Raw genomic sequence first — 57671 nt, 5'->3', positions numbered from 1 at the left:
TGGGCCTGGACAAGCAGTACGGCGAGGGCGAGTTCACCCAGGGCTTCACCCGGCAGTCCGACGTGACCGGCATCGAGGAACTGATGTCCCGCCTGGAGCGCGACGAGTTCGACCTGGTCGCCGTCGGCAGGACGCTGCTGGCCAACCCGGACTGGGCGGCACTCGCGCTCCGCGGAGAGCTGGACCGGACCGTTCCCTACGACCCTGACGTGCTCAAGTCCCTGATCTGACACCCCCGTTAGGCGGGTGGGCCCCGGATCCCGTACGGGATCCGGGGCCCACCCGCCTCATCGTTGGCGGCTCCCTACCGCGGACCCACCTCCCGCCGGATGACGGCGTGCCAGGCGTCCGCCATCCGGCGCGCCGTCGCCGCGTCGAAGACGTGCGTGTCGTACTTGAGGAACACCTTGTACCCGTCGCCGTCGCGGTAGCACTCCGCGGACAGGGCGTACTCCCCGGCGTACGGCAGGTCGTCGAACGGGCGCAGGTCCAACTCACCCGCTGCGGCCGGCGCGTCGTCGGTGAGCAGTTCGGCGCCTTCGAAGTTCTGGAACAGGAAGTTCGTCAGGAGCAGCGGTTCCTCGTCCGCGCCCAGCTCCCGGGCGATCTCCCGCAACGGGAAGGCGCCGTGCTCAATACCGGCCACGACCCCGCGCTGCACGGACGCGAGCAGCTCGGGGAAGCCGCCGGTGGCCGCGCACCGAAGGGGAAGGCAGTTCGCGAACTGGCCGACCACGTCCCGGAACCGCTCCTCGTAACGCGCGGCCGCGGTCATGCCCAGGACCAGGTCGTCCTGTCCGGTCAGCTCGTGCAGGAACCGCACGAACGTCGCGAAGAGCACGCTGGCGACGCTGACCCGGTGCTCCCTCGCGGTGTCGGCGAGGGCGGCGGCCAGAGCCGGCGAGAGTCGGGTCCGCACCACGTCCACGCGGGGCATCCGCTTCGGGTCGTACGGACGGTCGTAGGGCAGCGCCGGCGTCGGGCGCGGGCCGGCCAACTCACGGAGCCAGTAGTCCCGGTGCCCTGCGGCCCGCGCCCCGCCGAGCAGCGCCTCCTCCCAGGTGACGAAGTCGCCGTAGGTGGCGGTGGGCGCGGAGCCTGCCTCGCCCCGGTAGGCCGCCTTGAGCGTACGGATCAGGACGGCGGTCGAGGTGCCGTCCAGCAGGATGTGGTGCGCGGTGAGCATCAGCAGCCGTCGCCGTCCGGGGAGGGAGACCAGGTGGGCCCGGACCAGCGGGCCGGTCACCAGGTCGAACGGGACGTCCACCAGGTCGCGGAGCGCGGCCAGTTGGTCCTCGCGCACGGTGGCCGCGAGGGTGATCCGGTCGAACGACGGGGTCCGGCTCGGGTCGATGTCCATGTACGGCACGCCGTCCCGCTCACCGAAGAGCGCGCTCAACACCGGATGGATCCGTGCCTGCGCGCGCACGGCCCGTTCCAGGGCCGGCTCGTCCACGTCACCGTGGAGCTCGAACAGGAGCGGAAGGTTGTAGGCCACCGACTCCGGCCAGCGCTGCTGGTCCTGGTACATGGTCAGTTGGCCGCGGGAGAGGTTCCACCGCTCGCCCGCCGGCCCCGCGAAGTGGGAGGCCAGGCCGTCGACGGAGGGGACGTCGAAGAGCAGGGTGGCCGGGACGTCCGGGCCGAAGTCCTCCCGCAGGGCGTTGGTGAGTTGGAGGACGAGGATGGAGTCCAGGCCGTAGTCGGTGAGGGGCGCCGAGGGGTCGATCCGGTCGGCGGGGATGCCCAGGACGGTGGCGGCCTTGGCGAGGAGGAGCGCGACCACGTCCGACCGTGACGACGACGCCGGGACCGCGGTGGGTTCGGTCGGCTCGACCGTCGAGCCCCCGGCGGTCGAGCGGGGCCCGGGCGTCGGGGCGGCCGCAACAGGCGCCGTGGGGGCGTGCGGCGCGGGGTCCGCGGCGGGCGCGGGCTCCGGGCGCGGCGTCGACGTCGCCGTCCGCGCCGTCCCGCCGGCCTCGCGCGGCGTGCTCTCCGATGCCGGGGTCCCGGTCCGTTGCCGGGCCACCCCGTCACTCTCCGCCGCGATGATCTGCTGCCCCAGAGGCAGCGCCTGCGGCAGCGGGAACACCACGGTGCGGAATCCTTCGCCCGTCAGCACGTCCCGCCAACTCTCCGGCGAGAGCGCGGGGGAGCCCGGAATGCGCAGCGACCGGTCGTCGAACAGCCACCAGCCTTCGAGCAGCCCGAACGTCACGTGGCTGAACAGGTCGAACGCCGACAGCTCGTTCAGCAGCAGCCACCCGCCGGACCGCAGGGCGGCCTTGGCGTTGCGCAGGGTGGTGCGGGTGTCCCGGGTCGCGTGCAGCACGTTGGCGGCGATCACCAGGTCGAAACTCCCCTCGGCGATGTCCTGCCCGGCCAGCGGCTGTTCGACGTCGAACCGCCGGCAGTCCAGGTACGGCGCCTGGGGCCCGTAGGCGGTGCGCGCGTGGTTGAGGAACGCCTTGGACAGGTCCGTGTAGAGGTAGGTCTCGATGCTGTCCTGGTACGGCTTGAGCGCGGCGAACATCCCGGCGCTGGTGCCGCCGGTCCCGGCACCGACCTCCAGGATCCGCAGCCGCGCACCGGGCTCCCGGCGCAACCGCTCCGCGACGACGGTGACGGCGGCCCGGGTCATGGCGCGGTTGAACACGTCGGCGACGTGGTTGTCCCGGTAGCAGCCCTCCACCAGTTCCATGGAACCGCGCGGGAAGATGACATCGGTGGGCCGGGTCCGGCCCGTGAGGATGTCCGGCAACGCGGTGAGCGTGGCGGTGGCCAACCGCAGCTCGGCCCTGCGGTCCGGGTCGGCCGACCACCGCGCGCACTGCCGGTCCCACTGCCCGAGCACGTCGTCCGCCGGCCCCGCCGTTACCCGGAGGCGCCGGGCGTGCTCCCACCAGGCGGCGTAGGACGGTCGGATCGTCGTGGGGTCGAGCGACGCCAGCTGCGCCGAGAGGACCTTGGCCAGCCACGGATCGCGCTCGGTCCGGCGCCACCGGACCACCTCGTCCATGCGCGCGTCCGGACCGTCCGGTGGGGTCAGCAACTCACCGGCGACCCGAGCCCGTTCCGGCCGGTGCACGGTGACCGCGGTGGCACGATCGAAGTTGGCCAACGTGTTGTGCTCGTTGGTCTTGACGAAGGCGAGCTGCCGCTGGTCCCCGCCGAGCAGCGCGTCCAGCGCGGCGACCCCCTCGTCCGGCTCGATCGACACCAGCCCGGCCCGGCTCATCCGGTCCCGGTAGAACGCGGACGTCACGCTCCCCAAGGTGCCCCACCAGCCCCAGTTCATGACCTTCACCGGGGTGTCCCAGTGCGCGCCGAGCGCATGCGCATAGGCGTCGCTGAAGGCGCATCCGGCCGCGTAGTTGCCCTGGCCGGCCGCTGTGGTGAAGGACTGCATCGACGACAGCAACACGGCGAAGTCCAGCCCCTCGCCGGCGAAGCCCTCGGCCATCGCGGTCGTGACGTCGACCTTGGCCCGCAGGGCCGCGCGCAGCGCTGCCTCGTCCATCCTGGCGAACGTGCTGTCCTCCAACACGAGGGCGGCCTGCACCACTCCGTGGATCTGCGGATGCTGCCGTTTGACCTCCGCGACGGCACGGCGCAGCGCCGCCGGGTCCCCGGCGTCGGCGCTGAGGTAACGCACCGTGCCGCGCCCCGTGACGGAGCGGAGCCTGTCGTCCAAGGACGCGTCGCGCGGGCTGCGACCGATCCACGTGACGTGCGCGCCGTGGCGCTGCACCACGTGCTGGGTCCATGCCCGCCCCAGGCCGCCGGCACCGCCGATCACGACGTAGACGCCGCCCTCGCGGTACACCGGTCGGGCCGGTGCCGCACACGGTGCCCAGCGCCGGGCGAGCCACTGCCCCGCACGCCGCACCCACGCGTCGTCAGGCGAGCGGGCCGGCAACGCCGTGAGGTCGGCGGGCCACTCGGGGGTATCGAGGTCGACGCGGCGCACGGTCCACTGCGGGTACTCCCGTCCCAACGACCCGAACAGGCCGTGCAATCCGGCGTGCGCCGGCTGGACGGGGTCCTGTGCGTGGGTGGCGAGCGCACGGGTGGTGACCAACGTGATCCCCAACGGCCGGGCGTCGTAGCCGGCGGCGATCAGTGCCTTGATCATCCTGAAGGCCGCGATGACGCCCTCGTCCTGGGCCGCCACGTACCCGGTGGCGTCGGTCGGGCTGAGGGAGGGCTCGGGCACGGTCCACACCAGGTGGTCGATCGGCCCGAGGTCACGGAGCGCGGCGGTCACCTCCTCGACGGTCGCCGACGGCGGCAACGGCCAGGTCCGCGCGGATTCGAGGGCGCCGGGCCGACCGACGGCCAGCACCCGGTCCGCCGGTCCCGGCACGGGCGCGTCGGACGCGGTGATCGGGTCCCACACGGGCGCGAACAGCGCCGTGGGGTCGGCCTGTTCGGCCTTCGGGGTGGTGCGACGCGCGGAGTACCCGGTCAGCCGCACGCAGACCTCGCCGTCGCCGTCGACCAGGTCGATGTCCAGCTTGCTGAGCGGTCCGGACGCGCCGCCCCGCACCACCGCCCACATCGTCGCCGGGCACGGCGCGAACAGGTCGAGCTGCTCCAGGGCGAACGGCACGGCGGTGCTTTCCAGCGCGGTGAGGTGGGCGGCGACCGACGCCTGGATCGCCGAGTCCAGCAGCGCGGGCGTCAGCACCCCCGGCTCCGCCGACTCCGGCAGCACCAGTTCGGCCAGGACGGTCCCGGCGCCGACATGTGCCCGACGGATCGCCCGCAGGGACGGGCCGTGTTCGATGCCCTTCGCCACCAGAGCCTCGCGGATCCGGTCGGCGGAGACGGTTTCCGGGCAGTCCGCGCGCAGCGCGGCGAGATCCGAGCGTGCCGGGCGCGGCGCGTCGGACGGGGCGATGCTGCCCTCACAGCAGACGGTGTCGCCGGTGGCGATCGTGAACCGTTGGCCGGCCCGGCCGGCCTCCCGCACGTCGACCCGCACCTCCACCGGATCGTCCGCGACCTCCAGCGGCCGCACCCACGTCACGTTGCGCATGCGCACCCGAGTGGCGCCCAGCGCCGCGCGGGCCAGTTCGAGATGGGCGACCGCGGGCAGGATGCTGCGGCCCTGCACCACGTGATCGCGCAACAGGCCGTCCGCGCGGGTCAGCGTCACCCGCGCGCCGCCGGACGCGGGCCAATGCCGGTCGGGGGCGAAGGGATAGGTCGGCAGCGCGATCCGCCGACCCCGGGCCGGCACCAGAGTGTCGTCGGGCCTGCGCGCCGGGAGCGTCCCGTCGAGGACCTGGAGCAGCTCCTCGCGATCACGGACCACACAGGCGAACCGGTGCGTGAACCGCGCCCTCCCGACGCTCAACGTGTACGCGAGGTCGCCGAGGTCTACGGACGGCTCGGCGCGGACGTGCGCCGCCAATCGGCGCCGCTGTTCGGCGAGTTGCTGCTCGGTCCTGGCCGACAGCGCCACCACGTGTTCCGCCTGCGGCGCCGTGGCGCGCGGCACGGCCGGGGCCTCTTCGAGCACCAGGTGCGCGTTGGTCCCGCTGGCACCGAAGGAACTCACCACACCGCACCGCGGCACATCGCTGGGGGAATCCCAGTGCTGGGTGCGGGTGTTGACGTAGAACGGACTGCCGGCGAGGCCGATCGCTTCGTTGGCGGCCTCGAAGTGCAGCGAGGCGGGGATACGCCGGTGCTTGAGCGCCAGCAACACCTTCAGCACGCCGGCGATGCCCGCCGCGAACTGGGTGTGGCCGATGTTGGTCTTCAGCGAGCCGAGCGCGCAGTACTCCGCCCTGGCGGTGCGGGCACGGAAGGCCCGGTCGAGCGCCTGGAACTCGATCGGGTCGCCGAGCTTGGTGCCGGTGCCGTGCGCCTCGACGAGCCCGATGCGCTCCACGTCGACGCCGAACCGCTCGTACACCTCGCCGAGCAGGCTCTCCTGGGACACCGAACTCGGCGCCGTGATGCCGTTGGTGGCACCGTCCTGGTTGACCCCGCTGGCCTTGATCACGCCGTGGATGTGGTCGCCGTCGGCCAGCGCGTCCGCCAGCCGCTTGAGCACGACGACTCCGACGCCCTCGCCCGGCACGAACCCGTCGGCGCGGTGGTCGAAGGTGTGGCAGCGGCCGGTCGGCGAGAGCATCCCGGCCCGGCCGGCGAGCTCGTACAGCCGCGGCGTGGACTGCAGGAACACCCCGCCCGCCAACGCCGTTGAGACCTCACCGGACCACAGGTCCTTGCAGGCCAGATCGATCGCCACGAGCGAGCTGGAGCAGGAGGTGTCGACGGCGATCGCCGGCCCCTTGAGGTCGAGGAAGTAGGAGACCCGGCTGGGGATGACCGACGTCATGTTGCCCCACAGGGTCTGCGCCGGTGCGTCCGGGGCCAGCAGGCCCTGGTAGTCGCCCGCCCACGCCCCGACGTAGACGCCACAGCGCCGCTGGCCCATCTGGCCGGCGTAGCCCGCGTCCTCCAGCGCCTTCCAGGACTCTTCGAGCAGCAGCCGCTGCTGGGGGTCCATCACCGCGGCCTCGGTGCCGGAGATGCCGAAGAACATCGCGTCGAACTCGTCGATGCGGCGGAGGAAGCCGCCCCGGAGGCAGGTGCCCACGCTGTCGAGGTCGAACCGGGTCGTCTCGGTGACCAGGTCCTCGCCGTCGACCAGGTGCGTCCACAGCGCGTCGAGCGAGTCGGCGCCCGCGAACCGGCCACTCATGCCGATCACCGCGATCGGTCCGCGCTCCCCATCCGGGGCCCGGCTCTCCCGAGGTGCCTCCCGCACGGGCGGGGGCACCGCGACCGGTGCGGCGTCCCTCGAACCCGTCACCGCCTCCGGCACGTTGCTCCCCGGCCCCGCCACCGGCTCCGGGACGACCCGCGGTGCCGGCTGCGGCCCGGGAGCGCCTTCGGTGGGCACGATGACGTCCCGGTACGCGGCGAGCAGGTGCGCGGCCAGCCGGTCAGCGGTGCTGAAGTCGAAGACCACGCTCGTCGCCAGATCCAGCGACAGCGCCTCGTTGAGCTGGTGCACCACGCGGACGGCCAGGATCGAGTCCAGCCCGTAGTCGGCGAAGGCCAGCCCACCGTCGATCTCGTCGACCTCCAGGGCCAACGCGCGGGCGATCTTCTCCCGCACCACGCCGGGCACCAGTTCCTCCAGACTCCGGTCCGCGACCACGGGTTCGGGGTCCGCCGCCACGGGCGCGGCGACCGCCGCCGTCACCGGCGCCGTCCTCGGTTGGGTCAGGTCACCGATCCAGAAGCGCTCCTTGGCGAACGGGTACGTCGGCAGCGACACCGCCCGACGCGTCGCGTGCCGGTGCAGGCGGGCCCAGTCCACCTCGGCACCGGCCACCCACAGCGCCGCGACCTTGGACAGCTTGCCGGCCGCGATCCACCGCTGCACCAGCAGCTCCTGGACCTCGCCGTCGCCGGTGAGCTCGGCGAGCAGGCCCCCCGCGGCCGCGGCGGTGCCCCGGTGTCCGCGGCCCGCCGCCAGACCGCTCCTCAGCTCCGCGGTCGAGGACACCGCCAACGCGTACCGCTCCGCCATCGCCTCCCGACCGATCTGGAGGGTGAAGGCCAGGTCGGCCAGGTCGGTGTCCGGGTTCCGGTCGAGGAACCCGGCCAACCGGTCGACGGATGCGGTGAGTTGCTCGGGAGTCCTCGCCGAGAGGACGACGACCTGGGCGGCGCTGCTCGTCGCACGGTCAGTGGGCTGCACGGGATACTCCTCGACGATCACGTGCGCGTTCGAGCCGCCGGCACCGAAGGAGGACACCGCCGCGATCCGCGGGCCGTCGGAGTGCCATGGACTCAGCTCGCGCTGGAGGTGGAACGGGGTCGACGCGAAGTCGATGTTCGGGTTGGGCTCATCGGCGTGCAGGCTCGGCACGAGCTGCCGGTGCCGGAGTTGGAGCAGGACCTTGGTCAGCCCCGCTATCCCGGCCGCGGCCTCCAGGTGGCCGATGCCCGACTTCACCGAGCCGATCGCGCAGTACTGCCGGTCCGCGGTGTCCTGCTCGAACGCCTTGGTCAGGCCCGTGATCTCGATCGGGTCGCCCAGTTCGGTGCCGGTGCCGTGCGCCTCGACGTAACCGACCTGCCGGGCGGAGACCCCGGCCCGGTCCAACGCCTGGCGGACCAGGGCCGCTTGGGCGACCGGGCTCGGCACGGTGTAACCGGTGCTGCGGCCGCCGTGGTTGACGCTGGACCCGCGGATCACCGCGAGCACCCGGTCCCCGTCCGCCTCGGCGCGCGACAGCGGCTTGAGCAGCACGCACCCGACGCCTTCACCGGGCACGAAGCCGTGGCCGCCGGCGCCGAAACTGCGGCAGCGCTCGTCGGGCGAGAGCATCCCGGAGCGACACAGCTCGACGTAGTCCAACGGGTGTGCGTAGAGGTTCACGCCGCCGGCGATCGCCACCTCGCACGCGCCGCTGTGCAGGTGCGCACACGCCTCGTGGAGGGCGGTCAGCGACGCCGAGCACATCGTGTCGAGCGTCAGGCTCGGGCCGCGCAGGTCGAGCAGGTAGGAGGCGCGGGCGCTCAGCGAGGCGAACGACAGGCCGGGCACCACGAGTTCGCCGGACGGCAGCCGACCCACGTCGTGCCGGGCGTGGCCGACCTTGGTGACGCCGGCGAACACCCCCACGCGGCGGTCGTGGCGGTCGGCGAGGCGGGCCCTGGTGTAGCCCGCGTCCTCCAGCACCTCCCAGGCGGCCTGCACGAAGAGCCGTTCCTGCGGATCCATGGCGTACGCGTCGCGGGGGGCGATACCGAAGAACCTGGGGTCGAACGCCGCGAAGTCGTCCAGGAAGCCACCCCACTTGCTGTAGCTGCGACCGGTGGCGACCGCGGTGTTGCGGTCGGGCTCGAAGAAGTCGTCCAACGGCCAGCGGTCGATCTCACGGATACCGACGCGGCCCGCCTTGAGGTTCTCCCAGAACTGTTCCGGGTCGGCGGCGCCGGGGTAGCGCCCGCTCAGCCCGATGACCGCTATCGGCTCGCCGGCGTGGGCCGCCGGCCGGTCCGCGCGGGCGGACTTCCGCTCGGTGTCGGGAGTGCGGTGCTCGGTGCGGGGCGAGGGCTGCGTGGCGCCGGCCACCGGCTCCGGGGCGGGGGCGCTCGGCACGTCGGCGGTGACGGACGGCCGCCCTCGCGCCGATTCCGCGCCGTGGCCGGCGAGTTGGTCGGCCACCGCCCGCAGCGTCGGCTGCTCGTAGAAGATCGTCGACGAGACGTGCGCAGAGGTCCGGGCCAGTGCCCGGTTGAGCTGGAGGACCATCACCGAGTCCAGGCCGAATTCAAGGAGCGGACGGTCGGGGCCCACCGCCTCCGGCGCGAGCTTGGTGACGTCGGCGAACAGGGCCAGGAGGTGGTCCAGGGTGGTCGGGTCGGTGGTGGGTTCCACGGGCACAGCGGACACCGCGGGATGCGGCACCGGCGTGCCGGTCGGCACCCGGTCGAGGTCGCCGTGATGCACCCACACCTGGTCCGAGCCCGTGCGCCAGGCATCGCACAGCGCGGTGAACCCCTCCCGCGCGGGCATCGGCACGAGCCCCCGGTCCGCCCAAAGGTAGGCGCGCGTACGGTCGTTCACCTGCATGCCGCCGTCCTCCCACAGCGGCCAGGCGAGGCAGAGCGTGCGCCCGCGGCGGCGTCCGTCCGCGACCCACGTGTTGCGCACCGCGGCGAACGTGTCGAGATAGGCGTTGGCCGTCGCGTAGTCGGACTGCCCGGGGTTCCCGGTGACCGCGGCGCCCGAGGAGTACCCGAGCACGAACTCCAGCGGACAGTGCGCGGTGGCCCGGTCGAGGTGGACCAGACCGTCCACCTTGGCCGCGAGCACCTCGTCCCACTGCTCGACGGTCTTCTCCGCGAGCGGCGCGTCCCGCACCACCCCGGCGGCGTGCACGATCCCGGTCACCTCGCCGGCCTCCGCGACCAGATGCCGCACCTCCTCCCAACGGGACACGTCCGCGCGCACGTACCGCGCCACCGCTCCGGCCCGACGCAGGTCGGTGAGCAGGCGCTCGATCCGTTCGTCGCTCGGTGACCGGCCGGCGAGCACCAGGGTCGGTCGCCGCACGTCGGCCGCGATCCGACGGGCCGTCAGGGCACCGATGCCCCCGGCACCGCCCGTGATCAGATACACCCCGCCGTCCCGCCACGGTGCCTCCGGGGCCGTGCCCTCCGGCACGGCCCGGACCCAGGTCCGCGTGTGCCGGACACCGTCGCGGTACAGCACCAGGTCATCGGTGGTGCCCGCGTTCTCCGCCACGACAGCGGCCACGTCGATGCCCTCGTCGACCGCGACACCGTCGACGGCGATGACCTGGCCGACGAGCCGTGGGTCCTCCTTGGTGACGCTCCGCAGGAGACCGGCCAGGGCGGGGGAGTCGGTCACGACCTGGACCAAAGTGGTGTCGTGCGCGACGTCAAGATCCCGGAGGACCTCCGCCACCTGCCACGACAGATCGCGGAACCGGCTCTCCGGCCGCTGCTTGGCCGTCGCCAGGACGACGGCCCCGGGCACCGCACCCTCGACCCCGCACAGGATGACGACACGCCGCTCGTACCGCGCGGTCGGGACCGCGGGCACCGGCGTCCACCGCGGCGTCAACAGGGCCGTGCCGTGCGCCTGTGCGGCGCCGCCGGCCTCCCTGCTCTCCTGCCGCGCGTTCTCCCTGCCGCTGTCGGGGAACCAGAACCGCTCGCGGGCGAAGGGATACCCGGGCAGGTGCGCGCGTCCGGGCGTCGGGCCGTCGTGCTGCGCGCGCCAGTCCACGGTGGCGCCGTCGATCCACCGCCCGATCAGCGCGCCGCCCGCACCACGGTCGCCCGTGGTGACGAACGCCCGCAGCCGGTCGATGAGTTCGGCGCGCGACGAGACGACCCAGCCGACCCGCTCGGCCAACTCCTCGCGGCCGACCTGCAGGCTCCACGCGACGGACCGGAGCGGCACCTCGTTTGCCCCCTCCAGGTAGGCCAACAGATCCCGGGCGCGAGCGGTCAACTGCCGCGCGGTGCGCGCCGACAGCGGCACCGCCACGCTCCCGCCGACTTCCCCGTGCGCCGCGCGCCGGCCGTGCTCGGTGTCCTCGCCGCCGGGCACGTACTCCTCGACGACGACATGGGCGTTGACGCCGCCGAACCCGAAGCTGCTCACCCCGGCACGCCGCGGCGACGCACCGCCGTCACGGTTGCGGGGCCGCGGCCAGGACTCGTTCTCCCGCACGATGTGGAACGGACCGCCCTCCAACTCGATGTACGGATTGACCCGCCGGACGTGCTGGGTCGCCGGCAGCACGCCGTGCCGGAGCGCGAGCAGCACCTTCAGCAGCCCCGCGATGCCCGCGGCCGACTCCAGGTGACCGATGTTGGTCTTGACCGAACCCAGCCCGCACGCACCGTCGTCGCTGCGACCCAGCCGGCGGAACGCGGTGCGCAGCGCGCGGCACTCCACCGGGTCGCCGAGGGCCGTGCCGGTGCCGTGCGTCTCGACGTAGCCGATGGTGTCCGGATCGAGGTCGCCGACCGCGGTCGTCACCAACTCGGCCTGGGCGTCGGCGTTGGGCGCGGTCAGCGAGTTCGCCCGACCGCCGTGGTTGTACGCGCTTCCCCTGAGCACGCCGAGGATCGCATCCCCGTCGCGCTCGGCGGCCGCCAACGACTTGAGCACCACCGCACCGACGCCCTCACCCCGCACATAGCCGTTCGCGTCGGCGTCGAAGGTCTTGCACCGGCCGTCCGGGCTGAGCATGCCCGCACGGTGCGCACTGACGAACGTGTCGGTGCTGAGCAGCACGTTCACCCCGCCCGCCACGGCCATGTCGCACCTGCCCGAACGGATCGCCTCCATCGCGCGGTGCACCGCCACCAGCGAGCTGGAACAGGCCGTGTCGATCGGTTCGCTCGGGCCGCGCACGTCGAGGAGGTAGGAGATGCGGTTGGCGAGGATCGAGTGCGTCGTACCTGTCGAGGTGAACGCGTCCGGTTCCGCGCCGCTGGCGGCGAGCAGCGTCGCGTAGTCGTTGCCGGTGACGCCGATGAACACACCCGTGTTGGTCGGCAGGCCGGACGGGCGGTACGCGCTGTCCTCCAGCGCCTGCCACACCGTCTCCAGAGCCAGGCGGTGCTGGGGGTCCATCAGCTCCGCCTCGCGCGGCAGGACGCGGAAGAAGGCCGCGTCGAAGGCGTCGACGTCGTCGAGGGCACCCATCCGGTGGGGGAAGTCCCGGGCCTCGATGGCCCCGCGGTCGCCCGCGTCGTACCGGTGCCAGGGGAACGCGGTGACGGAATCCTCGCCCGCCACCAGGTTCGCCCAGAACTCGTCCAGGTTGCGGGCGCCGGGGAACCGCCCCGCCGCGCCGATGACGGCGATCGGCGCGCGCGGATCGGACGCGGCCGGCACCGGCCGCGGCTGGTGCGACGCGACCCGTGCCGGGGCAGCCTCGGCACGGACCGGCCCGGGCGCGGCGGCCACGGTGACGCCGTGCTCGTCGGCGAGGTGGCGGCCGAGCCCCTCCAACGTCCGGACGTCGAAGAAGACCGCCGGGCTGACCTTGACACCGAACCGCTCGTGGATCTCCTCGGCGAGGGTCACCAGCGAGATCGAGTCGAAGCCGAACGCGTCCAGTCCGGTGTGCGGATCGAGCTCCTCCGGCTCGAACTTGAGGATGCCGGCGGCGAGGGACCGCAGTGCCTCGACCAGGGCGGACCCGGCCGGGGCGGCGGATCGCGCGCCCACCGGCCCGTCCTCGGCCGGCGCAGCGGCGGTCCGCGGCAGCGGGCGCGCGGCCGGCTCCGCACCACCGGTGCCGGATCGCACCCCGCGGAGCTCGCCGACGACCTCACCCGCCGCCCCGACCAGCACGATCCGGTCGTCCCCGAACACCAGGTGGGTGACGGGTTCCCCGGCCCGCACCCGGACCTCCGCGACATGGTTGGGTGCGACCCGCGGCCAGTCGGGATTCCCGGCGCGCTTGGCCTCCCACTGCACGCCCTGCGCGAGCGCCGCGAGCACGAACGGCTCGACGGTGATGTTCCGCCGGACGTGGTCCTGTTGGAACGCGGGCCGGCCGACGCTCAGCACCGTCCGACCGTCCGCGGCGCGGAACACGCCGTCGACCGCGCACGACGTCGGCTTGTAGTCGAGCCCGCCGGCGGCCAGTTCGGCCAGGAACTCCTCCCGTGTGCGGACCGGCCGCAACCCGGCCAGGTCGACCCGGCCGGACGGGGCCGTGCCGGCCCGGACGGTGAACTCCACGGCCGCCGACCCGTCCTCGGTCCGGACGGTGCCGTGACCGTCGGCGAACTCCGTCACGAGCCGCTCGGTCGCGGACCAGTCGAGCGGCCGCACCACGCGGAGGTCGTGGACGGACGCCTGCACGGCGAACCCGCTGACCTTGGCGGTGGCCAGGGCGAGATCCACGGCGAAGGTCGGCACCACGGCCGGGACCTTGTCCAGGCGGTAGCCGTAGTCGAGCAGGTCGGACAGGAGGACGTCCGCACCGTAGCGCAGGCCACGCACATCGGATTCGTTGCGTCCCAGGAACGGGTGCAACCGCTCCCGCAACGCCAACGGGGCCAGCACGGACGGTGCGCCGCCGGTCGACTCCACCCAGCACCGCACCTTCTCGAACGGGTACGCGGGCAGCGACACCCGGCGCGCCGTCGGCAACCGGTCCCAGTCGACGCTCTTGCCGCCGACCCAGGTCGTGGCGAGGTCGTGCACGGGCAGCTCCCGTCGGCCGCCGAGGTAGTCGTCGACGGCCGCCAGCGCGGACCGCTTGTCCGCCGCCACGAACGCCCAGCGGTGCGGCAGTTCGTTCTTGCCCACCCGCAGCGTGAACGCGATGTCGGGGAGGTCGGCCTCCCGCATCCCGGCGAGGTAGTCGCGGAAGGTGGCCAGATAACGCCCGAGCGCGGCCTCGTTCATCGCGGAGAACACGAACAGCTGCTCGCCGAACGGCTCCTGACGCGCGGGAGGTTCGGGGTATTCCTCCAGGATGATGTGCGAGTTCATCCCGCCGGCGCCGATCGAGGTGAGGCCGGCCCGCCGGGGCGGGGTCACCTGCCGGCCGTCGGCCGTGGTGACCGTCGGCTTCCATTCGGTGAGTGACTGCTGTACCCGGAACGGCGTGTCGGCGAAGTCGATGTCCGGGTTGAGCTCCGTGCTGTGCAGGGACGGGACCAGCTTGCCGTGCCGGAACTGGAGCAGCACCTTGGACAGACCGATCATGCCGGCCGCCGCGAGGAGGTGCCCCATGTTGGCCTTGACCGAGCCGAGCGCGCAGAACTGCCGGTCCGATGTGTGCTTCCGGTAGGCCGAGGTCAACGCCCGGACCTCGATCGGGTCGCCCAGGGCGGTGCCCGAGCCGTGCCCCTCGACGTAGCTGACCGTCCTCGGGTCGACCCCGGCGTCGTCGAGGGCCTTCTCGATGGCGTGCGCCTGCATCACCGGGTTCGGCACGGTGAAGCCGTTGCGGGTCCCGGCGTTGGACAGGGCGGTGCCCCGGATCACCCCGTACACGTGGTCGCCGTCGCGCTCGGCGTCGACCAACGGCTTGAGCACGACCGCGCCGACGCCCTCACCGAGGATGGTGCCGTCCACGCCGAGGCCGAAGCTGCGGATCACGTCGGAGGTGCCCGTGGTGAAGTGCTCCTGCGACGAGGTGACGAGGTTGTACGGGTGCAGCATCAGGTTGATGCCCCCGGCGACCACCATCCGGCACTCGCCGGCCCGCAGCATCTGCACGGCCTGGTGCACACACGTCGACGAGGCCGAGCACATGGTGTCCACGAAGATCGACGGCCCGGTCAGACCGTAGAAGTAGGACAGCATGTTGGGGATCGTGCCGGTGTAGCTGCCGCTCTGCGGGGCGCCGCGGGTGAGGCTGTTCTGGAAGCCGTACAGGTTGTAGTGGTTGCTCATGGTCCCCACGAGCACGCCCACGTCGCCCTGGTAGCGGCGGTGGATGGTCTCCCGCGAGTAGCCGGCGTCCTCCAGCGCCTGCACGCCGACTTGGAGGAAGAGCCGCACCTCCGGGGACATCCGTTCGGCCTCGCGTTTGGAGATGCGGAAGTAGCGTGGGTCGAACGCGTCGATGTCGCGGAGGAACGTCCCGGTCCGGATCACCGTCTTGCCCGGCACGGCCCGGTCGCCGTCGTAGACGGCCGCGTGGTCCCAGCGGTCGGCGGGGATCTCCTCGAAGGAGTGCCGGCCGTTCTCCAGCAACTCCCACAGCTCGTCCAGGGTGTCGGCGCCCGGGTAGCGCCCGGAGACGCCGACGATCGCGATGTCGTGCCGATCCTCCCGCGCCGGTTCGCGCACCACGACGACGGAATCCGACCCTTCGGACCGCGTGGTGCCGGACGCCGCCTCGCGGGGTTCGACCGGCCCGGCCTCCGCCCGACGCTCATCGCCCCGCACGGGCGGGGCCGTTGCCGGGGTGGTCGGCGAGCCGGCGCCCGGGCCCTCCGCCAGGACGGCCGCCAACTGCTCCGGCCGGGACTCCACGAAGTGCGCCGCCACGTCCGCGATGTTGAGGTACTCGAAGAAGATCGTCTTGGACAGCGTCCCGAACAGCTTCTCCAACCGCGCGGTCACCCCCAGGATGCCCAGCGAATCGATGCCGTACTCGATGAGGTTGGTGGTCGCGTCGAGGTCCTCGGGGGCGTGACGGAGGACCTCGGCGACGATCCCCGTGAGCAACTCCTCGGTCCGCTCCTGCAAGTTGCCCTCGTCGGCGCCACCCGACGGCACCGGGCGGGGCGGCGCCGGACGCGCCGCCGCGGGACGGCGTGACCCGGCGAGCGAGGGCTGTGCGCCGTAGGCGACCACGAGGTGCGCGGGAGCGTCGGTGCGCAGCGCCCCGCCGAAGGCGCGCACTCCGTCCTCGGTCGGCAGGGCCTCCCAGCCGCGCTCGCGCCGCAGCGTCTCCTGGGTGAGCTCGTCCACGGTCATGCCGCCGTCGGCCCACAGCGGCCAACTGACGGCCACGGTTCGGCCGTTGCGCTCACCCGCGTCGACCAGTGCCTGCCGGTGCTCGGCGAACGCGTCCAGGAACGCGTTGGCCGCCGCGTAGTCGGACTGCCCCGGGCTGCCGTAGACACCGGCGACCGAGGAGAACAACACGAAGAAGTCCAGGTCGAGGTGGCGGGTGGCGGCGTCGAGATGGAGCGTGCCCTGGACCTTCGGCGCCGCCACCCGACGGACGTCGGTCAGGTCCTTGCGCAGCAGGTACTGGTCGCGCAGCACCCCGGCCGCGTGCACGACGCCGTGCAGCGCGCCGTGCACCCGCAGCATCGTCTCCACCGCGCCGCGCACGGCCGGGCCATCGGTGACGTCGACCGGCAGGTAGTGCGCATCGACCCCCTCCGCGCGCAGCGACGCCACGGAGCCGTCCGCTGACCGCCCGCTGAGGACGACCGTTGCCCCCGCGCGGCTCAGGTAGCGGGCGAGGTGCCGGCCGATGCCACCCAGGCCACCGGTCACCCAATACACCCCGCCCGCCCGCACCTTCGGCTCCTGCGGGCCGGAGCCGAACGGCACCTCGACGGGCTCGCGCACCTGCCGGGTGCCGTCGGCGGTATAGCGGACGTCGGCGTCGGCGGAACCGTCGGCGCACTCCTCGCGCACGATCCGGGACACCTCGTCCGCGGAGGTCGCCTCCAGGCCGGGCACCCGGACCACCCGGCCCGAGACGAGCGGGTTCTCCAGCACGACCGTGCGGAACAGGCCCACCAGCGGCGCGTGGAAGTGCGCCGGTACCCGGTCGTCGACCAGCACCACGAACCGGTGCTCGTCCTTCGGGCCGGCCGCGAGCAGCCGCTGGACCTCGGCGAATGCCTGGTTGATCGCGGCGTTGACGCCGTCGGCCGGACGCGCCAGCGCGATCTCCGGCAGGTCCATGACGTGCGCGGTGCGGGAACCGCCGTCGGGGCTCAGCGACCTGTCGAGCCACTGCGCGCTCGCCGCGACCACGCGCGGGCCCGTGTCGGTGGTGCGCTGGGCGAGCCCCCGCAGACTGGCGCTGATCACACCGTCGCCGTCGCACAGGTCGATGTCGAACGTGGCGAGCGCCCCGGAGCCCCCGCTCCGCCGGACCCACGCCCACGTCTCCGACCCGCAGGGCCGGAAGACCCGGAGCTCATCGAGGGCGAAGGCCAGCGTCGGGCCGGACGCCTCGCCCATCAAGGCCACGGACGTCTGGAAGGCGGCATCCAGGACGCTGGGCGGCAGCACGTACCCCTCGGCCTCCGTAGCCCGGATGCGGGCGACGGCCTCGTCGCGCCCCACCCGGACGTCGCGGAGCGCGCGCATGGCCGGCCCGTACTCCAGGTGCTGGGCGTGGAGATCCGCGTAGATCTCGTCGGTGTCGCGCGGGGTGTCGCAGGACGCGCGCAGCTCGTCGAGGTCCAGCGGCGACGGCTCCGGCAGCGCGACGGCCTCGGCGCAGCCCGTGCTGTGCGTCGTCCCGCCCTGGCGGAAGGCGACGTCGACCGCGTCACCGCGCGGAGTCAACTCGATCTGCACTTCGGCCGGTTCGTCGACGACGAGCGGCCGCAGCCACGCCATGTCGCGCAGCCGGACCGCCCCCGCCCGCGGCACCGCGTACTCCACGGCGGCCCGCGCCATCTCCAGGTACGCGACCGCGGGCAGCACCCGCCGGCCGTGGACCCGGTGCGCGGCGAGGAAGGGCTCGGAGCCGGTAAAGGTGGAGGCATAGCGGTGCCGCGCCAGATCGGAGGTGTTCCGGTGGACGAGCGGGTGCAGCGTCGCGGCGTCCGGCTCCCCGGCCTGCGGCGCCACGTACCAGTGCCGGTCCCGCGCGAACGGGTAGGCCGGCAACCGCACGCGGTGTGCCCCGGCATGCTCGGGCCAGTCGGCGCTCCCGCCGCGCACCCACGACTCCGCCGCAGCCACCACCTCGCGCTCGGCCCCCGCGGGATTGTGCACCGCACCGTCCGCGACGGACTCCAGCGCGGCGAGCAGCTGTTGACGGTCCGCGACGACCAACGCGGCCCTGGCCCGCATCGGTTCCCGGCCGGTGCGCAGCGTATGGGCGATGTCGGCCAGCGACTGGCGCGGCCGCAGCGGGTGTTCCGGTGCCTGTAGGTGGTCCCGCAACCGTTCGGCCAGTGCGCGCAACCGCTCCGGGTTCTTCGCCGAGAGCGGGACGACGTACGGTCCCGGCTGCTCGACGGCCGGCGGCACGCCCTGGCCTTCCTCCAGCAGCACATGGGCGTTGGTCCCGCCGAACCCGAACGAACTGACGCCCGCCCGCCGCGGCGCGTCCTCACCGGCCGGCCACGGCCGGGTGTCGCCGACGATGTAGAACGGACTGCCGTCCAGGTCGATCAACGGGTTCCGGGCCCGGTAGTTGACCGTCGCCGGCAGCACCCCGGCGGCCATCGCGCCGATCACCTTCACCACGCCCGCCACGCCGGCAGCCGACTCCAGGTGACCGATGTTGGTCTTGATCGAGCCGATACCGGTGGTGTCCGGCAGCGGTCGGGTCCCGTCGGCGTCGTGCAGGCGCTGGAAGGCGCGCTTGAGGCCGACGATCTCGATCGGGTCACCCACCGGCGTCCCCGGCCCGTGCGCCTCGATGTAGCCCACGGTGCCGGGCGCGACGCCGGCGCGGGTGTAGACGTCCTCGACCAGCGCGGCCTGCGCGGTCGGGTTGGTCACCGTCAACGAGTTGGTCTTGCCGCCGTGGTTGGTACCGATGCCCTTGATCACCGCGTACACGGGGTCGTTGTCCGCCAACGCCTTGGCCAGCGGCTTGAGCACGAGGACCGCGCCGCCCTCACCGCGGACGAAGCCGTTGGCATCCTGGTCGAAGGCGTGCGAGGTGCCGGTGGGGGAGAGCATGCTGGCCTTGCTGAACGCCACGAACAGCTTCGGCGACCAACACAGGTTCACACCACCCGCCAACGCCAGTTCGCAGTCGCCGTTGCGCAGCGCGGTGACGGCCTCGTAGAGCGCGACCAGGGAGCTGGAGCAGGCGGTGTCGTTGGCGATGCTGGGGCCGTGGAAGTCGAAGAAGTAGGACAGGCGGTTGGCGACGACGGAGAACGCGGTGCCGGTCGGGAAGTAACCGTCGGTCGGCACGTTGTCGCGTTCGATCAGCTCGGCGTAGTCGGCGTGGCTCACCCCCATGAACACGCCCGTGCGGCTGCCCGCGAGGTCGCTCGCCCGGTAGCCCGCGTCCTCGATGGCCTGCCACGCCAGCTCCAGCGCGAACCGCTGCTGCGGGTCCATCGTCTCCGCCTCGCGCGGGGAGATGTTGAAGAAGGCCGCGTCGAAGCGGTCGGCGTCCTCGACGAACCCGGCCCAGACGCTGTTCGTCCGCTCCCCGTCCTCGCGCGGATCGCCGAAGTAACGTTCCTTCGACCACCGTTCCGCCGGCACCTCGGTGATCAGCGAGCGCCCGGCCGCGAGATGGTCGAACAGCTCGACCAGCGAGTCGGCGCCGGGGAACCGGAGGGCGAGACCGGTGATCGCGATGTCGTCGGCACTCATCGGCTCTCCTCCGCTTGCCGCACGGCGCGGCGGTTGTCCACGGTCACGCGCAGGTTCAGCGCGGCGGTCGACGGGCGGCCCAGCAGGTCGCCGTCCCCCCGCACGAACTGCTGATTGAGCACGGCGGTCGTCAGCAGGTAGAGGAAGGACTGGTCCTCCTTGGTGCTGATCTCCTCCGCCGGTGACGCCATGATCTTGTTCACCAGGCGCCGGGCGAACCGCTGGTCCACGCAGTCGAGCCCGGCCAACTCGCGTTCGGACAACAGCAGTTCCAGATAGTCCGGGCGGTTCTCCTTGAACACGGTGCTGCCCGGGGCGCGGTAGGGCTGCTTGGGGCGCTGGGTGGTCCACTCCGGGAGCTCGGCGCGGAACGCCTTCTTCAACAGCGCCTTCTCGATCTGACCGTCGTCGTAGCGCAGGTTCACCGACGCGGCGGCGCGCACCACGGCCGGGTCGAGGAACGGGCAGCGGTTCTCGACACCGTGCGCCAGCGCGGCGCGCTCGCCCTGAGTGGACAACAGGAAACCAGGAAGCAGGGTCTTGTACTCCAGCCACTGGGCCTTGTGCACCGCGGGCATCTGCGCGTAGCCGGGGGCCTGGGACACGAGGTCGAGGAGGTCGCCGAACGGGTCGCGGCCGTCGGCGAGCAGGCGGGTGGCGAACAGGCCGTTCTGGTATCGCATCTCGTGCGAGAACAGGCCAGGCAGGCGCTCCACCGAGAACTGCTGGTACAGGCCGAGCAGATGGGCCTGATGGGCGGGGCCGAAGTGGGCCAACTCCGGGTGCAGGTTGGCGAGTCGGGCACGGCGCTCGTCATCGGACAGTTCCTGCCACTGCTGCCGCAACAGCGTCTCGCGGAAGAGCGAGTAGCCGAGGAACGCCTCGTCGGCGCCCTCGCCGCTGAGGACCGTCTTGATGCCGGCGTCGCGGACGTGCCGGGACAGCAGGAACATCGGTACGAACGAGGTGCGGAAGGTGGGCACCTCGGCGTGGTACACGGCGGCCAGGAAGTTGTCGACGATGTCCGTGCCGGTGATCGGGACGCTGGAGTGCTCGGTGCCAAGATGCTCGGCGACCAGGCGCTGACTGTCGGACTCGTCGAAGGTCTTGTCCTGGAACGCGACCGAGAACGTGCGGACTTGGTGCGAGGAGAGCTGGGTGGCCAGGCGCGTCACCACCGAGGAGTCCAGCCCACCGCTGAGGTAGACGCCGACCTCGACATCGGAACGGAGACGCAACTCCACGCTGGTGCGCAGGGTCTCCCTGACGCATTCGATCGCCTCCGCCTCGGTGCCGTCGAAGCCGGCCACGTCGAAGGAGAGGTCCTCGTAGGCCCGCAGCGAGCGGCGGCCCGCGCTGAGGGTCAGCACGGAGCCCATCGGGAGCTGGCGGATACCCCGGTACGGCGTGCGGTCGGGCAGCGGAGTCCAGGTGGCGTAGATCGTGGCCAGTTCCCTCGGGTCGAGGGCGAAACGGAACCCGGGGAACGCGCGGAACGCCTTCATCTCTGAGGCGAAGAGGAAGTCGCCGCCGTGGTCGGTGTAGAACAACGGGCGCTTGCCGTAGCGGTCGCGGGCCAGGACGAGGTCGCCGGAGACCGCGTCCCTGATAGCAACCGCGAAGGCGCCGTTGAACCGGACGAAGCAGTCCGTACCCCATTGCAGCCACGCCTGGAGCACCACTTCGGTGTCGGAGTGGTCGGTGCGGAACGGGCGGCCGAGGGCTTCCAGTTCGGCCCGGAGTTCTCGGTGGTTGTAGAGCTCGCCGTTGAAGCAGATCCAGTAACGCTGTGACGGGTCGGACAGGGGCTGCGAACCGTCGACGAGGTCAACGATCGCCAGCCGCACCGTCCCCATGGCGAAACCGTCGTCCAGGTAATAGCCCGCCTCATCCGGTCCGCGGTGGCGGATGGTCGAGAGCATCGAGGTGATGACCTCCGTGGTGGCACCGGAGTGCACGGAGGTCGAGAGGAATCCAGCCAACCCGCACATCTTCCGTCCTTCTACTTTGCAGAGAGCTTCTTCTGGATGAATTCATCGATCGCGGTCAGCGACACGAAGACGTTCGTCAGGATGTCCTCCGTGCTGATCTTGAGTGAGAACTCGGACTCCAGGAAGCTCATCATCTTCACGTAGCCGAACGAATCGATGACCCCTGCCTTGAAGAGGTCGGTGTCCGAAGTGATCGTCTCGTCGAACTCGAAGAGAAAGCGGTCTTCGAGGTACCGGCGAATCGTTTCTGTCGTCGTTGCCATGCGTCATGCTCCAGTCTTGATCTTGAACACCATTTGGGAGAGGGCGAAGCCGCCGATTTCGGCGAATTCGACCCCGTCGTTGTTGTCGAGGAGCGCGCGGATGCTGTCGGTCCAGCGCACCGGCGTCACAAGCTGCTCGGTGAGCAGGCGTGCCACCTGCCCCGGCTCGTACGGTCTGGCCGTGACATTGGAGATCACCGGCGTGATGGGGTCGGAAAAGCTGAACTGCTCGATGAACTCGGCGAATTGCACGCGCGCCGGCTCCATGTACCGGGAGTGGAAGGGCGCGCTCACCTTGAGCGGCACGAAGCGGATGTCCCGACGTTCCAAGGCGGCGTGCGCCGCGGTCAGTTGAGGCGGGGTGGCCGCGATCACCAACTGCGAACCGGTGTTGAAGCCGGCGATGTCGATGCCGTCGACGTCGTCCTCGGAGAAAATCGACCGCAGTTGTTCCGCCGGCGTGTTCATCACCGCGGTCATGCCGCCGTCGGAAGCGGCCGCCATCAACTCCCCGCGCTTGGCGACCAGTCGCAGCCCCGTTTCGAAGTCGAAGACGCCGGCCGCGAGCAGGGCGTTGTACTCGCCCAGACTGTGCCCCAGATAGAAGTCCGCCGACGGGTCTTCCTGGTGCATCCGCTCGAAGGTGCGCAGTGCATTGACGACGTACAACGCCGGCTGGGTGTACTCGGTACGGCCGAGCAGGTTCTCGGGGTCCTCCGCGCAGAGGGAAACGAGGTCGTATCCCAGAACTTCTGACGCGAAGTGAACGAGGCCCGGGTAACGCCCGAAAACCTCAACTCCCATCCCTTTTCCTTGACTTCCCTGCCCAGCAAACATCAGCGCCAGCACAATACTCCTTTGGGCGGCAAGAACCGCAGTGGGGGGACCATGGGAAAACCGCGTAAGACACTGATGTGAGTCAGACCATCGCGTTCGCGGTGGGGGCCATCGCGACCGCCGATCGAAGCGCCGTCAAGAAGGCCCTGCCGCGGCTGCTGACGATCAGGCCCGGCATCGTCGCGACACCGAGCGATGAGGGGGGCAGGGCGTCGGCGATCTCGACGGCCGCAACGTTTCTGCCGTCCAACGTCGCCCCGCTCGCACCGCGTTGGTACATCAACGCGAACCCGGAACCAGCGGCCACCAGTCCGCGCATGGTCTCCAGACTCGTCGTCGTGATCACCTCTGGCATAGGGACGCCGGCATTGGCGAACAACTTCTCGAAGTGCCGGAGAGCGGCCGAGGTGTGCAAGGCGATGAGCGGACGAGTGGCCAGTTCGGCCAGATCGACCGGTCCGGTCATGGATTGCGGGTCGTCGTCGGCCAGGAGCGCATAAATGGACAGGTCCACTAGGGGGAGAAACCTGGCAGCGCCCGACAGGAAATCGTATGTCACCGCCAGTTCGCAGTGGCCGTCCTGAAGGGACTCCAACAGTCGATCGGCGGACTCCTCGCGGACGTTGAGCTGTAGCGCCGGGTGGCGCTCTCTGACCAACCGGTGGGTCAACGGCAGGAGAAACGGGGCGATCGACGCGAGGAACCCGACATCGAGTGCCCCGATGGTTTCGCTCGCCAGGGCATCGCCCTGAGCCTGGAAGTTCCTGGCTTGCCCCAACACGGCCCGCGCTTCGCGCAGTAATCGCCGGCCGCTGGGCGTGAGGGAGACGCCACGAGCATGGTGACGGAGCAGTAACTGCACGCCGAGCTGACGTTCCAGTCGCATAACGGCCGCCGACACCGTTGACTGTGAGGCGCACAACCGCTCCGCCGCCTCCGATATGTTGCCCAGTTCGGCGGACACCACAAAATACCGCAGTTGTGTGAGGCTGAAGCCCAAGTGATCGTTCATAGCGTACTTCCAGAGCCCTTTTCCTGGAACCTAACCATTCGGATTTCGCGTTCGGCGTCGTTGTTGTCGAAGTGAACCCGGAAGTCGGTGACGAGCCTCAGGTGGTCGGCTTGCCCATCCAGGAGATCCGGCGTGCCAGGTCATGGGGGAGCGCCGATCGGGGCCTGGCATCGGTCGGTGGTGCAGGTGGTGACCTCTGCGCCACCCTCCTCAGTTCTGGCCGACGGAGAGCGGACGGTCTCTTGTTGCTGTGATGGATCGGCCATCCTTGCCAGGTCGAGTAGCGCCACTCGCGCTGGCCGGACGGAGAATTCCTCGGTTGCGTTCTCCGGACCATTGCTGGCCCGGTGGGCATCTCGTAGGTGAACAGGGCTTTGATACAACGGAGTTGGTCGTTGCCGGCGAAAGGTCAGGGCCGGGCTGTGCAACGGGAAGAGCGTGGAACCGCGCGGCATACGACTCCTGGTGAGCCCCCTCTGTGACGGCATGACGGCAGCGCCGTAAGTGTCAAACCCCAACAGTCACGCCTGCTCGTGGCTGTCACCCTGGCCCTGCCCGTCGTTCTGGTGGGACTTTTTTACCCCAGACCGCTGATGTTTTCGTACGTGCCCGAACCATTTGGACAATCATCGGATGGCCAAGGTGGCCAATGATGGACGGTGGCCGAGAAGGGGCCGGATGGCCCTGGTCACAGCGGCGCGAGGCGCATCCCACACGCCCCGCTGCCACATGAAGTGCGCCCTCACCACTGACGATGCCATCGCACCACGAACGCGCTCCCATGTTCGCACTGGCGAACACAGGGCCCCGATAACGGGCCGGTCGGCACGTCGACGAGCCAATCTGGCTGGTTCTGCCACACGCCTCCGGTCAAGCGGATGTCCGATATCCGCTTGTGCTTCCGCTGTCATCCGGGCGGATGGTGGCGGTCCTCGTCCGACCCGGAGGCTTCCCCGGCCGCCGAACCAACGGCGGCCGACGTCAGTAGCCGCGTCGTGCCCTGCCTTGAGAAGGCAGTCCGTCTTCGGCCGCTGGCGAGGCCGAAGACGGCGATGGACGGCGGCTGAAGATGCCGTCGCGCTTCGGCATCAGTGCCGCCGCTGCGATCACCGTTCGCGGTGGGGCTCGAACTCGCGCTGGCGGACATGGTCATCGTCCAAGTCCTCCGTCCCTCCCGCGCGGGAATCGCCGACGCACGGCCGAGTGGGAGGCGCACCCGTGTCAACGGATGTGTGAGCCTGGGCTCATGACGACCCTCGCCCAGCTTCGCAAGGCCGCCCTGTCCCATCCCGAGACCGCCGAGCACGTCGACGACTCAGGTGCCGTCGCCTTCGTGGTGCGCGACGTGCGGTTCGCCGCGGTGAGCGCGGCGAAGGTGGTGGAGCTCCGACTCCCCGCGTCGGATGCCGGCGAGGTCCTCGCGGAGCATCCCACCGCGCAGCGGCTGACCCGCGGCACGACGCTGATCGGTGTCCGTGTCCCGATGGGCGACATCAACGGGCAGCAACTCAACCACTGGGTGCGTCGCGCCTGGCTCTCGCGCGCATCGAAGCGGCTGGCCGCACGCATCGCCGCCGGGGACTCCGTGACGCCCGGTGAGGTCGGTGACCTGCCCAAGGCCATCGGAGGGCCGGCTACCCGGGCCCTCGCCAGCGCCGGCATCAGCACGCTCGCCCAGATCGCCGAGCTGACCGATGCCGAACTGCTGGCGCTGCACGGAGTCGGGCCGAAGGCCGTGCGCATCCTCCGTGAAGCGCTTGCCTGAGCGGGCGACGAACAGGGCCGAAGACGTCCGTGGCCAAGGCGGGAAGGTCGTGGGTTCGACTCGCGTGGCTCTCCCGCGACAACCGTGACGCCCTCGAAGGCACCGTCGGACACCACACCACCTCTCCAACACCTACGGGCAACTCGCCGTATCCAGCCGGGCGCAGCTCCGCCACATCCCAGAACTCCTGGCACCGGAAACGGAACCTTTCTGCCTCGCCCTACGGGTAGTTCGTTGCACACCTCGGTGGTCGAAGACCGACGGCGGGACGGGCCGATCGAAGTGCGGTGGTGGGGAGTCGACCGTCCCACCGGAGGCCGAAGACGACGGCCCGTCGCCCGCGTCCGGCTGCGCCGGGGCCCTCATCCCACGCGTCCATTGGGCCGGGTGTTCACGTACGCCGTGGACAGGCGCGATGTGTGACGTCGTTATGTCACCGGATTAGTAGGGGAGTTGGAGTACATGACCCGGCGGGCTGTGGGTGCCCAGTCAATGGTGAGCGCGCCGTGGTCAGGGCGGCGAGGCGGCCGAGGACGAACATCGAAAGCCCTGGCCTACTTCGACCGAAGCCGGTATCGCGAGCGGCGTTGCCGAGCAGGTGGTTCGGTCCGTCGTCGGTCAGCGCTGGTTCCACAGCGTCGCGCATCCTTCGGCGATCAGGACCATGCCGATCACGGTGATCACGAGGGTCATGACCGTGGCGTTGTGGACTTCGAGCCAGTCTTTCGCACGGCGCAGCGGGGCGTCGATCCGTTCGCCGAGGAGCGCGTGGAGCAGCGGGGGGAGGGCGACGGTGCAGGCCGCGATCGCGGTGAAGACCACGACGGCGGTGACGGTGCCGGCTGCCGGTAGGCCGGCGGCGCCGATGCTGAGACCGCCTGCCATGGCCAGCAGGAGGATCTTGGGGTTGGCTGCCGACAGCAGCAGCCCCAGTCGCAGAGCTGGGGCGGGGGTTGATCGCTCCAGGGAACGCATCCACTGCGGCGCCGACTTCTTCTGCGGCGGGTTGAACCAGCGGGGGATACCGACGGCGAGCAGGATCGCGCCCAGGGCGATCCTGACCCAAGAGGCCCAGGTGGGCGTCTCCTCATGCTGTTCGATGACCGAGGCCAGCACGGTGAAGACACCAGTGGGCACGGCGATCCCGATCACCCAGCCGGTCAGGAACGCGCTGCCGGTCGCCCTTGGCCTGCGGGTGAACAACAACAAGATCGCCGGGATGACGGGGAACGGCGACAGCGCGATTCCCAGCGCGGGTGGTACGACCTCGCCGAGCACGGAACTCATCGGCCGCCTCCAACCTCGCAGCGCACTGTGATCATCTCACGCGGGCTCATCCTGGGGTTGGCGCGCGGTGAGCCGGAGCCGATCACTGAAGATGCGATTCGAGCGGGCCGCGACGCCGGATATCGAGCGTCGCGCAGTGGAACGAGCCGCCGAACGGCGCGTAGTGCAGCAGGTCGCACGGGATCGGCTCGAACCCCCATTTCTCAAGCGCGCGCAACATGCCGGTGTGGTGTCGCTCCGCGATCACCCGTTTTCCGTCGATCACCAGAAGGTTCATGTTGAGCCACGCGCCGCACATCGAGGTGATCCTCAACAGACGCTCGTCGATCGGGTCGGGCTCGGGGGCGAGCAGAATGTCCCATGACTTCAGGACGCCGGGCAGGTGGTCGACGTTGACGTATTCGGGATTGACCAGTGCTTTGCCGGGCGAGAGCAGGACCAGCGTCGTGTCGATGTGCATGGGCGTGCGGCAGCGGCTCTCGATCTCGTGGATGCGATAGCCGGGTCCGAGGTGGCGACGCAACCAGTCGATTCCCATGCGGTTGGTGACGTTGCTGCGTGTCACGAAGAGATCGCGTCCCGCGCGCATGAAGTCCGCCGCGTCAAAAACCGGCTCGAACTCGGTGAGGATGTACCGCATCGGCTCGCCCGACTCGGGGACAGCGAAATCCGCGTCGAACAGTGTGTCGGTGAGCTGCGGTTTTGGTGCCGCCGTCCAGCGCGCCCCGCGCCGGAAGTAGTCCTTGAGGATCTCGCGATAGGAGTGGGTCTCGAAATATCGGCACGGCCATGCCATCGGGGTCTCGATGATCTCGTCGCCGATCACGAGCATGCTGTCCCGCGGACAGGTGTTGCAAAAGCCGCGCGACGACCAGTCGGGGGTACCGAAGCGTCGCCCGTGGTCGACGACATCCGGGCGCCTCACCGTGATGCCGAGCGACCGTAGGAGAGCGACGAACCGATCGAGCTCATGCTGCGCCGGCTCGATCATCATGCGCGGATATCTACGTCCGGCGGCAAACCCTTGCCACCGCGTCGCCCACGGCGGGATGTTGCAGGTCACGATCGGATGGTTGGACGGGATCCTCGCGCCTTCGAGACGTCCGACGATGACCTCTTCCAGCGGGTCCCATTCATTGTGCGAACTGACCGGCGGAGCAAGAGTTTCCGCGGCGTCGGCAGTCGTGCCCGATGGCGTTGACATCACGCGTAATCCAGAGCTCGCAGTGAGGCATCATCGTCGTGAGAATGCTGAGTCACTGCACTACCTCTCTGTCCGGCAAACAGGATGAGTGCCCGCAAGGTGTGGCGCACGGGGCGTGTTTGCCTGATCGAGCGCTATCCGGCCAGAGCCCACCTCGGCTTTGCGCCTGAGTCTGCTGCCGGCCGCCTCCTCCGAAAATGATGCCGCTGGCCATGTCGGGCAGTCCGAACATCGGCGCTGCCGATCTGTGTGCCATCGGCCCTGTTGGAGCTGTTTTGGCCTTCACCACGATCGTAGTCTGCGGCGTCACCCTCTCACCCCTCCTTCGCGCCCTACTCGGCGAGCGGACCACTGCCCTGCTGTGCCGCGCGAAGGACTTTCTCGAAACCCACAACGCCTCGGTGATGACCATGGCGATCACCGAGGTCGGCACAGCGCTGATCACGGAGGGGCGGACAATGCTGTGCTACTGCGCTGACCTCAGCTTTTCCGAACGGCTTGTGCACCAAGACCGGTCCTGACGTCCGGCTCGGCCGGGGAGAGCGATGGTGGGCAGTCCCCTTCGAGCGCACTCTGAAAGAGGGGCACATAACGGGTGGTGCAGAAAGGGCAAGGTCCTGCGGTCATGGCACAGCGGATGGCAAAGGAATCATCGCACCGAGCAACGGAACGGCGTCGCAGTAGCTGGATCGTCCCCGGCCGGCGGCGGAACGTTCGGGTGGGTGACGGCCTTCCTGCTGCTCGGCTGGGCCTACTCCGCCCGACCGGTACAGGCGAAGCGGTCGAGCGTGCGCTGCGCGGTGGTGGTGTTCGGCCTGGGCGCGACCTCGTACGCGGCCGGGACCTCGGCGGCGGGCCACGGATGGACCGCCACGGGCGTGGTGTTCGGCTGCGTGATGGCGGCCTGGATGGCCCTGGTCGGCTCCGTGGCCAAGGACCTGGGAGACGCCGACGGCGACGCGGCCGGCGGTCGGCGCACCGTCGCGGTCGTCCACGGCCTGGCGGCGGCCCGGGCCCTGACCGTGACGTGCGCCGCGCTGGTCGGCCTGGCCGGGACGGCGGCGGCCGCTCGGTGGGCCCCGCTCGCACTGGCCGGAACGGTGCCGGTGGCGGTCGGGGCGCTGTGGGTCATCGCCCGAGTGGTGCGGGACGCCCGGCGGGAGGGTGTCGCCCGCGGCCAACGGCGCGGCGCCTACCGGGCGTTCATGGTCACGCAGTACGCCGCGAACCTGCTCGTGCTGATCGCGCTCGGCGCCCGGTGATCCAGCGCACGGACCGGCCGCGCGTGCCGGAGGGGCTCGACGTCCACGGTGCTTGACGGGAAAGCGGTGTTGAGGGCCTGCACCCGGGAGCTGACCCCCAACTTGCGGTACACGTTGTGCAGATGCCGTTTGACCGTCGCCTCGCTGATGTTGAACCGGCGGCTGATCAGCCGGTTCGTCAGTCCCGCGCGCACCGCTGCGAGGACCTCCCGCTCCCGCAGCGTCAGCAGGCCGAGAGCCTGCGCGTTCGGGCCGTCCGAGGACGGCCCGGACCCCCGCTCCGGCTCCGAGGGGGCGCCCGTGCGCTGAGCCTCCTCGTACGCCCGGATCCCCTGGTACAGGCGGTACCCGACGGCGATACCGAAAGCGGTGCTCACGGTATGCGCCACCGCGACCCGCTGCTCCGCCTCCACCCGGTCGAGCACTTTCGCCATCACGTTCTGCACGGACTGCCAGAGCACGTCGGCCGCCCGCACCGACTCGGACACCGGTATCCGCTGCACGACGCGGAGCGCTCCGAGCAGCCGCGTGTACTCGCCAACTCCGGGCGACTCGGGGCGCTGGACACCCTCTAACGCCTGGACGCACTCGCCCACGATGCTCTGCGCCTGATGGCGGCACTGCTCCCAGACGTCGTCGCGATACACCAGCGGGCTGCCGATGTCTTCCAACGCATCCCGGTACGCCTCGGTGATCTCAGGTACGGCACCACGGAGCACCTGGGCAGCGGCCCGACGACCCGACACAGTTTCCTCCTCGCAAAACGGAGCGACGTGATCGCCCCTTCGGGCGGCGTTGTGCACGAAGCCCTCCGGCCAAGCTAACATCAAACACCCGCAATGCGAGAGTAAAGTTCCGCAATTCGAAATTTACTGAGGGTGTATCGCATAAGGCCATCCTGCGGTCGCGCCCGTCAACGGGGCACCAAGTGCCGTTCGGGCGGCGCGCGTTGTGGTACTCCTGATCGTCGCAAGCATCGGGCGCCCAGCAAGAAGGCGCGGCGCGCCGGCCGCCTCACCGCGGACCGGGAGGCAGCCACGAGCGACGCTCAAGGCTGCCTCGGCACTGGTACACGACTGACCTGCCTCCCGCATCGTTCACCTGCCGTGAACGGCGGTTCTCGGACCGCTTCTCGATGCCTGCCACGGCTTCCTGCTGCCTGGAAGTCGGCCGCCGCCGTCAGGCGCATGTGCGGCCGGCGAACAGCGAGCGTTCAGGTCTAGTTGTGCCCGCCGTTGGCATTGGCTCGCTGGTAGTGCTGGGAGGCGACATCGGTTCGAACGGCGTTGTCGGCGGCGTTTGTTCAGTAGCCGGGGGTCATGACGCCCCCAAGGAAGGGTCCGGTGCCGCTGTTGCTGTTGTCGCCACGGGTGCCCAGGGCGATGGACCCCTCCTGTTGACGAAAGCGCCGGGGTTGCCGTGGGCGGTCCGGCTGACGCCGGTGGCGGGCGGCCAGTTCCAGGCGGTGCTCGCTGCGGTGGGTGGTGACTTCCTCTCCGTCGTCGCGGTGTCGGCGACGGTGCTGGCCACCGTCGTGCGGCCGCAGTTGGTTTGTGCCTGGCGAAGGAGCGGTGCGCGACCCCAGGCGAGCCCGTGGCCGCGCGCCGCCCACCCAGGGGTGCGCCTCGGATCTCGCTACGGGCATAGCTCGCCAGCTACCACCACATCCCCGCCGTGGCTGACTCCCTCGACTCGGTAGGAGTTGTCCGGCCGATCATGCGCTCGGCTCCTGGTCGGCTCCTGTCGTTGGTTGCTCGGCTTTCTGCTGTGAGGCTTCCACCGGGAAGTGGATCGGACTGAGCAGGTACTGAGCACGCTCGGGGGTCGGCTTGTTTGCCAGCCTCGGTGCGATGGCCGCACGCAACTCCGCGATGAGCTGGTCCAGTTCCGCCGGGCTGAGCCAAAGTGCATGCTGGCGGTAGCCCACCTGGTCGGCCACCGGGTCGGCCTGTTCGCGGTCGAGGTAGGTGTTGAACTCGGCGAGCAGGGCGGTCATCGCGGTGGCGAATGCCTGTCGATGGTCCTCGGGGGTGAGCGAGCGGACCATCTCGGCACCGGCCACAGCCCGGTCCTGGCGTAGGCCGTAGTGGCGTTGCACCGCGCCTCGTACCTTCTGCTCCTTGGCCACCTCCAGGATCCCGCTGCCCACCAGCAGATCGATGTGCCGGTAGACGGTGGCTTTGGACGCTTCGGGGATACGTGCGCAGAGCTGAGTGGTAGTCAACAGCCGTCCACCGCCCATCGCATGCATGATCCGCAGCCGGATGGGGTGGGCGATCAGGTCCAGGAAGTCCACGCCCTGAATGTTCTCACAACTGCTACCGTTCTCAAGTATGAGAATAGATGAGGGTGGGTCATCGGGAGACATGGAACTGGACGCGGCACGGGGCTTCGCCGTGCTGTTACGGGCAGAGGATTTCGCCCAGATCGTGAAGCTGTTCGCGCCACCGCTGCGTACCGCGGTCTCCGCCGAGGCGCTGCGGCTCGCGTGGGCGGCCGAGGTCGCCGAGCAGGGCGGGGTTCATGCGATCGGAGAGCCGGTGAGCGAGCCCAACACCGCCGGCTTGACGCGCGTGCGCATCCCCGTGACCTGCACTAACGGCAGCTTCACCGTGGTCACGTTGGTTGACGGTGACGGCCTGCTGCATGGTCTGCGGCTCGCTCCGGACGGCGACGCCGAGTGGCAGCCGCCCCACTACGCGACCCCAGACCGGTTCACGGAGCGGGAAGTCCTGCTTGGCGAGGGGCCGCTCGCCGTGCCCGGCACGTTGAGCCTGCCTGCTGGCCCGGGACCGTCGCCTGCCGTGGTGCTGCTCAGCGGTGGCGGCGCCTTCGACCGGGACGAGAGCAGCGGCCCGAACAAGCCGCTCAAAGACCTCGCCTGGGGGCTCGCCTCTCGACAGGTGGCCGTACTTCGCTTCGACAAAATGACGTTCGCGCACCCGGACCGCCTGTCATCGGACTTCACCATGACCGACGAGTACCTGCCACACGCACTCGCCGCTGTCCAACTGCTCCGGCACCAGCCCGAAGTGGCCTCGGACCGGATCCACTTGCTCGGCCACAGCATGGGCGGCAAGGTGGCCCCCCGGATCGCTGCTGCCGACCCCTCAATCGCGGGTCTGGTACTGCTCGCCGCGGACACGCAACCGATGCATCAGGCGGTCGTGCGAGTGGCTCGCTACCTCGCGGCGCTCGCCCCTGGTCCCAGCACGGACGAGGCGGTGGCCGCGCTCATCAAGCAGGCCGCCGTCGTGGCGGGCCCCGAACTCACCCCCGGCACACCACCGGAACTGCTGCCGCTCGGCTTCTCCGCCGCCTACTGGCTCGATCTGCGTGCCTATGACCCGGTGGTGACGGCAGCCGGACTGACCTGCCCCATGCTGATCCTGCAAGGCGGGCGGGACTATCAGGTCACCGTCGCCGATGACCTGTCGCGCTGGCAGGACGCCCTGGCGGACCGGCCCGAGGTAGTGATCCGAATCCATCAGGACGCCAACCACCTCTTCATCCCCGGTAGTGGCCCCGCCACCCCGGCCGAGTACGCACGACCAGGGCACGTCGAGCCGACCGTGGTCGAGGAGATCGCAACCTGGCTGGCGCCTCTCTGACCCGGCCGGCGTGAGTGGTGCGTTCATTGGCGGTCCAGCCATTTGGTGTACCAGGTGCGGAAGTCGGGGCTTGTCGGGACGAAGCCGCCCCAGTCGGGATCGATTCGCCAGATCTCGCCTGTTCGTGGACCGTTGAGGATCAGCCGGATGTAGGTGCCGCAGCCCTCTTCGGTCAGCATGAGTGTGCCTTGGGTGAGTTCTCCGACTGGTGTTGTGATGCGGCCGGGTAGGGGTTCGGTGAGGCAGAACGGTGCGGCGAGTCGGCCCGGCAGCCGGTCTTCTTCCCACTCGTCGTCCACGGCCCACTCCTCCCCTTCGCTGGCCTCTGCGCGGGGTGTGGTCAAGGCCATCAGCCCGTGGCCGGGGCCGGCGGGGCCATTTCCCACCTGCGTGACGAACGACCGGTATCCCAGGGGAAGTTCAATGCGGTGAGCCTCCTCGAATGCCTTGATCTCCGCCTCCGGCAGCACGGGCGTCAGCTCGTACCGGTGTGTGTCGGCCCCGAAGCGTTCGTGCGTGGGGTCCTGCGCCGCCATCTGTCGTATCCGGCCGCGTACGGCGTCCGCATCCCAGGTGTCCATCCCCCGACCGTAACAACGACGTTGGCGCCTCGTTCCGGGCCCTTGGAAGCAACTGGTTGGAAGCAACCGGCTTCCGCCACGATGACTTCACCTCGCGCTGACGGGCATGGAACAGTCGGGAGACTTGACAGGCTCGGCGAACTCGCTCGTGAGGGATGTCGAGCATGGAAGATGCGGAAGCAGCAGGGGCTCCTCGGATGCTGCGTGTTGAGAGAGATCCCCAGGCCAACGACGAGGGGCCCCGCCTCGTCCTGCGATCTGCCCCACCTTCCGGGCACCGGTTGTGCTCCACCCCGCCTTCAAGGCGACGGGCCCATTGCTGAGCTGCTGCCCGGAGGGGAACCGGCCCTACGTAGTCGGAGGCGCATGTCTTGGGATGAACATCGGGCCGGTGTCGAACACACAGGGGTGCGGCGTGCCACGGTGTTGGCTCTGCCTGGGGAAGCGTGTGGGGAAGAGGCAGCAAAAAGGCCAGGACACGCGGGCCGGACCTATCGCTACTTCCATGCACTGGTGCCGTGACAGACACCAATGGACCAACACAGCGCGTACGCCCCCTCCGTCGCTGCAATCGTGAAGAGGCAAGGTCCCAATCAAAGACAAGAGGAGCACATCATGCGCATACGAACCGCCATCGCAGCCGTCCTGCTGGCCGCCACCGCCGTGCTTGCCGGCGCCGCTGTGGCCAACGCAGACGACGGTGACAGTGGCAGGAGCTCTGACTGGAGTGTCGGAAACGTCACCAGCTAACCGTCAGTAGACGACGACGCCTGACGGCGCGCGACGTGGATATCGTTCCTGCGTCGCGCGCCGCTGGGTGCCAGTCCGCATTGACGGACCGCAGGCGTACAGGTAGTGGTTCTCAGGGTTCGTAGAGCAGTCCGGCGGTGTCGGTGACGCGGAGGTGGAGGAGGTGAGGACCGTCGTCGTCGCCGAGCGACGTGATTGCGTGGTCTAGGGCCGTGCCGAGGTTGTGAGAGTGGTCTGCGTAGCTTGCTGGGCAGCCGAATGATGTGGCGAGAGCAGTGAAGTTGACGCCGTGGATGTCTGTGCCGGGGACTGGTGTGATGCCGAGGCGGCGGCCGAGGGCACTGACTGCCTGGTAGCCGTTGTTGTCGAGGACGATGAAGGTGACGGGTGCCTGGTGTTGGGCTGCGGTCCAGAGTGCCTGTATGGAGTACAGCGCTGAGCCGTCGCCGAGGACGCACACCACCCGTTGTCGGTCGGCGAGGGCGCGGCCGATGGCGAGGGGTAGGCCCCAGCCGAGTGCGCCGCTGCCGGTGGTGAGGAATCCGCCGGGGAGGCTGATGGGTATGCGTGCGTGCAGTACGTCGCGGTGACTGGGGGCTTCCTCGACGAGTACGCGGTTGTGGGGGAGGCGTTGGTGGAGTTGGTCGAGGACCAGTTCGGGTGTGAGGGCGTTGTTCGCGCTCGCGTTGACGGGTGCTGGTTGCCGGCGTGTGGGCGGTGGATTGCGGTCGGATGGGCCGACGAGTGTGGCGAGTTGGGCCAGGGCGGGTCGCAGTGTGGTGATGAGGCTTGTGCCGGTGGGCAGCCATGCTGCCTGGGTCGGGTCGCAGTCCAGGTGGAAGAGTTCGGTGCCTGGCGCCAGTAGGGGGCCGTCGTCGGCGACGTGGTAGGTGAAGACGGGGGCCCCGAGCGCGACGACGACGTCGTACGGCTCTAAGCACGCTGCCAGTGGGCCCGCGACGGGTGGCAGGATGCCTTGGAAGTAGGGGTGTGTTTCGGGGAAGCCGGAGCGACCGGACAGGGGGCTGAACCAGACGGCTGCGCGGATGCGTTCGGCGAGGGCGACGGCCTGGGGGAGTGCGGCTTCGTCGTCGACGCCGGGGCCGATGACCAGTGCGGGTCGTCCGCAGGTGTTGAGGCGGGCGGCGAGTGCGGTGAGGGCGTCTGGGTCGGCGGTGAATCCACCATGTACTGCGCGTGGTTGGACGGGTTCGGCTGGCTGGTCCCAGTCGTCCTCGGGGACGGACAGGAATACCGGCCCGCGCGGATGCGTCATCGCGATGCGGTGCATTTCGGCGAGGGCGGCCGGTACGTCGGCGGCACGTTGAGGTTGGCGGGCGGCTTTCACGTAAGGACGTGGGAACTGCTCCGGCTCGTCGGCTCCGAGGAAGGGGCGTAACTGGAGCAGGGAGCGCGCTTGCTGGCCGGCGACGATCACCAGTGGTACGCGGTCGCGGTAGGCATTGAAGACGGCGCCCAGGGCATGGCCGACGCCACCGGCTGAGTGCAGGGTGACGAATGCGGCGCGCTGTGTGCCGAGGGCGTGGCCGGCTGCCATGGCGAGGGCCGAGGACTCCTGGAGTCCGAGGACGTAGGTGAAGTCGTCGGGCCAGTTGCGGAACATGCGGAGTTCGGTGGAGCCCGGGTTGCCGAACACGGTGGTCATGCCGGTCTCGCGCAGAAGGTGGGTGACCGCGTCCAGGACCGTTGTCGTCATGCCGTCCTCCCTGTGTCGAGCCGTCGTTCGCGACGGCCGCGAAACGGTGTTGAGCAGATGATCCAAGGAGCCGAGGGCAGAATCAACGGCGTCCAGGTGGTGGGTAGTTCGGGGTGTTCGCGTGCGCCGAAGCGGTTGGCCGCACGCATCGCCGCAGGGGATTCCGTGACGACCGGTGAGGTCGGTGACCTGTCCAAGGCCATCCATCGGAGGGCCGGCTGCCCGGGCCCTCGCCGGTGCCGGCATCAGCGCGCTTGCGCAGCTCGCCCAGGTGACCGGTGCCGCACTGTTGGCGCTGCACGGAGTCGAGCCGAAGGCTGTTCGCATTCTCCGCGAGGCGCTGGCCTGAGGCCGACTACCGCACCGTCAGCCCGCGCCAGGCCCGGCGACGGCCGTTCCCGACCGACCTCGGCTTGGTCGCTCTGATCGGCGGGGTCTCGTCGCGCCCAGCAGGCGTGGGATGCACGCTCCCCGCTCCGTCCCCGTGTCCCGTCGCGTTCCTGGCTGAATTTCAACCCGCGCGGAGGGGGGAGGAGGGCGCCCTCTGATGCGGCCGATTGTGGGGGATTCCGCCGGCGTGCTGAATGATTCGAGGATGGGAGCAGGTCGCGTGGTGGAAGGAGAGATCGTTTTTCTTCAACGCGCCCAGAATGTTGCCGAATTGGTGATCGAGTGAGCTCTGGGTCTTTCGTCAACGATGACCGGTAGAAGACTTTTCGAGTAATCCTTTTCTCTGCTTCAGTTGGGCGCGTTGGTGTCGCACCTACTGAGGAGGGTCATATGGCCGAAGTCAAGAAGGTCGTCCGCCCTGCGGTCACCGCGTCGTCCCGTCCGTGTGCGTTCGTCTCGCCGGACAAGGGCAACGCCCCGACGATCACGCCCGCCCGCAAGCAGGCGGAGGCCGTCTCGGTCCCCGCTGAGCAGCAGGAAGAGCGTACGTCGGCCTAAGGGCTGAAGTTCCCCGGGGCCCGCCATCGGCCGGGCCCCGGTCTGTCGCGGGGCCGGGCTGTGGGGTGGGATCGGCCCGTGTCCAACGGCGCTGCGTCGGGGTGTTTCCCCGGCGCCGTGCCTCATGCCGTACACCGTGCCCCTGAGTCGTGCGGTGCGTCGTGTCGGAAGTCGTCAGACGCAGGGAGAAAGCATCAACCATGCAGAATTCGATGTACCAGTCCTCGCGCTACGTCCGCACCCTGCGTGCCGCCGGCGACCGGGATTTCAGCGCATTCGGAGGTCGACTCCATTCTTTTGGGGATGACGAGCGGACCATGGCATTCCATTCCCTGTTCGGGAATGCGCGGTTGATCGATCGGGACATCGTCGAACTCCTCAAGGACGCCGCCCAAGGCATCAGTTGGGACCGACTGCGGGAGCGGGTGGGCGACGCCTCGTTGCGGGACCTCGTCGAGGCACGGTTCCTCGTCGAGGCCGGGCATGACGAGGCCAGGGAGATCGACGGTCTACTGGAGAGCCGGCAGGACGCCCTCGGTAGCGGTGTGTTCCACTCCTCCATCCAGCTCGTGCTGACCAATGCCTGCAACTTCTCCTGTCAGGGCTGTTTCGCCTACAACTTCGACGGTGGCGTCGAGGAGCGCAACACCTCCGGCGAGTCGGTGAAACCCGGCCCGGTTCTGGTCGAGTTGCGCCGCTCGCGCGATGAGGCCGGCCCCTCCCACCAGGACTCGGGTCCCACACTCGCCAAGGGTGACTGGAACCACGGCCTGGACCAGGGCCGCAACCCCTCGATGCACATGTCGCGCGAGGTGGCCGAGAAGACCATCAAAGAGGCCATCGAGCTGCGCAAGGCCAATGGTGGCGGCCATCTGACGGTGTCGTTCTTCGGCGGCGAGCCCACCCTGGCGCGGGGCACCATCCTGCACGTGCTGCGCACCTTCGGCGACAGTCACGACGGGGTCACCCTCTCCTACGACCTGACCAGCAACGGTTCCCGCATCGACGACGAACTGTTGGCGGCCCTCGCCAGGCACCGCGTCGACACCACCGTCTCCATCGACTACCTGGTCCCGGAGACCGGCGAGTTCCGCGGCGGACAACAACAGCGCACCTCGTGGGCCGTGGTCCGCAAGGCGATCCTTGACATGAAGGCCGCCGGCGTCCCGGTGAGCATCACCACGGTGCTCTCCCAGTACACCTGGGACAAGTGGGGTACCCCGCTCATTGACTTCATCGCCGAGGCCGGACTCGACACCCTCGACGTCATCGTGTCGTTCCAGGCCAGGGAGTTCTTCCAGAAGCACAGCCCACACGACGTGGCGCAGCGGCTGTTGACCGCAGTCGACTACGGGCGCGAGCTCGGCGTGCAGCTCAGCGGTTACTGGTACCAGACCTTCCAGATGATCATCGACGAGTCCAAGTGGGCCGAGCAGGCCGACTACAAGACCTGCCCCGCGGTCGGCCGCCAACTTTCCATCGAGCCCAACGGCAGCGTCTTCGCCTGCAAGGCCACCGCCCGCAAACTGGGCACCATCGATGACTGGCGCGGCATCTTCTCCTCGCCCGCCTACCAGGACTACGGCATGCGGGCCTACACCAACGGCCCCGGCTGCCAGGGCTGTGAGCTCCAAGGCACCTGCTCGGGTGGCTCCGCCGGTGCGTTGGAGGAGGAGAACGGCTCGATCCAGGTGATGTCGCCCGGCTACTGCGCCTACATGCGTGAGGTGGTGCAGGGCCTCCTGGAGCGCCACCACGTCCAGAGCCTTGCCGCCCTGTCCTGACCGGTCCGCCCAACGACCCACGCAACAGTCCGTCCCGCGGGGCGGGTTGTCGATCCACGACCGTGCCCCGCGAACCCCGTTTGGGTCGAGGAAGGGTGATTGGTGCCATGGCAACGATCGGAATGCACTTCGGCCACGACGCGGGCGCCGCCCTCACCGACGAGGACGGCTACCACGTCATCGAGGCCGAGCGTCGCCTCGGCCTGCGCCATGTGTGCGGCGGCAACGGCGACTTCCCCCGAGCCGCCGCCGGGTGGCTGGCCGAGCTGCGACAGCGGGCGGCGAGTCCGGTGACCCGCATCGCGGTGGCCGACTGGTACACCCCGGTGTGCCGGGTGCTGCCGCCGGCCCTGGTCGAACTCGTCAACGAGGACGCCCGCTGGACCGCCACCGGAGGTACTCCCCTCACAGACGTGGTGACCCGGGTGATCAAACCCCTGGACTGGCCGCTGGCCAAGGAGTTCGGCGACATCACCCTGACCGCGGTGCGTCACCACTACGCGCACGCTGGCCTGGCCTACTACACCTCCGGGGCTCGCAAGGCCCTGGTGCTGGCGCTGGACGGAACGGGCAACTACGCCGAGTGCGGCATGGTCTGCCTGGGCGACGGCGACCAACTCATCCCGGTGATGTCCTTCACCAACCGCACCGGCCCGCGCTTCGGCCTGGTCTACGAGGCGCTCGCCCGCCGCATCCACGGCAGCCAGTTCGACACCGGCAAACTGCTTGGGCTGACGGCCACCGGGCAGACCGACCCCGCCATCCTTCCGGTGCTGCGCGCCATGCTCGTCCCGCAGTCCACCCGGCGCGCCTCCCCGGACCTGTACGAGCAGCTCGATGAGGACCAACTGTCCGGCACCGCGCTGCACTACGCCGACACCTGGTGGGAGTACGACCCTCACAGCGGCGGGTACTTGGACGCCGGCCTGGCCGACTCCTCCGACGACGACGTCGTGCACTCCTTCGGCTCGGTTTTCCCCGACGAGATCCGCACCGCCGACGGCCGCACCACCCCCGTCGGAACCTCCCCGGACGACCGTGTCTGCCGCGACCTGGCCGCCACCTTGCAGACTGCCGTGGAGTGGGACCTGACCCGACTGGTCACCGGCATCAGTCAACTCTTTCCCAGTTACACCACGCTCTGCTACGCGGGCGGCTGCGCGCTCAACATCACCGCCAACAGCCGCCTGGCCGAATGCGGGCAGTTCACCCGGGTGTCCGTCCCCACCTGCTGCGACGATTCGGGGATTGCGTTGGGCGCGGCACTGGTCGTCGCCGCCCCGGCTGACCGGCCGGCCCTGCTGGGCCGCACGGCAGCGGCGTCACTGGCCTACGCCGGACCACCGCTCTCGGGCCTGGGCGAGCCAGGCAGGGACCAGGCGGCCGTGGTCGCCGACCTCGCCCGACGGCTGAGCGACCTCGGGCTGACCGTGCAACGCCCGGACGACGAACAGGAGTTGCTCTACTCCGTCGCCGACCTGCTGGCCGACCAGCGCTGCGTGGCCTGGCTGGAGGGCGGTCTGGAGACCGGGCCGCGGGCCCTGGGGCACCGTTCGCTGTTGGTCTCGGCCCATTGGAGCGGCGCGCGTCGATACGTCTCCCAGACCATCAAGAGCCGCGAATGGTTCCGGCCGGTCGCGCCGATCTGCCCGGAGGAGGTGGCCGACCGCTATTTCACCGGGCCGCTGGACCACACCGAGACCATGCTGTTCGCGGTGCGGGTGCGGCCGGACCGGGCTCGGGAACTCGCCGAGGCCCGGCACATCGACGGCACCGCCCGCCTCCAGACCGTCCGGCCCGATACCCACCCTCTGCTGCACGGGCTGTGCCACGCGGTCGCCGCCCGCACAGGACTGCCCGTGCTCATCAACACCAGTGCCAATGGTGGCGGCCGCCCCATCCTCAACGACCTCGACGAGGCGGTCCAGTTGCTCACCGAGACCGAACTGGACGCCGTGGTGCTGCCCGAACACCGCCTGATCGTCGAGTGATCCGCCCTCGACCCCACGTCCCCAACCCACCCCTCGACACCCCGACCCGCCGAAGTTGGCCGGAACGGCGATGTCCGGCCCGGCCCGTTCCACCCGACCATGTGCAGGCATCGCGTCCCTGGAGAGTGCCCGTGGCCGCCGTTCCTTTGCGAGACATCCGCAAGACCGAACCTCTGCGCGTCCTGTCCCCGACGGATTGGGAGCAGTGGATCACCGAAGGCTATGTGATCGTCCGGCAGGCGGTGGCCCCGCAGACGGTCACCGCCCTCACCGAGGGCCTGTACTCCTTCCTGGACATGGACCCCGACGACCCTGTCACCTGGGCCTCCCCGCACACCGGCAACGACCGGCTGCCGGGCCACAGCGGACTGGTCGAGATGTACAACCACCAAGCCCAGTGGGACGTTCGACAGAACCCGCGGGTGTACGGGGCCTTCGCCGACATCTGGGACCGCACCGATCTGTGGGTCACCATCGACTTCGCCAACGTCAACCCGCCCAACCGGGGCTCGCGCGCCTTCGACGGGTTCATCCACTGGGACGTGGACACCTCCGCGGCCCCACTGCCGGTGAGTTGTCAGGCGGTGCTTTCGCTGTCCCATGGTGACCAGGACATCGGTGGCTTTCAATGTGTGCCGGAGATCTTCACCGAGTGGGAGAAGTGGGTCAGCGCGCAGCCCGCCGACCGGGACCCGGGCACGCCGGACATCACCGGCTACTCGATCACCACCCCGCAGGTCGCACCGGGCGACCTGATCATCTTCAACAGCCTGCTCCCGCACGGGGTGCACCCCAACGTCTCTCCGTCCCGGGTACGCATGGCCCAGTACCTGACCATGGCCCCTGCCTGGGAGGAGCATGCCGAACTCCGGGCGTCCCGGGTGCGGTTCTGGCGGGACCGGGTACCGCCTCACCCGCCGCAAGGTGGGGTGCGTAAGGACGAGTCCGCGCTGTACGGGCCGGCGGCGCTGACTGAGCTGGGTGAGCGGCTGTTGGGACTGCGTATGTGGAACGAGGGGAGCGTTGTTGGCTAGCACTGCCCGGCCCGGGACCCGCTCGACCCGTCAAGTGGACCTGGGCCGCCCGTTTCGCTGGCTGTGGGCCTCGACGGCCGGCTCCAACGCGGGCGACGGCATCACCCGGACCCTGCTGCCGCTGCTGGTGGTCGCGCACCACCCCGACCCTGCGGCGGTTGCCGGACTGACCACCGTCAACATGCTGCCCTGGTTGCTGTTCGCCCTCCCCGCCGGCGTCCTCGCGGACCGGGTGGACCGCCGCCGCATCGTGCTGGTCAGCAACGTGATCCGCGCCGCGGCCCTGCTCGGCGCCACCCTCGTGCTCGTCGACGACCGCCCACTGCCCCTGCTGTACGCGCTGGCGTTCGTGCTGGGCATCGCCGAGACCTTCGCCGACACCGCGGCGCCCGCGATGCTGCCGCGCCTGGTCGACGAGCGGCACCTGGAGCGCGCCAACGGCCGGCTGTTGACCGCACAGATCGTGCTCAACGAGATGATCGGACCACCCGTCGCGGGATTGCTGGTGGGCCTGACCGCCGCCGCGGCGCTGGCCACCGGAGGCGTGCTGTACGCCCTGGCCGCGCTGCTGCTGCTCGGCCTCGCTCCGCTGGGCCGCGCCGGCCGTCACACGCCCCCGGCGGACGCGCGCGAGGGGGTGCTGCGCGACCTGCGGGGCGGTCTCGGCTTCGTCCTGCACCATCGCGTCCTGCGCCTCACCCTGGCCGCGAGCGCCCTGTACGGCCTGGTGTTCTCGGCGACCTTCTCGATGCTGGTGCTGCTGAGCGAGGACACGTTGGGGCTGAGCGAGACCGGGTACGGGCTGCTGCTCACCGCCGGGTCGCTGGGCGCCGTCGCCGGCAGTTGGCTGGCGCCCCGTGCCGCCGACCGGCTTCCCACCGTACGGCTGGCCCGGTGGTCCCTGGTGGCCTCCGGGATCGCCTACGTCGGGTTGGGCCTGGGCCGGCACCCGGCATGGGCCGCGCTGGCACTGGCCGTCAACGGCGTCTTCATGATGGGCTGGAACATCCCGGTGATGTCGCTGCGCCAGCGGCTGACGCCGGAAGACCTCCAGGGCCGGGTGATGAGCGTGGCCCGACTGTGTTCCTGGGGCACCATGCCGCTCGGCGCCACGCTCGGCGGCCTGCTCGCCGAAGTCCTGTCCGTGCCTGCGGTGTTCGTGGTGTGCGGGGCGGCTCTGACCGTCGGCGCCCTGGCGCTGCTCGCCCCCCTGCACGGCGACCGCACCGCGCCGGCGCCACCCTCTGACGCGCCGCCCTCCGAACCGCCGCCGCACGACGACCTTCTCAACAAGGGGTGACCATTGGACACACAGCTCTTCGACACCGTGATCGTCGGAGGCGGCCCGGCCGGCCTCAACGCCGCCCTCTACCTGGGCCGTTCACGACGCCGCGTGCTGCTGATCGACTCGGGCGACGCCCGCAACATGGCGGCCGGCGTCATGCACAACGTCCTCACCAACGACGGAGCCACCATCGAAGACTTCCGGGCCCGCTCCCGCGCCCAACTGGGCGCGTACGAGGTGTCGTTCCGGGACGACGAGGTGCGCTCGGCCGAGCCCGAGGGGGATCACGTGGTGGTCACCACCAAGGAGTCGGGCACCTTCCGCGCCCGCACCCTGCTGTACGCGGCCGGTGTGCGCTCGGTGCTCCCACCGGTTCCGGGCCTGGCGGACCTGTGGGGCACGACCGTCCTGGAGTGCCCCTACTGCCATGCCTGGGAAGTGCGCGACCGCAGCTTCGCGGTGTACGGAGGGGCGGTGCCCAGCGAATGCCTGGCCGCGACCCTCACGGTCTGGTCCGACCGCATCACCTACCTCACCGACCGGCGCGAACTGCCCAAGGACGAACAGGACCGACTCACCGCCGCCGGCGTGCCCGTCGTCACCGACCACGTCAGCGAGGTCCGGTCGCACCCCGAAGGCGTCGAGGTCCTCTTCGCGGACGGACGGTCCGCGAACTACGGGGCACTGTTCCTGCACCTGGACACCGAGCCCCGGTTGGACCCGCTGCGCCCCTGGCTCCAGGCGCCGGACCTGGAATCCGTGCAGAGCGACGACCGCGGTCGCACCAGCGTGCCCCGGCTGTACGTGGCCGGGGACCTCGGCCGCACCATGCAACAGGCCGCGATGGCCGCGGCCAGCGGCGGGCTGGCGGGCATGGCCATCAACGCCGACCTGATCCGCGAGGACCGCCCCGGCTCCCTGCCCGAACCGCCGCCCCCAACCCCCTGAGCCCCCGCCCGCACCGATGCCGGTCACCAACGGGCGCGACGACAGCCACGCAGAGCACACCGACGGGAGCCTCCTTGCGATGACCTCACCCCGTGCCGAGTTCGCCCCACACATGGAGCACTACACCTTCGTCCTGGAAGACCAGCCCTACCTCGGGTACTTCCAATACGGCAAGGAGAAGACCCCCGTCTACCACACCGACCGGCATGGATTCCGGGTCACCCCTGGCCCCGGCGGACTGCGGGCGACCGTCGGTGACGAACGCCCCGACGGCCCCGCGCGGGTGCTCGCCGGCAGCTCCGCCGTCTTCGGCGTGGGCGCCACCAGCGACGCGGCCACCATCACCGCGCGACTGTGGAACGCCCACGCACCCCGACTGCCCTGGCTGAACATCGCCGGCCAAAGCCACAACTCAGCCCAGGAACTCCTGCTGTTCACTCTGTTCCAGCACCAACTCCCCGCCATCGAAGACATCGTGCTGCTCTCCGGCGTCAACAACCTGGTGCTCAGCCGACTCCCCGAAGAACAACAGGGCCGCCACGGCGCCTTCTTCGACTGCGGCCCCGCACCCGACGTCATCCCACCCACCGAGCAACGCGTCGCCCACGCAGCAGAATTGACACTCCGTCACCTTGGTGGATGGAAGACGCTGGCCGCGGGCCTGGGCACCCGCCTCACCTTCGTGCTCCAGCCGCTCGCGTCGTGGGTGCGGGAGGAACCGTTGCCCCGAGAGAAGCTCCTCTTCGACGAACTGGACGAGGTTTCCAACTTCCGTCGATTCCACCATGACATCTCCACCATGGCGGTGGGTCGCGCTTACGCGGACCGGCTGGCCGCCGGGTGCGCCCGCCTCGACGTGCCGTTTGTGGACATGAACGCGGCACTCACCGAAACCGCCGGGCCACAGGACTGGCTGTTCATCGATCGCGTCCACTGCACCGACCTGGGATATGACATGGTGGCCCGGCAACTGGCGGACCGCCTTGACCTGGCATGAGGAGCTTCGCCATGGACGACGACACCGCCGCATCCTTGTCCGCACTCCGCCGCCTCGCTGCCCGGCTGCGCCGCCCCGCCCGGCCCGCGCCGCCCCCCGAGGCCCCACCGGCCCCGGCCGCCGCCCAGGACCCACCTGCGTCCCGCATGCGGCGGCAGCCCGAGGACGACGCGTCCATCTACCCCCTGTTCTGACGTGACTCCCGGCAGCCGCCACGCGCGCGCCGACCGCTCGCCCGCCATCGGGCCGGACCGCCCCGTCCTGGGCATCTCCGCCTACTACCACGACAGTGCGGCGGCACTGGTGGCAGGCGGCGTCCCGCTCGCCGCCGCACAGGAAGAACGCTTCACCCGCCGCCGCCACGACCCCGACTTCCCCACCCATGCCCTGGCCTGGTGCCTACGGGAAACCGGCCTGCGCCTCGATGACTTGGCCGCCGTGGCCTATTACGAGGACCCGGCGCTGAAGTTCCGCCGAGTGGTGGGAACCTGGTTGGCCACCGCCCCGCGTGGCCTGCCTGTGTTCCGCCGGTCGTTCCCGCAGTGGGTCGGTTGGAAACGGCAGGCCCTGGACGAGGTACGGTCGCGGCTGCGCGAGGTGGCGCCCGGGCAGCCGTTGCCTCCGGTGCTGGCCTACCCTCACCACGCCTCGCACGCGGCGTCGGCGTTCTTCCCGAGCCCGTACCCGTCGGCCGCGGTGCTGTGCGTGGACGGGGTGGGGGAGTGGGCGACGACCACGCTGTGGCACGGTCGTGACACCGAACTGCTCCCCCTCGCGGAACTGCGCTTTCCGCACTCCCTGGGGATGCTGTACTCGGCGTTCACCTATTTCTGCGGCTTCAAGGTTGATTCGGGCGAGTACAAGCTGATGGGCCTGGCACCCTACGGGACGCCGCGCTACGCGCCGCTCATCCGGGAGCGGCTGATCGACGTCAAGCCGGACGGCTCGTTCCGTCTGGATCTGCGTCACTTCACCTTCCAGTACGGACAGACCATGGTCGGTCGCGCCTTCGAGGAACTCTTCGACGGCCCACGCCGGACCCCCGAAGGGCCGCTCACCGACCGGGAGTTCGACCTGGCGGCTTCCGTACAACAGGTCACCGAGGAGGTGATGGTGCGGCTGGCTCGCACGGCGCTGGCCCGCACCGGTGAACGACGACTGTGTCTGGCCGGCGGTGTGGCGCTCAACTGCGTGGCCAACGGCCGGATCCTGACCGAGGGGATCTGCGACCAGTTGTGGGTCCAGCCGGCGGCCGGGGACGCCGGCGGGGCGCTCGGCGCCGCCCTGGCCGAGTCGCACCGCCGGGGGGCACCCCGCACCCATGTCCGCCGCCGCGCCGACGCGATGGCGGGTGCGCTGCTCGGCCCTGGGTACTCCGACCGCGCCGTGGAGGAGTTCCTGACCCGGGGCGGATACCCCGCCAGACGGCTGCCGGAACGGGAGTTGGTGGACCGGGTCGCAGCGGAGCTGGCGCGGGGGAGGGTGGTGGGTTGGTTCCAGGGCCGGATGGAGTTCGGGCCGCGGGCCCTGGGCAACCGGTCCATCCTCGCCGACCCGCGCAACCCGACCATGCAATCCACCCTCAACCGCAAGACCAAGTTCCGCGAGTCCTTCCGTCCGTTCGCCCCCGCGGTTCTCGCCGAGGACGCCAAGGACTGGTTCGATCTGACGCAGGAGAGCCCCTATATGCTGCTGACCGCCCAGGTCGCCGCGGCACAACGACGGGAGCCCGAGTCCGCCGGGACCGAAGCGGTCACGGGCTTGGACCTGCTGCGGGTCCCGCGGTCGACGATCCCGGCCGTGACCCATGTCGACGGGTCGGCTCGGGTACAGACGGTGACGGCCCAACACAACGCGCGGTTCCACGCGTTGCTCACCGCCTTCCGCGATCGCACGGGGTGCCCAGTACTGGTGAACACCTCGTTCAACGTGCGCGGGGAACCGATCGTGCGTGACCCCGAAGAGGCATACGCCTGCTTCATGCGCACCCAGATCGACCTGCTGGCCCTCGGCGACTTCCTCCTGGACAAGCGGGACCAGCCACCGTGGTGTGAGGAGGAGGACTGGCGTGCGGCGATCCCCGTGGACTGAGGGGTTGAGGGGCGCGGGCCTGATCGCGCTGTACTTCTTGGTGGTCTCCCCGATTGGACTGTGCGTACGGGTGGTGCGGGACCCGTTGTCTCGCTCGTGGGAAAGTCACCGGACGAGCTATCTGCACCACCCGCCCCGCTCCCGAGACCGCTGAACCCCCTACTGCCCGTGCACCACAGTCGCCAGGACCAGCACCACGCGGCGCGTGCCAAGCACATGGACACGCGCATCGACGTCGGCGAACCCGCAGGCCGCCGCCCAGGCGCTGGCCTCCTGCGCGGTACGGGGCAGTGGCACGTCTCGCGCGCAGAGCCCGGCGAAACGTTCCGACGGACGAAAGTGCGTGGCCAACGGCAGCGTGAACCCCACTCGGCCACCTGAACGAAGGGCGCGCTTCCAGTCAGCCAGGGCCCGGCGCCCGAGGAAGTGCAGCGAGGATGCGCAGAACACGACGTCAAGGGAGCGATCGGGGACCGGAAGCGGCACGGCATCGGCGACCCGCCAGTCGATCGCCGTGCCACACCCCAGGTCCGCGGCGCGGGCCCGCCCCACCGCGACCATCCGGGGGGATAGGTCCAGGGCCAGCACGGGAGGCGCGGTGCCAGGCCGACACCGCGCCAGTTGCAGGGCGACTGCGCCTGCTCCGCACGCCACGTCAGCAACCGCGTCAGCCGCGTCAGGAGCCACCCATTCGATCAGGGCCCGGGCGATCGCCTCATGGTGCGAGTGGTCGTAACTGTCGGCCAGTTCGTCAAACGCACCGACCAGCCTCGCACTGTGCATCACGCCGCGATCCTATAGGCCCTGCCGCCGAGTTGAGCGCCCTCCGACTCGGCTGAGACCGCCGGCCCGGCGTAGCACCCCGGGGCGCGGCCCGCCTGGTTCGCCCCGCTGCTGTGGACCCCGGTGAACAAAACCACGCACCACAGCAGCTCCCAGCACACCGACGCCGACCTCGACCAGTACGCGACCGCCGGCATCCGCCTTCTCCTCGCCGCCTACCGCTGACCAACTTCCGCATCGTCGACCCGCCATGTCACCGACCACTGTCCCTGCCAGCTCCCGTTCAGACCCAGGCCGCCGCGACGGGACGCGAGCCCTGACCGACCCGCGCCCACACCTCAGCCCGAGCAAACAGCCTCCGCACCTCAGCCCGTTCAAGCATCCGCCGCACTCCCGCCGGACGCGCTCGCGTACGCACCCACAGTCGGGCCGGGCTACGACGAGCCCACGCACACCGCGAACCGGCGGCGTCGCCCCTGGGTCCTCATGGTGCTTCGGAACCTTGGTAGCGCCATCTGCACTGGACCGGCAGGCGAGTTGACCTGGGAGTCCCGCAGCAGCTTGGCGATTCGTCCGTCGTGGGCGAGCTCCACCGGCCGAACGGTACCCGCCGCAGTTGCCATCACGGCATTGCCAAGACGCACACCCAGCGCGTCCTGACTGCGATCACCATCAACGTCGAGTGCCTCAGCGAAGAAGAATCTGCAGACTTCATCTACCCGCCTACGCCCCTCGGCCTTCCAGCCGTACCTCGACACCCACGGCTACCCCGACTCCTGTGGTGGCGCCGAGGCAAATGACCTTCGAACCTCAAGATCCCGACAGAGTCCTTTGTTGGCGGTGCCAAAATCCAAGATCAGTCGTTGAGTTGTCACCCCGATGCCCTGTTGCCACACGAGCCACCTTGGTGGCACGCTAACGGCCGAGCGGCGCGGGGGAGGCCGGCGGATCAACGGCGCCAACATGTGACGTTCTCACTTGCGCGATCAACGATGCCATGCCCATTCCTGCAATAATTTGCGTATTGGATGGTATTTGATGAGTGTGGTCAATGATCTGATCGATGTGCGGGTAGATGATGCCACGAGCGAGGTCCGAGACCTTATATCGGGCCTTTCGGGAGTTCCGCGCCTAATCCCGACCGTGTATGGATACGACGAACGCGGTTCCGAGCTTTATGCGCAAATCTGCGACCTGAAAACCTATTACCCGTACCATGCCGAATGGGAACTCTTGACGCGCAACGTCAACTCGATTTGCGATCTTGCGAACGTGAGCGAGGTAGTCGAATTGGGTTGCGGCACGGCCACGAAGTCCGAACTTCTACTGAACCGGATGTCGGCAGAATCTCGGGCGCCGCTGAAATATGTGCCGATCGATGTGTCAGAGGAAATGCTGAGAAAGACGTCCGCTCGGCTTGCCGATTCTATTGACGGACTTGAAATTGCCCCGATCGCCGGTGATTACCATAGCGGCCTGAGCGTCGTCGAGCGGCGACCGAAAGCGTCGCGATTATTCTTGTTCATGGGTAGCTCGCTAGGAAACATGAGCGAAGAGAAGCGTCGCGAGCTACTGAAAAGCATCAGGGCAGCAGGCCGGTGCGGTGATCTCATGCTGGTCGGCGTCGACTTCGACAAGCCTCGCTCGCTGCTGGAAACGGCGTACAACGATCCGCCCGGGTACGACCTCTGGCATAATTTCTTGACCAATAGGCTAACGTGCTTGAATCGCATGTTTCACGGCGATTTCGATCCATTCGCATTCGACAGCAGATTGACGTACAACACGGATGCCTTCCGCATGGAAGCGCAGATCTGGCCAAGATCTGACATCGAGTTCTGCCTTGCCGACCTGAACCTTCGAGGAGTCATCAAGGCGGGCGAGCGGGTAACCGTCGACACGTCTCATAAGTTCAAACCGGACGAGCTCGACGAGCTGCTAGATTCGACAGGTATGCGCATCATGGAAGCCTGCGAAGAATCAGCCGTGAAATACTCGCTTCTACTCCTGGAAATGACGTGATTTTCCTGGAGTATGCAGGCAAGCGATCAACCGGCCGGTCACTGCGGTGCTTTGCAGGGCGCATGGACGAGCGTGTGTTGACTGCAAGGATCTTGGGAGCTTCGCGGTGATCATTGAGACCTCGGTGAGCGGACGGGCGGCAGGGGCGCCTCCTGACCGCACTGTGCTCCTGCTGCTCGCGCTCTACGGGTGTTGGGGATCGGCGATTCCGGCGATGAAGCTGATGGTCGCCAGCGTGCCGCCGCTCGGCGGAGCGGCACTGATCTTCTTGGTCGCTGGGGTCGTGCTCGCTGGTGCCGCGCGTGGGCGTTCTCGACCACCGCGTGTGCGACAACTCTGGCCCCTCGCGGTCGCCGGTGTGCTGCTGCTGGTGGGCGGGCAAGGGCTCGCGACGGTGGCGCTGACCGCGGTGACCGCCAGCCTTGGGGCGATCCTTGCTGCGGCGATCCCGCTGTGGGTGGTGCTGCTGAGCGGGTTGATCGGAACCCGTGTATCGCTCGCGTCGCTGGTCCGCCTGGTAGCGGGGTTCGGCGGCATCGTGATCGTAGTGCTGACGGCGCCGGACGCCGCGATCGGCGGGACGCCGTGGGCGGTCGCCGCGTTCTGCGTCGCGCCGATCCTGTGGGCCGCGGGAAGCCTGGTAACGGCGAATGTCGGTCAGCCGGTCGATCGAGTGGTCGCCAGCGCGGTTCAGTTGATTTCCGGCGGGAGCGTGTTGTTGCTGGTCGCTCTCTCGCTCGGTGAGTTTGACCCGGCACGGTGGTCGGATGTCAGCTGGACGTCGGCCGGGGCGGCGGTGTTTCTGCTCGTCTTTGACTCGCTCGTCGGCTTCATGCTCTATACGCGTCTATTGGAGAACACGCCGGCGCCACTGGTCAGTACCTACGCCTACGTCACGCCGCTGGTCGGCGCCGTGATCGGCGCGACCGTGCTTGACGAATCGCTCTGGGTCGGTGCACTTGTCGGAGGAGTCCTGGTGCTCGGCGCGGTCGCACTTGAGCTGCGCGGACGATGAGGCCGAGGCCGTCGCGGTGATATTGCTCCGCCTCGCGTTAGAGATCACTTGCATTTTCGAGTACTCAGTCGACCTGATCTGGCGGGTATCGCGAATCTGACTTCTCTCCTTCGGTGAGTTGGTGGCGACAACGCTGGTCGATCCGCCTCGTATCTGGAATTTCTCCCCCTGGCGCCCTTCGACTCATGCCGTATTGCAAGGGTTGTCGCACCCTGCCGAGCCTCAAGTTGAGGAGGGTTCGCCGGACGCAGACTTGGCTGCCTACGATTCCTTGCATCCAAGCGGTACTTCTTCCAGGTTTTCGTTATACACTTATCTCGACACCGATACGTACGACCGTCATCATTGCCGCGTCTTATCGCGATCGGGAGATTTCGCATGGGTTTAGCGGGGGACACTCCAACCGAGCGGCCTGCTTTAAGTACGGACACGATAGTGCGAACCGCGCGTCGTGTCGCCGGCGACTACGAGACAGAGTTATGCCATCTCGGGTCCTTGGAGCAACTTGTTCGCTCGCTTGATGGAGAAGCTCGACTGACGTCGAGGGGGCGTGTCAGGGCGCAGCGATCGCTGGTCCGATCGCTTGTCGAGCAACTGGAGACGAGTCATCGGATAGCCGAGCGCCCCGAGGTGACGCGTCGGCCGTTACGGCCGATAATCATCACCGGAATGCTGCGTACCGGAACGACGTTCCTGCAGAACTTACTCGCTCAGCATCCCGATATCCGGGCCCCGGCGCTGTGGGAGTTGATGGCTCCCGCCCGCCGCGATCCTCCCGAGGATCTGATCGCCCAGTGTGCGGGCTACGTCGCCGAGTACGATCGGATCGCCCCGAAGTTCAAGTACATTCACCCGCTGCATGTGGAATCCCCCGAAGAATGTCACCGGTTGACCGGGAACACGTTCTGCGACCCGATTTTCGCGCTGCGATATCGCGTGCCGAGCTATGTGAAATGGCTGGATCGGCAATCTATGGTGCCGATTTACCAGTACCACCGAACGCAGTTGCAGGTTCTGCTGGACCGGATCCCCGGTGAGCATGTGCTGCTGAAGGGTCCGTCGCACCTCTGGCACCTGGACGACCTGGCCGCGGTGTACCCAGACGCCGCGGTCGTCCGTATGCATCGCTCCCCCGCGGTGGCAGTGCCGAGCGTGTGCAGTCTGACCTCCGTCGTGCGCGGCGCCAGCACGGACTCCGTGGATGACCAGGAGATCGGCCGCTACTGGCTGGAGCGGGTCACGCCGGTGCTGGAGGGCCTGCGCCGAGGATCAGGCCCGTTCAGTCGGCCTCCCCTGGACATCCGGTACGCCGACCTGGTCGCCGATCCGATGGCGGTGGTGGCGGAAATATGCGCCGCCGTAGGACTTTCGCTCACCGACGCGGCGCGGCGGCGCATGAATGGCTACCTGTCCGCAGGCCAAGCCCGAAGCCAACATGCCTATGACGCAGAGCAGTTCGGGCTGCGCGCCGGCCAACTGGCCGACCGCTTCTCCGATTACCTCGACGAGTTCGCCATTCCGCGCGAATCCTGAGATCAAGGGAGTAGAAGATGTCGCAGAGTTCCCACCTGGAGCGCGCACATGCGTTGGTGCGCGATGTGAACGAGGGCGCGGGCTCCGACCCGGTCCGGATAGGCATCATCACGCCGCTGGGTGAGCCGGGGGACGGCTCGGCAGGGGAACTGGTGGTGCGGGGTGCTTGTTTAGGTGTGGAGTATGTGCGTGAGCACGGCGGCGCTCGCGACAGCCGGGGGATCGAGCTGGTGCTCTACGACGACCAGGCCACGGCGGCGACGGAGGGCATGTTCCGCTCCGCGGCAGGGCAGATGGCCAAGCTCGCTCTCGTCGACGATGTGGTGGCGGTGATGGGGCAGTGGCATCTGCGGACGACCCCGTGGGTGGTCGACGTGGCGACGAAGTACAACATTCCCATCTTCGTCGAGAACGGCTACAGCGAGATCACCGCGCAGAAGCGGCGTAACGTCTTCCGTTCGTACTTCAGCGTGGCGGACCGCGTGCCGTTGATGCTGGACTTCGCGGCTCAACTGGGCATCCGCACCGTCGGGATGGTGTGTGCCGACACCGCCTTCGGCCTCCACACCGGGGACGTTCTGGAACAGTACGGCCGTACGCGGCATGGGATGGAGTTCCTGCGCCTGGACTTCGAGCAGGACGGCGCACCCGACTTCGGAGACCTGCTGGGGCAGATCCGGGACTACCAGCCAGATCTGTTCATCAACGGCGGCGTGGTGCGGACCAACTACCAGATCATGCACGCTGCGGCGGAGGCCGGCCTGCTTCCGGGCACGCCGCTCATGGTCCCCTTCAGTTATCCGTTGCGGTCCAACGACTTCTGGCGGCTCGCCGGAGACGCGGGTGTCGGCGCGATGTGGCCTGCCATGCAGTACCGCCCGTCGTGGCCGGAGATGTCCGAGATCGGACGCTGGTTCACCGAGCGCTATCGCCAACGGTACGGGGATTTCCCGCCGGACACGGCGTTGACTCATTTCACCGATGTCACCATCGTCGCCGCCGCCAGCCGAGCGGCACGGTCCACCGACCGCGACGACATGATCGACGCGATGGAGGCGATGGAGTTCCCGACCTGGCGAGGCCCCATCCGGTACGAGCGTGGGCCGGCCCACTGGCACCACGCAGCGCCCGAACTGGTGCTGCTGCAGTATCAGAAGCAGGGGCAGGGATTCGACGAGTCGGCGATCATCTACCCGTCCGACAAGGCCACGGCGCAGTACGTTCCGGCACGCTCAGCAAACGAACTCTGATGCCCACGCCCGACCGGACGGTCGCCGGCACCATGGTGCAGAGCCTGCGGGCGCATCACGTGGACCGGATCTTCTGCGTGGCCGGGGAGAGCTATCTGCCGTTGCTCGACGCACTGTACGACTGCGAGGTCGACGTGCTGGGGTGCCGACACGAGGGGTCCGCCGGGTTCGCTGCTCTCGCCGATGCCAAGCTGACCGGCCGGGCGGGTGTGTGCCTGGTCAGTCGAGCCCCCGGCGCGGCCAACGCGGCGATTGCGGTGCACGCCGCAGCCGAAGACGCCACCCCGCTGGTGGTGTTGGTGGGCGATGTTCCCACCAGGGACCTGGGGCGCGAGTCGTTCCAGTCCGGCAGGCCGTTGAGCGATGTGGCCAAGGAGGTGTTGACGCTCTACGACCCCGCGGCCACCGGTGAGACCGTCCGGCGGGCGTTCCGGGTGGCCGAGTCGGCGACACCGGGGCCGGTGGTGGTACACGTACCGGAGGACGTGTTCGACCGCGGAGGGGCCGACCCGCCGGCCGGCCGGGTCACCTTGGGACACACGGTCCCCGACGAACGGGACTTCGAAGCGGTCCACGATCTGCTCGCCTCGGCCCAACGGCCGCTGCTGCTGGCCGGTTCGACGCTCGACACGGTGAACGGCCGGACCCTGCTGCGGCAGATCGCGCAACGGCACGGACTCCCGGTGGTCACCAGCAACAAGAACCAGCATCTGCTGGACAATCACCATCCTTGCTACGCGGGCCACTTGCACAACTCCACGCAGCCGAAGCAACTCGCCGAGTTCGACCGCGCCGACCTCGTCCTCGCGGTGGGCACTCGGTTGGGGCAGACCACGACGAGACGGCTGCGCTTCCCACGCGGCCCGGAGCCGGACCAGGCGCTGGTGCACGTCTACCCGGACCCGGCTCGTATCGGCCGGTACCACCGGGTCACCGCCGGGTTCGCGATGGACCCGGTGGACTTTCTCGGACGGCTGGCCAGGGCCGGCCCCCCACACCAGTTGCCGAACAGCCGCGGCCGATGGCGCGATGGGTTGCACGCCATCGAGGAAGACAACGCCAGGTGGATCCCACCGGACTCGGAAACCGTGACGGTCGGTGAGATCGCCTCGGCACTGGACGAGTTGACCGCGGGCGCCGTGACGGTGATCGTCGACTCCGGCACTTTCACCAGCTGGATCTACCGCTTCCTCCGGTTCGCCGACAACGGCAGGCTGGTGGGGATCGACTCCAGCGCAATGGGATTCGCCCCCGGTGCGGCGCTGGCCGTCGCGGCGCGTTCCCGCGCGGTGCCGACCGTGGTCATCGTCGGCGACGGCGGTTTCGCCATGAACGGTGGCGAGCTCGCCACCGTGTGCGAGCGCCGTCTCCCCGTGGTGTTCGTGGTGTCGGACAACGCCTCGCTCGGCACCATCCGACTGCACCAGCAGCAGCGCTACCCCGATCGCGGTATCGCCACTGACCTGACGAACCCTGACTTCCCTCAACTGGCCGCGGCCTACGGCGCACTCGGGCTCTCCGCGACCACGGCCACCGAGGTGCGCACCGGCCTGGCCAAGGCACTCGCCCACCCGGGCCCGTCGCTCCTCGCCGTGCGCACCAGCCGCAGAATCCTGACCCCGTACCGACACCTGTGACCGTTCGCCGGTGCTGGGGATCCGATCGTCCCGACCGGCGAAGAAGGGGAGAGCAATGCGATTTCACGACTCGATGCTCGACCTGGTCGGCCAGACACCGCTGGTGCGGCTGGCCTCCGTCGTCGACGACTCAGGTCCCCTGGTCCTGGCCAAGCTGGAGCAGTTCAATCCCGGTGGTTCGGCCAAGGACCGGATCGCGGTCGGCATGGTCACGGCCGCCGAGCGCGACGGCAGCCTGCGCCCCGGCGGCACCATCGTCGAGCCGACGTCGGGCAACACCGGGATCGGACTGGCCCTTGTCGCCGCCCAACGCGGCTACCGGTGCGTGTTCACCTGCCCCGACAAGGTCTCACCGAACAAGATCGCCGCGCTACGGGCCTACGGCGCCGAGGTGGTGGTCTGCCCGGCCGCCGTTCCCATGACCCATCCCCGCTTCTACCGCAACGTCGCCGCCCGGATGGCCGCCGAGATCCCCGGAGCCCACTGCATCGACCAGTACAACAACCCGGCCAACCCGGCGGCGCACTACGCCGCCACCGGGCCGGAGGTCTGGGAACAGACCCAAGGACAACTGACGCACTTCGTCGCCGGGTTGGGGACCGGTGGCACGGTTTCCGGTGTCGGCAGGTACCTGCACGAGGTGTCGGCGGGTGCGGTGCGGGTGATCGGGGTCGACCCGCTGGGGTCGGCGTACAGCGGTGACGAGGTGCGGCCGTACTACGTGGAGGGCGTCGGACAACCGAGCATTCCCGCCGCGTTCGACCCGGCCGTGCCGGACGAGATACTGACCATCGGCGACGCCGAGGCCATCCGGGTAACCCGCCGCCTTGCCCGGGCGGAGGGCATCCTCACCGGCGGCTCCGGCGGAATGGCTGTCGCCGCGGCGCTGCGGGTGGCCGAGCGCGCCGGGCCGGACGCGGTCATCGTCGTGTTGATCCCGGATTCCGGCCGGGGGTACCTCACCACGATCTTCGACGACGACTGGCTGGCCGGGCGCGGTTTCACCGAGCCGGCCGATGGCGTGCCGGTAGCGGCCGCCGCCGGCCACGACTTTCCCGTGATGGCACCGCAGGAACAGCTCGCGGCCGCACTGCGGCGGATGCGCGACGTGGGGATCGACCACCTGGCGGTGAGCGCGGCCAGGCCACCGATCCGGTTGCCGGAGATCGTGGGATTCGTCGCCCAACACGACATCGCCGTACGGGTCGCGACCGGCCGGGCGCGGTTGGACGCGCCGGTAGCGGAGCACCTCATCGCCCCACTGCCCACGGTCGGTTGGGGCCAGCAACTCGACATCGCTGCGGCGCGCATCGCTGAGCACGGCGCATGCGTGGTACTGCGCGACGGGCTCCCGGTGGCGGTTCTGACCGCCGCGGACGTTGCCGCTGCGCTCGAATCCGAGCACGAGACAACAGGGAGTTCGCTGTGATGACAGACCTGATCGAGTACGGCGACCCGGTCGACGGCACCCGGGGCTGGCTGGTCTATCGCGGCGCCCGGCCACGGATTGCCGCGGGGGGATGCCGGCTGCAACCCGGGCTGGACGCAGCCACTTTGGGTACGCTCGCCGACCGGATGGCGCTCAAGCAGCGGGTGCTCGGCATCAACGTGGCCGGAGCCAAGTGCGGACTGGACCTCGATCCCGGCGCGCCGGCCAAGAGCGCGGTGTTGGGCCGCTTCATCGCGTTCCTTCGCGAAGAGCTGGCCACCCGCTACAGCATGGGGCCGGACATGGGTACCGGCTGGTTGGAGCTCAACCGGCATGCCGCGGCAGTCGGGCTGCCCTCGATCAAGTACGCGATCAGGACCGCTCAGCGGCTCAGCGATGACGAGTTCGAGCGGCGGATGGCCGTGCTGGAGGCGCCTGTCCGTGGGATCCCGGTGTCGGCCCGTCGCGCGGGGCACGCGCTGGCCCACGCCGCGATTGCCGCTGCCCGATGTACCGACACGCTCACCGTTGCGCTACAGGGATTCGGCAATCTCGGGCGCGGTGCTGCGTGCGCGCTCCGTGAGGACGGGGCCCGGGTGGTGGCGGTCGGCGACGAGCACGGCGCCGTGGCCAACCCGGCCGGTGTGGACGTCCCGGCCATGCTCGGTTCTCCTCCCGGAACCCCGGTGCCGGCGATGGGCTCGGGCGGCCGGGCGACCCAGCTGTTCACCGTGCCCGCCGATGTGCTCATCCTCGCCGGCCCCGCCGACGCGCTGACCCCCGCGCAGGCGGCACGGGTCCAGGTCTCGACGGTCGTGGTGGGGGCGAACTGTGGCCTCTCCGAGGATGCCGAACAGGCTTTGGCAGCCCGGGACGTCGTGGTCGTCCCCGATTTCATCGGCGGGATCGGGGGGTCAGCCTCGATGGAGGTGCTGTTCGGTCCGCGCGAGTGCCCTGGCCCTCAACGGGTGCTCGACGCGCTTGCCACCCTGATGAACGACCTCGTTGCGGACATCGTCGCGCAAGCGCGCCGCAGCGGTGTCAGTCCGCGCGCCACCGCGATGCGGCTGGCGGTGGACAGCACCGTCGACCCGGAATCCCCGC

Annotated in this window: 36 protein-coding genes and 1 pseudogene (1 of these 37 running past the window's edge); 23 read left to right on the top strand and 14 right to left on the bottom strand. The window is 69.6% G+C overall.

What is annotated here, in order from left to right; genetic code table 11:
* Positions 1–230: the final stretch of an NADH:flavin oxidoreductase gene (locus tag PV796_RS00170; RefSeq protein ID WP_274910625.1), read on the top strand. It extends 859 nt beyond the left edge of the window; 230 of the gene's 1089 nt are visible here — the last part of the coding sequence; the start codon falls outside the window, past its left edge; the stop codon is at positions 228–230.
* Between the two features lie 74 nt (positions 231–304).
* Here PV796_RS00170 and PV796_RS00165 read toward each other — a convergent pair whose 3' ends face one another.
* The 6 genes from PV796_RS00165 to PV796_RS42175 all read right to left on the bottom strand — a co-directional run bounded on the left by PV796_RS00165 (position 305) and on the right by PV796_RS42175 (position 23744).
* Positions 305–19540 (bottom strand): SDR family NAD(P)-dependent oxidoreductase, encoded by a 19236-nt coding sequence (locus PV796_RS00165; RefSeq protein ID WP_274910624.1) that lies wholly within the window; start codon positions 19538–19540, stop codon positions 305–307.
* On the bottom strand, positions 19537–21531 hold the full coding sequence (gene asnB / locus PV796_RS00160) for an asparagine synthase (glutamine-hydrolyzing) (protein ID WP_274910623.1): 1995 nt from the start codon (positions 21529–21531) through the stop codon (positions 19537–19539). Before asnB ends, PV796_RS00165 begins: the two co-directional genes overlap by 4 nt.
* An 11-nt stretch (positions 21532–21542) precedes the next feature.
* Positions 21543–21794, bottom strand: coding sequence for an acyl carrier protein (locus PV796_RS00155; RefSeq protein WP_274910621.1), 252 nt, complete (start codon positions 21792–21794; stop codon positions 21543–21545).
* Positions 21795–21797: 3 nt separating this feature from the next.
* Complete coding sequence (fabD, locus tag PV796_RS00150; RefSeq protein ID WP_274910619.1) at positions 21798–22643, bottom strand: ACP S-malonyltransferase; 846 nt, start codon at positions 22641–22643, stop codon at positions 21798–21800.
* A 70-nt stretch (positions 22644–22713) separates the two neighbouring features.
* Positions 22714–23643: a LysR family transcriptional regulator gene (locus PV796_RS00145; protein ID WP_274910618.1), complete on the bottom strand. Its 930-nt coding sequence runs from the start codon at positions 23641–23643 to the stop codon at positions 22714–22716.
* A complete protein-coding gene (locus PV796_RS42175; protein ID WP_446750664.1) occupies positions 23640–23744 on the bottom strand; it encodes an IS66 family transposase in 105 nt (34 codons plus the stop codon). The genes PV796_RS00145 and PV796_RS42175 overlap by 4 nt, the downstream gene beginning before the upstream one ends.
* 1145 nt (positions 23745–24889) lie before the next feature.
* Here PV796_RS42175 and PV796_RS00140 point away from each other — a divergent pair.
* Positions 24890–25408 (top strand): helix-hairpin-helix domain-containing protein, encoded by a 519-nt coding sequence (locus PV796_RS00140; protein WP_274910617.1) that lies wholly within the window; start codon positions 24890–24892, stop codon positions 25406–25408.
* Positions 25409–26026: 618 nt separating this feature from the next.
* On the opposite strand, the gene PV796_RS00135 is transcribed toward PV796_RS00140, so the two are convergent.
* The gene (locus tag PV796_RS00135) at positions 26027–26695 is read right to left on the bottom strand and encodes a GAP family protein (protein ID WP_274910616.1); all 669 of its coding nucleotides are present in this window, start codon (positions 26693–26695) and stop codon (positions 26027–26029) included.
* 82 nt (positions 26696–26777) lie between these two features.
* Entirely contained in the window at positions 26778–27899 is a 1122-nt protein-coding gene (locus PV796_RS00130) for an amidinotransferase (protein WP_274910615.1), read from the bottom strand.
* Between the two features lie 197 nt (positions 27900–28096).
* Here PV796_RS00130 and PV796_RS00125 point away from each other — a divergent pair, with 197 nt between their 5' ends.
* Both PV796_RS00125 and PV796_RS00120 read left to right on the top strand, forming a co-directional pair.
* Positions 28097–28420: a hypothetical protein gene (locus tag PV796_RS00125; RefSeq protein WP_274910614.1), complete on the top strand. Its 324-nt coding sequence runs from the start codon at positions 28097–28099 to the stop codon at positions 28418–28420.
* Positions 28421–28444: 24 nt separating this feature from the next.
* Positions 28445–29161, top strand: coding sequence for a UbiA family prenyltransferase (locus PV796_RS00120; protein WP_274910613.1), 717 nt, complete (start codon positions 28445–28447; stop codon positions 29159–29161).
* On the opposite strand, the gene PV796_RS00115 is transcribed toward PV796_RS00120, so the two are convergent.
* The 3 genes from PV796_RS00115 to PV796_RS00110 all read right to left on the bottom strand — a co-directional run bounded on the left by PV796_RS00115 (position 29092) and on the right by PV796_RS00110 (position 31457).
* Positions 29092–29907, bottom strand: coding sequence for a helix-turn-helix domain-containing protein (locus PV796_RS00115; RefSeq protein ID WP_274910612.1), 816 nt, complete (start codon positions 29905–29907; stop codon positions 29092–29094). The genes PV796_RS00120 and PV796_RS00115 overlap by 70 nt on opposite strands.
* A gap of 557 nt (positions 29908–30464) precedes the next feature.
* Positions 30465–30806, bottom strand: a complete 342-nt coding sequence (locus tag PV796_RS41960) for an arabinofuranosidase catalytic domain-containing protein (RefSeq protein ID WP_342456872.1) — start codon at positions 30804–30806, stop codon at positions 30465–30467.
* Positions 30807–30875: 69 nt separating this feature from the next.
* Complete coding sequence (locus PV796_RS00110; RefSeq protein WP_274910610.1) at positions 30876–31457, bottom strand: helix-turn-helix domain-containing protein; 582 nt, start codon at positions 31455–31457, stop codon at positions 30876–30878.
* 70 nt (positions 31458–31527) lie between these two features.
* Between PV796_RS00110 and PV796_RS00105 the strand changes: the two genes are divergently transcribed.
* Positions 31528–32772 (top strand): alpha/beta hydrolase, encoded by a 1245-nt coding sequence (locus PV796_RS00105; RefSeq protein ID WP_274910609.1) that lies wholly within the window; start codon positions 31528–31530, stop codon positions 32770–32772.
* Positions 32773–32795: 23 nt separating this feature from the next.
* On the opposite strand, the gene PV796_RS00100 is transcribed toward PV796_RS00105, so the two are convergent.
* The gene (locus PV796_RS00100) at positions 32796–33308 is read right to left on the bottom strand and encodes an SMI1/KNR4 family protein (protein ID WP_274910607.1); all 513 of its coding nucleotides are present in this window, start codon (positions 33306–33308) and stop codon (positions 32796–32798) included.
* Positions 33309–34215: 907 nt separating this feature from the next.
* Positions 34216–35820, bottom strand: coding sequence for a benzoylformate decarboxylase (mdlC, locus tag PV796_RS00095; protein WP_274910605.1), 1605 nt, complete (start codon positions 35818–35820; stop codon positions 34216–34218).
* Between the two features lie 547 nt (positions 35821–36367).
* Here mdlC and PV796_RS00090 point away from each other — a divergent pair.
* The 10 genes from PV796_RS00090 to PV796_RS00045 all read left to right on the top strand — a co-directional run bounded on the left by PV796_RS00090 (position 36368) and on the right by PV796_RS00045 (position 46898).
* Positions 36368–36496, top strand: a complete 129-nt coding sequence (locus tag PV796_RS00090) for a hypothetical protein (RefSeq protein ID WP_274910604.1) — start codon at positions 36368–36370, stop codon at positions 36494–36496.
* Between the two features lie 104 nt (positions 36497–36600).
* Complete coding sequence (locus tag PV796_RS00085; protein WP_274910603.1) at positions 36601–36768, top strand: hypothetical protein; 168 nt, start codon at positions 36601–36603, stop codon at positions 36766–36768.
* 317 nt (positions 36769–37085) lie between these two features.
* A complete protein-coding gene (locus tag PV796_RS00080) occupies positions 37086–38552 on the top strand; it encodes a radical SAM/SPASM domain-containing protein (protein ID WP_274910602.1) in 1467 nt (488 codons plus the stop codon).
* A gap of 107 nt (positions 38553–38659) precedes the next feature.
* Positions 38660–40543 carry a carbamoyltransferase C-terminal domain-containing protein gene (locus PV796_RS00075; protein WP_274910601.1) on the top strand — a complete coding sequence of 628 codons (1884 nt, stop codon included), beginning with the start codon at positions 38660–38662 and terminating at the stop codon, positions 40541–40543.
* 131 nt (positions 40544–40674) lie between these two features.
* Positions 40675–41577 carry a phytanoyl-CoA dioxygenase family protein gene (locus PV796_RS00070; protein ID WP_274910600.1) on the top strand — a complete coding sequence of 301 codons (903 nt, stop codon included), beginning with the start codon at positions 40675–40677 and terminating at the stop codon, positions 41575–41577.
* On the top strand, positions 41570–42877 hold the full coding sequence (locus tag PV796_RS00065) for an MFS transporter (protein ID WP_274910599.1): 1308 nt from the start codon (positions 41570–41572) through the stop codon (positions 42875–42877). Before PV796_RS00070 ends, PV796_RS00065 begins: the two co-directional genes overlap by 8 nt.
* Positions 42878–42880: 3 nt before the next feature.
* Positions 42881–43810: an NAD(P)/FAD-dependent oxidoreductase gene (locus PV796_RS00060; protein WP_274910598.1), complete on the top strand. Its 930-nt coding sequence runs from the start codon at positions 42881–42883 to the stop codon at positions 43808–43810.
* Positions 43811–43889: 79 nt separating this feature from the next.
* Positions 43890–44807: an SGNH/GDSL hydrolase family protein gene (locus tag PV796_RS00055; protein WP_274910597.1), complete on the top strand. Its 918-nt coding sequence runs from the start codon at positions 43890–43892 to the stop codon at positions 44805–44807.
* Between the two features lie 11 nt (positions 44808–44818).
* Positions 44819–45001: a hypothetical protein gene (locus PV796_RS00050; protein ID WP_274910595.1), complete on the top strand. Its 183-nt coding sequence runs from the start codon at positions 44819–44821 to the stop codon at positions 44999–45001.
* Positions 45002–45047: 46 nt separating this feature from the next.
* Positions 45048–46898, top strand: coding sequence for a carbamoyltransferase family protein (locus PV796_RS00045; RefSeq protein ID WP_274918802.1), 1851 nt, complete (start codon positions 45048–45050; stop codon positions 46896–46898).
* A gap of 159 nt (positions 46899–47057) precedes the next feature.
* Here PV796_RS00045 and PV796_RS00040 read toward each other — a convergent pair whose 3' ends face one another.
* Positions 47058–47681, bottom strand: a complete 624-nt coding sequence (locus PV796_RS00040) for a class I SAM-dependent methyltransferase (RefSeq protein ID WP_274918801.1) — start codon at positions 47679–47681, stop codon at positions 47058–47060.
* 1038 nt (positions 47682–48719) lie between these two features.
* Between PV796_RS00040 and PV796_RS00035 the strand changes: the two genes are divergently transcribed.
* The 8 genes and pseudogenes from PV796_RS00035 to PV796_RS00005 form a co-directional block, all read left to right on the top strand.
* A complete protein-coding gene (locus tag PV796_RS00035) occupies positions 48720–49703 on the top strand; it encodes an L-histidine N(alpha)-methyltransferase (protein ID WP_274910594.1) in 984 nt (327 codons plus the stop codon).
* A gap of 46 nt (positions 49704–49749) precedes the next feature.
* Positions 49750–50241 (top strand): annotated as a pseudogene (locus tag PV796_RS42170) (EamA family transporter); the annotation flags it as partial.
* A complete protein-coding gene (locus PV796_RS42165; protein WP_446750663.1) occupies positions 50242–50718 on the top strand; it encodes an EamA family transporter in 477 nt (158 codons plus the stop codon).
* Positions 50719–51096: 378 nt separating this feature from the next.
* Positions 51097–52251, top strand: a complete 1155-nt coding sequence (locus tag PV796_RS00025) for a sulfotransferase family protein (protein ID WP_274910591.1) — start codon at positions 51097–51099, stop codon at positions 52249–52251.
* A 65-nt stretch (positions 52252–52316) separates the two neighbouring features.
* Positions 52317–53501 (top strand): ABC transporter substrate-binding protein, encoded by a 1185-nt coding sequence (locus tag PV796_RS00020; protein WP_274910590.1) that lies wholly within the window; start codon positions 52317–52319, stop codon positions 53499–53501.
* Positions 53501–55138, top strand: coding sequence for a thiamine pyrophosphate-binding protein (locus PV796_RS00015; protein WP_274910589.1), 1638 nt, complete (start codon positions 53501–53503; stop codon positions 55136–55138). The genes PV796_RS00020 and PV796_RS00015 overlap by 1 nt, the downstream gene beginning before the upstream one ends.
* Positions 55139–55193: 55 nt before the next feature.
* Positions 55194–56567, top strand: a complete 1374-nt coding sequence (locus PV796_RS00010) for a pyridoxal-phosphate dependent enzyme (protein ID WP_274910588.1) — start codon at positions 55194–55196, stop codon at positions 56565–56567.
* Positions 56567–57671, top strand: a 1105-nt coding sequence (locus PV796_RS00005) for a Glu/Leu/Phe/Val dehydrogenase dimerization domain-containing protein (protein WP_274910586.1), incomplete at its 3' end; no start/stop codon positions are given. The genes PV796_RS00010 and PV796_RS00005, both read left to right, overlap by 1 nt.

Origin of the sequence: Streptomyces sp. WZ-12 (assembly GCF_028898845.1) — a bacterium.
GTDB lineage: Bacteria > Actinomycetota > Actinomycetes > Streptomycetales > Streptomycetaceae > Streptomyces.
The sequence above is the reverse complement of the archived record's forward strand: the minus strand, read 5'-3'. Positions and strand labels throughout refer to the sequence as shown.

Coding starts and splice junctions, on each gene's coding strand:
- PV796_RS00085 (WP_274910603.1), top strand. CDS start 36,601: ATGGCCGAAGTCAAGAAGGTCGTCCGCCCTGCGGTCACCGCGTCGTCC.
- PV796_RS00125 (WP_274910614.1), top strand. CDS start 28,097: ATGATGCCGCTGGCCATGTCGGGCAGTCCGAACATCGGCGCTGCCGAT.
- PV796_RS00055 (WP_274910597.1), top strand. CDS start 43,890: ATGACCTCACCCCGTGCCGAGTTCGCCCCACACATGGAGCACTACACC.
- asnB (WP_274910623.1), bottom strand. CDS start 21,531: ATGTGCGGGTTGGCTGGATTCCTCTCGACCTCCGTGCACTCCGGTGCC.
- PV796_RS00105 (WP_274910609.1), top strand. CDS start 31,528: ATGGAACTGGACGCGGCACGGGGCTTCGCCGTGCTGTTACGGGCAGAG.
- PV796_RS00035 (WP_274910594.1), top strand. CDS start 48,720: ATGAGTGTGGTCAATGATCTGATCGATGTGCGGGTAGATGATGCCACG.
- PV796_RS41960 (WP_342456872.1), bottom strand. CDS start 30,806: ATGCCCGTAGCGAGATCCGAGGCGCACCCCTGGGTGGGCGGCGCGCGG.
- PV796_RS00155 (WP_274910621.1), bottom strand. CDS start 21,794: ATGGCAACGACGACAGAAACGATTCGCCGGTACCTCGAAGACCGCTTT.
- PV796_RS00120 (WP_274910613.1), top strand. CDS start 28,445: ATGGTGGGCAGTCCCCTTCGAGCGCACTCTGAAAGAGGGGCACATAAC.
- PV796_RS00015 (WP_274910589.1), top strand. CDS start 53,501: ATGCCCACGCCCGACCGGACGGTCGCCGGCACCATGGTGCAGAGCCTG.
- mdlC (WP_274910605.1), bottom strand. CDS start 35,820: ATGACGACAACGGTCCTGGACGCGGTCACCCACCTTCTGCGCGAGACC.
- PV796_RS00040 (WP_274918801.1), bottom strand. CDS start 47,681: ATGCACAGTGCGAGGCTGGTCGGTGCGTTTGACGAACTGGCCGACAGT.
- PV796_RS00145 (WP_274910618.1), bottom strand. CDS start 23,643: ATGAACGATCACTTGGGCTTCAGCCTCACACAACTGCGGTATTTTGTG.
- PV796_RS00140 (WP_274910617.1), top strand. CDS start 24,890: ATGACGACCCTCGCCCAGCTTCGCAAGGCCGCCCTGTCCCATCCCGAG.
- PV796_RS00100 (WP_274910607.1), bottom strand. CDS start 33,308: ATGGCGGCGCAGGACCCCACGCACGAACGCTTCGGGGCCGACACACAC.
- PV796_RS00025 (WP_274910591.1), top strand. CDS start 51,097: ATGGGTTTAGCGGGGGACACTCCAACCGAGCGGCCTGCTTTAAGTACG.
- PV796_RS00080 (WP_274910602.1), top strand. CDS start 37,086: ATGGCATTCCATTCCCTGTTCGGGAATGCGCGGTTGATCGATCGGGAC.
- PV796_RS00165 (WP_274910624.1), bottom strand. CDS start 19,540: ATGAGTGCCGACGACATCGCGATCACCGGTCTCGCCCTCCGGTTCCCC.
- PV796_RS00135 (WP_274910616.1), bottom strand. CDS start 26,695: ATGAGTTCCGTGCTCGGCGAGGTCGTACCACCCGCGCTGGGAATCGCG.
- PV796_RS00130 (WP_274910615.1), bottom strand. CDS start 27,899: ATGTCAACGCCATCGGGCACGACTGCCGACGCCGCGGAAACTCTTGCT.
- PV796_RS00090 (WP_274910604.1), top strand. CDS start 36,368: ATGCGGCCGATTGTGGGGGATTCCGCCGGCGTGCTGAATGATTCGAGG.
- PV796_RS00050 (WP_274910595.1), top strand. CDS start 44,819: ATGGACGACGACACCGCCGCATCCTTGTCCGCACTCCGCCGCCTCGCT.
- PV796_RS00010 (WP_274910588.1), top strand. CDS start 55,194: ATGCGATTTCACGACTCGATGCTCGACCTGGTCGGCCAGACACCGCTG.
- PV796_RS00075 (WP_274910601.1), top strand. CDS start 38,660: ATGGCAACGATCGGAATGCACTTCGGCCACGACGCGGGCGCCGCCCTC.